The organism is Sphingorhabdus sp. (assembly GCF_040079335.1).
In the GTDB taxonomy this organism is placed as follows: Bacteria; Pseudomonadota; Alphaproteobacteria; order Sphingomonadales; family Sphingomonadaceae; genus Sphingorhabdus_B.
In genome coordinates this window covers 1-42,153 of the sequence record NZ_JBEBKL010000026.1, presented here as the reverse complement: position 1 = coordinate 42,153, position 42,153 = coordinate 1, and the positions used below count along the sequence as shown (strand labels likewise).

General features: G+C 58.8%; 44 protein-coding genes. 23 read left to right on the top strand and 21 right to left on the bottom strand.

The features are described from left to right. The first annotated feature begins 252 nt into the window (after window positions 1-252). Genes ABL922_RS08855 through ABL922_RS08845 form a run of 3 tightly spaced genes read left to right on the top strand, consistent with a single transcriptional unit; the run spans window position 253 to window position 2,137 of the window. The gene (locus tag ABL922_RS08855; RefSeq protein ID WP_349023852.1) at window positions 253-723 is read left to right on the top strand and encodes a thioesterase family protein; all 471 of its coding nucleotides are present in this window, start codon (window positions 253-255) and stop codon (window positions 721-723) included. Further along, window positions 720-1,337, top strand: a complete 618-nt coding sequence (locus ABL922_RS08850) for a 2-hydroxychromene-2-carboxylate isomerase (protein WP_349023851.1) — start codon at window positions 720-722, stop codon at window positions 1,335-1,337. The genes ABL922_RS08855 and ABL922_RS08850 overlap by 4 nt, the downstream gene beginning before the upstream one ends. Next, the gene (locus tag ABL922_RS08845; RefSeq protein ID WP_349023850.1) at window positions 1,334-2,137 is read left to right on the top strand and encodes a crotonase/enoyl-CoA hydratase family protein; all 804 of its coding nucleotides are present in this window, start codon (window positions 1,334-1,336) and stop codon (window positions 2,135-2,137) included. Before ABL922_RS08850 ends, ABL922_RS08845 begins: the two co-directional genes overlap by 4 nt. Here ABL922_RS08845 and ABL922_RS08840 read toward each other — a convergent pair. The 5 genes from ABL922_RS08840 to ABL922_RS08820 form a co-directional block, all read right to left on the bottom strand. Beyond that, complete coding sequence (locus ABL922_RS08840) at window positions 2,134-2,574, bottom strand: acyl-CoA thioesterase (RefSeq protein WP_349023849.1); 441 nt, start codon at window positions 2,572-2,574, stop codon at window positions 2,134-2,136. The genes ABL922_RS08845 and ABL922_RS08840 overlap by 4 nt on opposite strands. Then, on the bottom strand, window positions 2,574-3,728 hold the full coding sequence (locus tag ABL922_RS08835; protein ID WP_349023848.1) for an acyl-CoA dehydrogenase family protein: 1,155 nt from the start codon (window positions 3,726-3,728) through the stop codon (window positions 2,574-2,576). The genes ABL922_RS08840 and ABL922_RS08835 overlap by 1 nt, the downstream gene beginning before the upstream one ends. An 83-nt stretch (window positions 3,729-3,811) precedes the next feature. Then, a complete protein-coding gene (locus ABL922_RS08830) occupies window positions 3,812-5,452 on the bottom strand; it encodes an MFS transporter (RefSeq protein WP_349023847.1) in 1,641 nt (546 codons plus the stop codon). 281 nt (window positions 5,453-5,733) lie between these two features. Continuing rightward, entirely contained in the window at window positions 5,734-6,858 is a 1,125-nt protein-coding gene (locus ABL922_RS08825; RefSeq protein WP_349023846.1) for a membrane dipeptidase, read from the bottom strand. 60 nt (window positions 6,859-6,918) lie between these two features. After that, window positions 6,919-8,049, bottom strand: a complete 1,131-nt coding sequence (locus ABL922_RS08820) for a S41 family peptidase (RefSeq protein ID WP_349023845.1) — start codon at window positions 8,047-8,049, stop codon at window positions 6,919-6,921. Between the two features lie 80 nt (window positions 8,050-8,129). Between ABL922_RS08820 and ABL922_RS08815 the strand changes: the two genes are divergently transcribed. The 4 genes from ABL922_RS08815 (at window position 8,130) to ABL922_RS08800 (ending at window position 11,204) form a co-directional block, all read left to right on the top strand. Further along, window positions 8,130-8,627: a PadR family transcriptional regulator gene (locus ABL922_RS08815; protein ID WP_349023844.1), complete on the top strand. Its 498-nt coding sequence runs from the start codon at window positions 8,130-8,132 to the stop codon at window positions 8,625-8,627. A 254-nt stretch (window positions 8,628-8,881) separates the two neighbouring features. Next, window positions 8,882-9,436 (top strand): hypothetical protein, encoded by a 555-nt coding sequence (locus ABL922_RS08810; RefSeq protein ID WP_349023843.1) that lies wholly within the window; start codon window positions 8,882-8,884, stop codon window positions 9,434-9,436. Between the two features lie 171 nt (window positions 9,437-9,607). Further along, window positions 9,608-10,345: a Bax inhibitor-1/YccA family protein gene (locus ABL922_RS08805; RefSeq protein WP_349023842.1), complete on the top strand. Its 738-nt coding sequence runs from the start codon at window positions 9,608-9,610 to the stop codon at window positions 10,343-10,345. Window positions 10,346-10,493: 148 nt separating this feature from the next. Next, window positions 10,494-11,204 carry a hypothetical protein gene (locus ABL922_RS08800; RefSeq protein ID WP_349023841.1) on the top strand — a complete coding sequence of 237 codons (711 nt, stop codon included), beginning with the start codon at window positions 10,494-10,496 and terminating at the stop codon, window positions 11,202-11,204. Between the two features lie 9 nt (window positions 11,205-11,213). Here the strand turns inward: ABL922_RS08800 and ABL922_RS08795 are convergent, their stop codons facing one another. Beyond that, a complete protein-coding gene (locus ABL922_RS08795; protein ID WP_349023840.1) occupies window positions 11,214-11,642 on the bottom strand; it encodes a CBS domain-containing protein in 429 nt (142 codons plus the stop codon). A 61-nt stretch (window positions 11,643-11,703) separates the two neighbouring features. Between ABL922_RS08795 and ABL922_RS08790 the strand changes: the two genes are divergently transcribed. Beyond that, a complete protein-coding gene (locus tag ABL922_RS08790; RefSeq protein WP_349023839.1) occupies window positions 11,704-12,018 on the top strand; it encodes a hypothetical protein in 315 nt (104 codons plus the stop codon). Beyond that, the gene (locus ABL922_RS08785; RefSeq protein WP_349023838.1) at window positions 11,999-12,397 is read left to right on the top strand and encodes an acyl-CoA thioesterase; all 399 of its coding nucleotides are present in this window, start codon (window positions 11,999-12,001) and stop codon (window positions 12,395-12,397) included. The genes ABL922_RS08790 and ABL922_RS08785 overlap by 20 nt, the downstream gene beginning before the upstream one ends. A gap of 4 nt (window positions 12,398-12,401) precedes the next feature. Here ABL922_RS08785 and ABL922_RS08780 read toward each other — a convergent pair whose 3' ends face one another. The 6 genes from ABL922_RS08780 to ABL922_RS08755 form a co-directional block, all read right to left on the bottom strand. Further along, complete coding sequence (locus ABL922_RS08780) at window positions 12,402-13,238, bottom strand: LytTR family DNA-binding domain-containing protein (protein ID WP_349023837.1); 837 nt, start codon at window positions 13,236-13,238, stop codon at window positions 12,402-12,404. Window positions 13,239-13,502: 264 nt separating this feature from the next. Beyond that, on the bottom strand, window positions 13,503-15,086 hold the full coding sequence (locus tag ABL922_RS08775) for a hypothetical protein (protein ID WP_349023836.1): 1,584 nt from the start codon (window positions 15,084-15,086) through the stop codon (window positions 13,503-13,505). A 7-nt stretch (window positions 15,087-15,093) separates the two neighbouring features. Then, window positions 15,094-16,503 carry a DUF4139 domain-containing protein gene (locus tag ABL922_RS08770; RefSeq protein ID WP_349023835.1) on the bottom strand — a complete coding sequence of 470 codons (1,410 nt, stop codon included), beginning with the start codon at window positions 16,501-16,503 and terminating at the stop codon, window positions 15,094-15,096. Between the two features lie 101 nt (window positions 16,504-16,604). Beyond that, window positions 16,605-17,378 carry a DUF4167 domain-containing protein gene (locus tag ABL922_RS08765; RefSeq protein WP_349023834.1) on the bottom strand — a complete coding sequence of 258 codons (774 nt, stop codon included), beginning with the start codon at window positions 17,376-17,378 and terminating at the stop codon, window positions 16,605-16,607. A gap of 191 nt (window positions 17,379-17,569) precedes the next feature. Beyond that, the gene (gene prmC / locus ABL922_RS08760) at window positions 17,570-18,415 is read right to left on the bottom strand and encodes a peptide chain release factor N(5)-glutamine methyltransferase (RefSeq protein WP_349023853.1); all 846 of its coding nucleotides are present in this window, start codon (window positions 18,413-18,415) and stop codon (window positions 17,570-17,572) included. Between the two features lie 2 nt (window positions 18,416-18,417). Next, window positions 18,418-18,702: a DUF2282 domain-containing protein gene (locus ABL922_RS08755; protein ID WP_349023833.1), complete on the bottom strand. Its 285-nt coding sequence runs from the start codon at window positions 18,700-18,702 to the stop codon at window positions 18,418-18,420. A 91-nt stretch (window positions 18,703-18,793) separates the two neighbouring features. Between ABL922_RS08755 and tgt the strand changes: the two genes are divergently transcribed. The 10 genes from tgt to ABL922_RS08705 all read left to right on the top strand — a co-directional run bounded on the left by tgt (window position 18,794) and on the right by ABL922_RS08705 (window position 28,957). Next, window positions 18,794-19,918 (top strand): tRNA guanosine(34) transglycosylase Tgt, encoded by a 1,125-nt coding sequence (gene tgt, locus ABL922_RS08750; protein ID WP_349023832.1) that lies wholly within the window; start codon window positions 18,794-18,796, stop codon window positions 19,916-19,918. Between the two features lie 157 nt (window positions 19,919-20,075). Further along, entirely contained in the window at window positions 20,076-22,772 is a 2,697-nt protein-coding gene (locus ABL922_RS08745) for a bifunctional [glutamine synthetase] adenylyltransferase/[glutamine synthetase]-adenylyl-L-tyrosine phosphorylase (RefSeq protein WP_349023831.1), read from the top strand. Continuing rightward, on the top strand, window positions 22,769-23,230 hold the full coding sequence (locus tag ABL922_RS08740; RefSeq protein WP_349023830.1) for a peroxiredoxin: 462 nt from the start codon (window positions 22,769-22,771) through the stop codon (window positions 23,228-23,230). Before ABL922_RS08745 ends, ABL922_RS08740 begins: the two co-directional genes overlap by 4 nt. Next, window positions 23,230-23,976: a sulfite exporter TauE/SafE family protein gene (locus tag ABL922_RS08735; protein ID WP_349023829.1), complete on the top strand. Its 747-nt coding sequence runs from the start codon at window positions 23,230-23,232 to the stop codon at window positions 23,974-23,976. The genes ABL922_RS08740 and ABL922_RS08735 overlap by 1 nt, the downstream gene beginning before the upstream one ends. Further along, window positions 23,967-24,764, top strand: coding sequence for a ferritin-like domain-containing protein (locus ABL922_RS08730; RefSeq protein WP_349023828.1), 798 nt, complete (start codon window positions 23,967-23,969; stop codon window positions 24,762-24,764). The genes ABL922_RS08735 and ABL922_RS08730 overlap by 10 nt, the downstream gene beginning before the upstream one ends. Window positions 24,765-24,907: 143 nt before the next feature. Further along, window positions 24,908-25,588: a M23 family metallopeptidase gene (locus ABL922_RS08725; protein WP_349023827.1), complete on the top strand. Its 681-nt coding sequence runs from the start codon at window positions 24,908-24,910 to the stop codon at window positions 25,586-25,588. Window positions 25,589-25,691: 103 nt separating this feature from the next. Further along, the gene (locus tag ABL922_RS08720) at window positions 25,692-26,027 is read left to right on the top strand and encodes an iron-sulfur cluster assembly accessory protein (protein ID WP_115550081.1); all 336 of its coding nucleotides are present in this window, start codon (window positions 25,692-25,694) and stop codon (window positions 26,025-26,027) included. Between the two features lie 31 nt (window positions 26,028-26,058). Further along, window positions 26,059-26,832 (top strand): exodeoxyribonuclease III, encoded by a 774-nt coding sequence (gene xth, locus ABL922_RS08715; protein ID WP_349023826.1) that lies wholly within the window; start codon window positions 26,059-26,061, stop codon window positions 26,830-26,832. 25 nt (window positions 26,833-26,857) lie between these two features. Beyond that, window positions 26,858-27,997, top strand: a complete 1,140-nt coding sequence (locus tag ABL922_RS08710) for a serine hydrolase domain-containing protein (protein ID WP_349023825.1) — start codon at window positions 26,858-26,860, stop codon at window positions 27,995-27,997. A gap of 51 nt (window positions 27,998-28,048) precedes the next feature. After that, window positions 28,049-28,957, top strand: coding sequence for an oxygenase MpaB family protein (locus ABL922_RS08705; RefSeq protein WP_349023824.1), 909 nt, complete (start codon window positions 28,049-28,051; stop codon window positions 28,955-28,957). Between the two features lie 6 nt (window positions 28,958-28,963). Here the strand turns inward: ABL922_RS08705 and ABL922_RS08700 are convergent, their stop codons facing one another. From ABL922_RS08700 to ABL922_RS08685, 4 genes are all read right to left on the bottom strand, one after another. Further along, window positions 28,964-30,088, bottom strand: coding sequence for a DUF1501 domain-containing protein (locus ABL922_RS08700; protein ID WP_349023823.1), 1,125 nt, complete (start codon window positions 30,086-30,088; stop codon window positions 28,964-28,966). A 4-nt stretch (window positions 30,089-30,092) separates the two neighbouring features. After that, window positions 30,093-31,508 (bottom strand): DUF1800 domain-containing protein, encoded by a 1,416-nt coding sequence (locus tag ABL922_RS08695; RefSeq protein WP_349023822.1) that lies wholly within the window; start codon window positions 31,506-31,508, stop codon window positions 30,093-30,095. A gap of 83 nt (window positions 31,509-31,591) precedes the next feature. After that, complete coding sequence (locus ABL922_RS08690; RefSeq protein WP_349023821.1) at window positions 31,592-32,917, bottom strand: sorbosone dehydrogenase family protein; 1,326 nt, start codon at window positions 32,915-32,917, stop codon at window positions 31,592-31,594. Window position 32,918: 1 nt separating this feature from the next. Next, window positions 32,919-33,125 carry a hypothetical protein gene (locus ABL922_RS08685; protein WP_349023820.1) on the bottom strand — a complete coding sequence of 69 codons (207 nt, stop codon included), beginning with the start codon at window positions 33,123-33,125 and terminating at the stop codon, window positions 32,919-32,921. 197 nt (window positions 33,126-33,322) lie between these two features. On the opposite strand from ABL922_RS08685, the gene ABL922_RS08680 reads away from it, so the two are divergent. Then, window positions 33,323-33,532 carry a hypothetical protein gene (locus ABL922_RS08680; protein ID WP_349023819.1) on the top strand — a complete coding sequence of 70 codons (210 nt, stop codon included), beginning with the start codon at window positions 33,323-33,325 and terminating at the stop codon, window positions 33,530-33,532. Between the two features lie 90 nt (window positions 33,533-33,622). Beyond that, the gene (locus ABL922_RS08675; protein WP_349023818.1) at window positions 33,623-34,294 is read left to right on the top strand and encodes a glutathione S-transferase family protein; all 672 of its coding nucleotides are present in this window, start codon (window positions 33,623-33,625) and stop codon (window positions 34,292-34,294) included. Here the strand turns inward: ABL922_RS08675 and ABL922_RS08670 are convergent. Continuing rightward, a complete protein-coding gene (locus tag ABL922_RS08670) occupies window positions 34,291-34,725 on the bottom strand; it encodes a hypothetical protein (RefSeq protein WP_349023817.1) in 435 nt (144 codons plus the stop codon). The genes ABL922_RS08675 and ABL922_RS08670 overlap by 4 nt on opposite strands. Before the next feature lie 92 nt (window positions 34,726-34,817). Between ABL922_RS08670 and ABL922_RS08665 the strand changes: the two genes are divergently transcribed. After that, the gene (locus ABL922_RS08665; RefSeq protein WP_349023816.1) at window positions 34,818-35,351 is read left to right on the top strand and encodes a TetR/AcrR family transcriptional regulator; all 534 of its coding nucleotides are present in this window, start codon (window positions 34,818-34,820) and stop codon (window positions 35,349-35,351) included. Here the strand turns inward: ABL922_RS08665 and ABL922_RS08660 are convergent, their stop codons facing one another. Next, on the bottom strand, window positions 35,352-37,652 hold the full coding sequence (locus ABL922_RS08660) for a CDC48 family AAA ATPase (protein WP_349023815.1): 2,301 nt from the start codon (window positions 37,650-37,652) through the stop codon (window positions 35,352-35,354). Between the two features lie 303 nt (window positions 37,653-37,955). Here ABL922_RS08660 and ABL922_RS08655 point away from each other — a divergent pair, with 303 nt between their 5' ends. Next, on the top strand, window positions 37,956-38,831 hold the full coding sequence (locus tag ABL922_RS08655; RefSeq protein WP_349023814.1) for a LysR substrate-binding domain-containing protein: 876 nt from the start codon (window positions 37,956-37,958) through the stop codon (window positions 38,829-38,831). A gap of 174 nt (window positions 38,832-39,005) precedes the next feature. On the opposite strand, the gene ABL922_RS08650 is transcribed toward ABL922_RS08655, so the two are convergent. The 3 genes from ABL922_RS08650 to ABL922_RS08640 all read right to left on the bottom strand — a co-directional run bounded on the left by ABL922_RS08650 (window position 39,006) and on the right by ABL922_RS08640 (window position 42,100). Then, entirely contained in the window at window positions 39,006-39,338 is a 333-nt protein-coding gene (locus ABL922_RS08650; protein ID WP_349023813.1) for a PilZ domain-containing protein, read from the bottom strand. 849 nt (window positions 39,339-40,187) lie between these two features. After that, window positions 40,188-41,312 (bottom strand): serine hydrolase domain-containing protein, encoded by a 1,125-nt coding sequence (locus ABL922_RS08645; protein ID WP_349023812.1) that lies wholly within the window; start codon window positions 41,310-41,312, stop codon window positions 40,188-40,190. Beyond that, a complete protein-coding gene (locus tag ABL922_RS08640) occupies window positions 41,309-42,100 on the bottom strand; it encodes an SDR family oxidoreductase (protein WP_349023811.1) in 792 nt (263 codons plus the stop codon). Before ABL922_RS08640 ends, ABL922_RS08645 begins: the two co-directional genes overlap by 4 nt. Window positions 42,101-42,153: the final 53 nt, after the last annotated feature.

The window sequence follows — 42,153 nt, the reverse complement described above, 5'->3', positions numbered from 1 at the left end:
GGGGGGGTGCATCATCTACGGACTATACAAACACGTCACCCCGCACTCGATGCGGGGTTCGGCTTTTTGCGGCCTGTCGTGACGAACAGGAGCCAAGCCCCGCATCGAGTGCGGGGCGACGGGAGTGGTTTGGAAGTAATCGGCGTAACAATCTTGCGCGACATAGTGTCAGCTTTGTCAACTTCCGCGCGATCGGCATCGCATAGCTATCCACTGCTTGCGCAACCCGTTTCAATTTGCCATCGAAATAGCATGTCCAAAAATGATTTCGCTTTCCGCTATCCCCTCCGCGTTCGCTGGGCAGAGACTGACGCGCAGGGTGTCGTCTTCAACGCGCGCTATCTCGATTATGCCGATGTTGCGGTGACCGAATATTGGCGCGCCTGCGGTTTGCGGCTGGTCAACCCGGAAGAGCCACTGGAGTTCCACGTCAAGAAAGCGACCGTCCTCTGGAATGCACCGATCTTCCCCGATGAGTTGATCGAGGTGATGTGTCGCACCACCAAAATGGGTCGTTCGAGCATCACCAAGATCGTCGAAATCCATGGCGCGACCGAAGATGGATCGGACGATCTGCGCGCCGAAGTCGAACTGGTCAGCGTCTTTGTCGATCTCGAAACCCACCGGCCAATGCCGTTCCCCGAATGGATCAGGGATGTGTTCCTGAAATTCGATTCCAAGGCTGAAAATGCGCCAGTGCGTGAGGAGGTGCCTGCTCAATGACCGCGCGTGTCGAATTTTTCTACGATCTGTCCAGCCCCTGGACCTATCTGGCCTTCACCAATTTATGGCCGATGCTGGAACGGACCGGCGAGCAAGCGGTGCTCCGCCCGATATTGGTCGGCGGGGTGTTCAACGCGGTTAACCCGTCAGTCTATGCCGCGCGCGAAATGACCGATAACCGCAAGCTCAAGCATAGCTGGAAGGTGCTCCACGATTGGGCCGCACTGGCGGGGGTTGAGATGAACTTTCCCTCGCAATGGCATCCGGCCAAAAGCGTGAATGCCATGCGCTTTGCTTGCGTGCTGGAAGGCGATCAGGATGCGCTGCGCCGTTTTTCGAAGGCGGCGTTCGAAAGCTATTTCGGTGCCCAGGAAAATCTCGACGATGCCGACGTGCTGGCGGTTGTTGCCGACAGTATTGGTCTTGATGGCGCGATGCTCAAAGCGGCCGCGCAAAGTGATGACGTAAAAGCCCGCTTGCGCACCAACACCGAAGAGGTGATCGCGCGTGGCGGTTATGGATCGCCCTCGATCTTTGTCGATGGCACCGACATGTATTTTGGCAACGATCAGCTGCCTTTGGTTGAGGCGGCTCTACGGAGAGGAAAGCCATGAACGACCGCATTTCAATCACTATGCTGGAAGATGGCATCGCCGATGTCCGCATGACCCGGGTCGACAAGATGAACGCACTCGATGGTGCGCAATGGAACGCGCTGGTCGAGGCGATTGACCAGTTGAAAACCACACCCGGACTGCGCGTCGTCGTGCTTTCGGGTGAGGGCAGGGCATTCTGTGCCGGCCTTGATCTGTCGAGCCTCCAAGGCGAACGCGATCCGGGTGCAAGCAGCGCCGGGGGTTCGCTTGCTGATCGTACCAAGGGCATTTCAAACAACGCCCAATATGCCGCTTATGGCTGGCGTGAATTGCCGGTGCCAGTGATCGCCGCTGTGCACGGTGTGGCTTTCGGGGCAGGCAGCCAGATCATGGCGGGTGCCGACATCCGCATCGTCCACCCCGACACGCGCATCGCGATCATGGAAATGAAATGGGGTCTGGTCCCCGATGTCGCCGGTATGCCGTTATGGCGCGCGCAAGTGGCCGACGATGTGCTGCGCGAGATGATCTACACCAACCGCGAGTTTAACGGCGTCGAGGCCAAGGAAATGGGTTTTGCTACCCATGTTTCGGACGATCCGCATGCCAAGGCGATGGAGCTTGCCCGCGTAATCGCAAACAAGAACCCGCATGCCATCCGCGGTGCCAAGCGTATGTGCAACGCGTTGGCGACATCAAGCGATGCCGAGTTGCTGCAGATGGAAAGCGATGAGCAGATCAAGGTCATCCGCACGCCGAACCAGATGGAGGCGGTTATGGCGGAGATGCAGAAGCGGAAGCCGGTTTTTGCGGACTAGGTGACGGCTTTCGCCATCATCTCTTCGAGTTCCGCTACCACCTCGGCACGCAGAGGCTTGGCCTCATTGTCGGTGCGGCAGACGATCACGCTGTCGCAGGTTCCGATGCATTGGCCGTTCTGGAACATGGCCTGCACGACGACCCAGCTCGAATTGCCGATGCGGCCGATGCCCGATCCGATGGTGACGGGCGCCGGAAAATTGCCCTCGCGCAGATAGTTGATCTCGACCGAAGCGACCATGGTACGTTCATTGTCTGGCCGGTCGGACCATGGCCGCGCCTTGCGGTGCAGCTGGACCCGGGCATTCTCGAACAGCGACGCGAATGCGACGTTGTTGAGATGCCCGTTGATGTCCATGTCTTGAAAGCGCGTGTCGCTTTCGAGGATGATGGGATAGGCGGCCAAGTTCAGTCGCCATCCTTCGGGCTTCGCCATTACAGCTTGCGTCCGATCAGTTCCTTCATGATTTCGCTGGTGCCGCCGAAGATGCGAGTGACGCGCGCGCCGCGGAACTGTTTGGCGATCGGATATTCGTTCATGAAGCCAGCACCACCATGCAGCTGGAGGCACTTGTCGACGACTTCACCCTGCAATTCAGTGTGCCACAGCTTGGCAGCCGAAGCCTCTTCGGGGGTCAGTTCTTTCTTCATGTGGCGGGCGAGCGCCCAGTCGATATGCGCCCAGCCGACCTGCAACTTGGTCTTGAGGTCTGCCAGCACGAAGCGTGTATTCTGGAAATCGAGGATCGGCTTGCCGAATGCCTTGCGCTCGCGAACAAATTCGACCGTCTGGTCGAAGCTGCGCTGCGCACCGGTCTGTGCGCCGATAGCGATCGAAAGGCGTTCCTGCGGCAGTTCGCTCATCAGATAGATGAAACCCATGCCTTCCTGACCGAGGCAGTTGGTGATCGGCACGCGGACGTCTTCGAAAAACAGTTCCGACGTATCGGCGGCATCGAGCCCGACCTTGTCGAGGTTGCGACCGCGTTTGAAGCCTTCACGATCGGCTTCGACGAGGACGATCGACACACCCTTATAGGCGGGGTTCGCATCCGGATCGGTCTTGCAGCAGACGAGGATCAAGTCGGCATTCTGGCCGTTGGTGATATAAGTCTTGGCGCCGTTGACGACATAATGGTTGCCGTCCTTTTTCGCTGTGGTGCGCATCCCCTGCAGGTCGGAACCGGTGCCCGGTTCGGTCATGGCGATCGCGGTGATGACCTCACCTGAAACCATCTTGGGCAGCCACTGCTTCTTCTGTTCTTCAGAGCCATATTGGATGATATAATTGGCAACGATGTCGGTCTGCAGCGAAAAGCCCGTTGCGACATCGGTGTTGTAACCGAATTCCTCGTTTATGATGGCATTGTAGCCAAAGTCGAGGCCGAGGCCGCCAAATTCTTCGGGCACGGTCGGGCACAGCAGGCCAAGCTCGCCTGCCTTTGGCCAAACTTCGCGCGGGACGAGGCCTTCGGCGTCCCATTTGTCCGCATTGGGCTCTATTTCTTTCACCACAAACTGGCGGACGGTCGAGCGGAAGGCTTCATGGTCTTCGTTATAGGCGGTGCGGTGCAATGCATCGAGCGACATGGCTGCCCTTTCAAAACTGACAAAGTTGACGCCTACAAAGCCCCAACTTTACGCTTACGTCAAGTAGGAATTTAACCGTATGATTAAACAGGCTCGCCCGCCTCACGCGCCCGGGCGATAATCGTGCGCTCGGCGGTCGGAACAGTGCGATAGGCGGCGATCAGCAAAGCCAGCGCTATCGGCGCAACCCCGATCAGCGACAAAATGCCAAAGCGCAGGTCGCCGACCAGCTTGCCATCAACCATGGTGCCGGCAAGGTCGGAAATCTGCCCGACCATATAGGGGCCAAAGGACAGGCCGACCAAGGTGGTGCCAAGGAAGAAAGCCGCAGTCGCCGTGCCGCGCATGCGCGGCAGCACAAGGTCTTGCGTGGTTGCGGCGGCGGCTCCGAGAGCGGTAGCGGCGAGCATGCTGGCCAGGAAATTCATCGTGTAGAACATGGTCGAATTGTCGGTTGTGTAACCAATCCAGATTGGAATGATCGGGCCGACCACGCCGAAGATGATCATCAAGATGCGGCCGGCAGGATTTTTCATCCGCATCGCATCGGCCAGCCGTCCACCGATGATGACGCCCAGAAATCCGCTCAACGCGCCATTTGCCCCCAGGATGAAGGCCAGTTCTGCCTTGGGTAGTTTCAGCACGATTTCGGCATAGGGGGCGGCCCAGAAGCCGAGCGCATAAGCCGCAAGCGAGACAAGGCCATAGCCCAAGGTGGTGTAGATGAAGGCAGGTGTGCCCCAAATCAGCTTGAAGGTGGCGGGGTCGCGTGCGCGCAAAGTACTCGCCCACGAAAAAACTGCATAATATCCCAAAGCCACTGCTGACCATTGCGGCAATGTATCTTTATGGCGAGTTGCTGGATTATCGGTAAGTTCAATCATCCACCAAGCAAAGAGTGCGAGCGCTGCGCCTGCTGCGATGTTGATCAGAAGGGCTGCCGGCCCACGCTTCCAAGCGCCCCAGAGGGTAAAGGGCGGCACAATCATCGACAGGTCGCTGGCAAAGGCGCGGAACGGGGTGGGCGAGCTTGCAGTCTCAACCCCGTCCATCGCGCCGCGTACAGGTTCGCGCAGCGTCGAAACCCAAAGGGCGACCAGCACACCGGGAATGCCAACGGCAAGGAACGCCGCCTGCCAACCGGCCAGCCCCATCGGTGCACCCACCGGATAGGCATCATTCCATGCCTTGACGATCAGGGCGCCGATGAACAGCGAAACGCCGCCACCGATATACAGGCCTGACGAATAGATGGCGAGCGCGGTGGCGCGTTGACGCTTGGGGAAATAGTCTGAAATCAGCGAATAAGCGGTCGGGCTTGCGGTAGCCTCCCCAACGCCGACGCCCATGCGCGCCAGTGTGAGTTCGACCTGGTTGCGGGCAAAGCCGGACAGCGCGGTCATTAGCGACCATAAAGCGAGGCCAATCGACAGCAGCCGCACCCGGCTCCAATTGTCGGCGAGCCGCCCGAGCGGGATCCCGAACAGCGCATAAAATACCGCAAAGGCGGCTCCACCCAGAAAGCCCATATCGGCATCGGTCAGGCCCAGATCGGCTTTGATATCAACGGCAAGGATGCTGACAATCTGCCGGTCAATGAAGTTCAAAATATAGACGACGACAAGAACAGTCAGCACGTACCAGCTATAACCGGTCGCTGACTTTTCCCCTTCGGCGTTGGCGTTTTCAATCGACTCTGCATCGCTTGTTGCGCTCAACGTCATTCTCCTCAATCCTGTCTCGCGTTCGCGGCTTGGGCTAGCAGAGGTTGTGCAAAGCGCAAGCGGGTAAAGGAGTTTGCATGGCGGTAAAGGTGGTGCCGAATGCGATCAAAGATCACCAGTTGGCATCAAGGCAGCGCCATCGTTGCGATGTGCGGTGGTTGAGAAATTTTAAGCGGATATTCCGGTTGTGCGGTGCCGTTTGCAAGAAGCTAGCTCGACATAGTCAAAGAGCGCTACTTGCGCTTGCTCGCTGGTCCCCGCCTCGGAGATCGGTGCATCGCCTAAGCACCCCAAATTTCGGCATATAACCGCAGCAGATTACCACCCAGAAGCTTTTCGAGCTGCGACCGTTTCCAACCAGCCTTTGCCAAATCTTCTACGAGCGATTGAAAGCGATCCAACCTGTTATAGTCGTGAACGATCGTCAAAATATCTGGCCCCTCGCCCGGCGCAGCAAATCCGTTTGCTGAACGAAATTCATGCATTTCTCGTGCGCTTTGCCAAGTTGCTTCATTGATCGGGATAGGCAGCTGATTGCCATCGGTGCCAAGTGACACATGCTCTTCGCCACAGATGTTGCGGGCGTGGTTGATATGGCGGATCAGGTCATCTTTGGTGGGTTTGCTGCCTGCCGCGAGAAATGGCATGAAATAGATGCCGACGACACCGCCTTTGTCCGCGACCGCGCGCATCGCGCTATCGTATATGTTGCGGGGATGATCGAACAGGTCTCTACAACCTGTATGGTTGATCGAGAGCGGCCTGGTTGCCGCTGCGATCGCCTGTTCGATAGTCTTGGCCCCGCCATGGCTCAGGTCAAGAATGAGCTTTTCTGACTCTATCCGATTTATTGTCGCATGACCGAGTTTGGACAGCCCTGCATTGTCTGGTTCCAACGCGCCATCGCCGCTCAAATTGCGCAGATTGTAGGTCAACTGAACGATACGTATGCCTTTGGCTTTCAACTCGGCCAACCGGTCGAGCGTTGTGCCAATCATGCTGCTATCCTGCGTTCCGTAAATCAGCCCGAACTTGTTGGTTGCTTTGGCAGCTCGGATGTCTGCCGCAGTTGATACTTTGACTAAAAAGTCAGGATTGGCTTCGATGACTTCGTCATAATTTTTGATTGCGGCCAGACCCTGATCCCAGACATTTAGATCATTGCCAACGCCGCCAACTGTCACATTTATGGCCGAAACACCCGTTTGGCGAAGCTCTGCCTTCAAACGGTCAGACAAGCGCATCTGCTCTTCGGGTGCGTAAGGATCAGAGAATGACGACAAGCCGTCGATCACTATAGCTTTAGAATACCAATGTGTCTGCTTTCGGGCATAGGCCGCCAGCGTTGGCACGTTCGATAAAGCCATGACGCTTCCGGCACTGACAATCCAATCGCGGCGGTTCATGCTCATCTGGATGGCATGCCACAAAAATTTCGGAATCGCCTCGTCATATTTCCTCCGATATCATTGTTTGCCAAACATCGGTCCTTTGGGCGCCACTTTCGCCGATAGCTCGGCAGCCTTTGTCTGCGTCACACCCGACAGCACCAACGCCGTAACCAGAGCGCCTTCTGGCGCAACATCAATATCGGGCGCTACGCCAACCCCTTCCCAGTCTTTGCCGGTTTTGGGGTCATAGGTGCGTCCGACCGGGATAAAGGCCGTAAAGCCGCCACCCAGATCCTGATCACCGCCAAAATGGTTGGCGCCAAAGGTAGCACTGCCGATCAATGTACCGCGCCCGCTGTGCTTGAAGGCAAGTGCAAAATGCTCGGCAGCTGATCCGCTCATCCCCGACGTCAGGACAAAGATATTGGCCTTGTTCAGGCGCTTGCTTTTCCCCGGCTTAACCCAATGCTCGCGGGTCACAAAATTCGGATTGGCTGGCACAATACGCATTGATGCTAAATTTGCGATGGGTGAGCCGCCTGCGTCATCGACTGATTTTCGCGTTGCCATGGTCGCAAGTCGCGTTGGCTTTGCAAAAAGCCATGGGAAGATCGCATCCATTTCGTCCAGCCCACCCCCGATATGCGTGCGGATATCGAAAATGATGGTTTTGGCGCTGGCGTGCGCTGCCATAAACTTGCGTACGGCTTCTACAGTGCCCGGCTCTCCCGGAAACAGGTTGAAACGCACAAAGGCTATTCCTGGTGCGATCCAGCCGGCATGTTCGATCGCAGGTGGCGGTGCCATCCTGATCATAACCGGCTTGCCCGTTCCTACAGGTGGGCCGCCTGCCGCATCCGGCGGTCGTTTTATAATGATTTGCGGGCCGCTGCCCATCCCTTCGAACATCACGCGCAAATGGCCGTCGCGCGCTACATTCTGCAGGTCGTCGCTCATCTTTTTGGCAAGTTCTGCACCCTTGAGCACGTCATAAGCACCCGCATCGGCATTCGCGCGGAGCGCCGTTGCATACCGCTTGCCCTGCTCGGGAAAAACAAAATCCGATTCGAGCCGCGCGGCCAATGTCGTCGCGACAGATCGGGCATCAACATTGGCAATCGGGGTCGATTCCGCCGTTGCTGGCTGCGCAGCAATAGCCTGCGCACAGGCCATCGACGAAATCATCGCTGCAAAAATCAAACGCATCCGCAAGGCTCCTATATATTACGATTCGTAGTAAATTGACAGATGTAGTCGTGACCGTCAAGAAGCGTTAGAGGAGTGAAATGGTACGATTGACCGACCTTGAAGGTGCTGCACTCGCTGAAATCGCGAGCAAAGGAACCGCGACAAGTTATGCGATCGCGCAGTCCTTTGCTCGGTCACCTTCGGAATATTGGTCAGGGTCTGCAGGAGCAGTGTACCCTTTGATCAAAAGACTTGCTGGCCGCGGGCTGCTGGAGCCGAGCCCCGCAGCGACCGGAAAACGGCAGCGGCTCGATTATCGGGTTACCGAGGGGGGGCGTGCCGCATTGGAATTATGGCTGCTGGATGCCAACCGCGCAGCCGGAATGGGCTTTGATCCACTCCGCACCCGCCTAGTTTATTTACACTTGGCTACACCGTCGCAACGCAAGGCATTTCTTGCTGAAGTACGGACACTATCCGAGGCATTCGCCGGGCAACCCGCCTTTGCGGACAGCCCAATGTCAGCAAAAATCCATGCGTCATGGTTAAAGGCTAGGGCGACTTGGCTGGCGATGATAGACTTTGTGACCAAGTAAGATTGACCTTGGAGACATCCGTCGGCACCATATCGAATTGTCCCCCTCAACGCTGCGCATAAACCCCAATCAACCGGTGCAGATAAGCTCTGTAATTGCGTTGACCGGTGCGAAAACCGCTAAGCTGGCCGTTCGGCAATCGAGAGACATTTTAATACACACGGCTACGCTATCCCCAATGGCTTCCCCTGTTCGATTGTGGCATCGGGGCGCTGAACATTTGGATCAAATGCGTTCAGTGAAGGGAAATTTGTGTGAATAAGGTGAAGCTTCGGAATTTGCTGGTTAAACTCCATCTCTACGGAGCTGCCCTGCTGGCGCCGCTTTTTCTATTGGTTGCGGTAACGGGCGGTCTGAAAATGGCCGGAATTGAAGGCGGCACCACGGAAACGCCTTTGGCCATTCCTGCCGGAACCAGTTTTGACACCAAAAGTCCAAATTTCGAGAATGATGTTCGCGCCTTCCTGAAATCGCAGAAAATTGACGCAGATTTTGATTATATCCGCGCGCGCGGCAACAGTTTCACAACGCGGCCAACATCGCGTCCACACGTCGCTTTTGAGGAAAAAGACGGCCAACTCACCGCCAAATATGTCGAGCCTGACACGCTCAATGCGCTGATGGAAATCCACAAGGGACATGGCCCGCTGATCTACAAGACGCTTGGGTGGATTGCTGGATTGACGCTGTTTTTCGTCGTGCTCGGCGGTCTGTTTATCGGCTTGCTCAGCCCCGCCTATCGCAAACCGACGATTATCAGTTCGTTGTTGGGCAGTGCGGTATTTGTTTGGGCGGCATTCATCGCCTGACAGCAGCAATGCAGTTGAGAATGGTGGAGGTCACTCCGGAGCAGTGCCAGCATATCTGCGAATGCAACAAACGGGCTGTGCCGAGTCCGGTTTCACTTGAAATTGGAACGATTTCATCCAATATTACGGACTTAGGCGGCTATGGTGCCGCTGCTATAAGGAGACTTTCAAATGGCTGAATGGTCTGATCCGCGGGTAACGCAAACCCAGGCGGGCGCTACCATTGATGGCAAGCCGATTGCCGGGGCGGCAGTCGACGCCGGGCTGCGCGCCCATATGCTCAAGGTTTACAACTATATGGCGTCGGGCGTGATGCTCACCGGCATTGTAGCCTTGCTGTTCGCCAACAGTGGCATGGCTGCACAGGTGATGGCAACGCCGCTGCGCTGGCTGATCATCCTGTCGCCGCTCGCCTTCATCATGGTGATGAGCTTTGGCGTGAACAAGCTTTCGACCGGCGCATTGCAGGCGATGTTCTGGGCTTTTGCCGCAGTCATGGGCCTGTCGATGTCGACGATTTTCCTGGTCTATACAGGGCAGTCGGTCGCGACCACCTTCTTCGTGACAGCGGTCTCGTTCCTTTCGCTTAGCCTTTGGGGTTATACTACCAAAAAGGACCTGACCGGTTGGGGCAGCTTCCTGATCATGGGTGTGGTCGGGCTTTTTCTGGCCTCGATCGTCAACATCTTTCTGGGTTCGAGCACGCTGCAGATGGTCGTCAGCTTCCTTGGCGTACTGATCTTCGCGGGCCTGACGGCTTATGATACGCAGCGTATCAAGAGCGAATATCTCTATTATCGTGGCCATGAAGCTCTCGGCAAGATCGCGATCATGGGGGCTCTGAACCTGTATCTCGATTTCGTGAACATGTTTCAGTTCCTGCTCAGCTTCCTGGGCAATCGGGACTAAGTCAGGCTAAATTGACAAACGAAGAGGCCCGGTGGGAAACCACTGGGCCTTTTTCTTTGCGCAGTTCGCCGATGGGCGCTTTATTTTCGGTTGTTAATCGTGTTGACAGACTGAAAGATATAATCGGGTTCGCGGGAGTGATTTGAATATGCGTAAATTGGGTAGGGGATCTCTGATCGTCGGCTTAACGTTGCTGGCTGCTGCATGTGCGCCGGCGCCAAAGCCCATTGTGGTAGCACCCAAGCCGGTTGCGCCACCGCCTGCTCCCGTCATCCCGCCAATGCCCTTGCCTCCCGGTGGTGCGGCGGTGACGATGAAGGTTCCGGCTTTTGGCGCGGACGGTGTGCGCATCACCCCCAATCGCAACCTCACGCGTGAAGAATATATCTGGCATCTGCGGTCGGGTCTCAACGTGGCCGCGCTCAATTGTCAGGGGCCTGTCTGGGGCGAGATTGCGCAAAATTATAACCGCTATCTGCAGGTGCATAAGGCGCGTCTTTCGCAAACCAACAAGGCAGTCGATGCCGAATATGTGAAGCGTTTTCCGCGGCAGAATGCCCTGCGGGTGCGCGATACGCATTCGACCGACCTGTACAATTACTTTGCCCTGCCGCCGGTGCGCGCCGAATTCTGCGACAAATCGCTGGCGAAATCGCGCGAGATTGTCGCCATCCCGTCATCCGCGCTGCCCGAATACAGCTTTGGCGCGCTCGCCGATCTCGATGCGGTGTTTATCAACTTCTACAATGCGTTCGAGAAGTATAAGGTCGACATTGTCGAGTGGAATGCACGCTATGGCCCGCGGCCGATTGTTCAGGCCTCGGCTCCTGCAACTGCAACCACCGTTTCTACCAAATAGAGGTAGCGCTCAGGCCATCTGGATATAGTCGCGCATCGCCGACGCTTCGGCCTCGATCCTTTCGATGCGGTGTTTGACGAGATCGCCAATCGAGACGAAGCCGACGATGCGGTCATCATCGACCACGGGCAGGTGGCGGATGCGGCGGCGCGTCATCAACGACAGCGCCGAAAGGACGGGCGAATCCGATGTGACCGTGATCGCAGGTGCCGTCATGACATCGCTGACCCGTTTTGTCATCATCGCGGCGGCATGGCTGGCAAGGCCGTAGATCACATCGCGTTCGGAAAATATCCCGACTACCCGATCACCTTCGACCACGGGCAATGCGCCAATCCGCTTCTCCGCGAGTCGCGCCACGACGGCTTCGACCAGTTCATCCGGAGATGCCGTGAAAACCGCGCCTTCGCGCCCCTGCAGGATGATTGCAATCGTCATCGCGTGCTCCCATTCGTCTTGCTCCGACAGCATTCATAGCATAGACGCGGCGCAGGATAAAATGACTCGACCTTCCCGCCTCGACAATCCCGAATATGCTGCCTTTGCCTGGGCGCGCTATCGCCGTCTGATGGGCTGGATGTTCGCGTTCACGCTGGTGATCACGGGCGCTGCGCTCAGCCTCTTCTGGTACCAATATGGCCTGATCTCTATCCACCTGTATATCGCGACTGCAGCGGGAATCATCTTCTCGGTGATGCTGATGTCGGCGCTGATGGGGCTGGTGTTCCTTTCGAGCGGAACCGGGCATGACGAGGCAATCGACGACCCCTTCGCCGATCTCGCGGATGACGAGAATGACCAGCACCGTCCATAATCTGCCGGTACGGGGTGACCCGATCCTGCGCGTGGTGCCGCGCCCTGCAGATATCAACGCCAATGGCCACATTTTTGGTGGCTGGGTGTTGGCGCAGATGGATATCGCGGGCGGTATTGTTGCCGGACGCATAGCTGAAGGGCCGTGCGCAACGGTGGCGATCGAGAAGATGGAGTTTATCGCACCCATATTGTTGCGCGACATCATTTCGGTTTATGCTGCGCTCGAACGGCGCGGGCGCACCTCAATGGCGATCAGCATTGAGGTTCTTGCAACTCGTGACAGGGGGGAACAGGAGGTCAAGGTGACCGAGGGCCTGTTCACTTTTGTCGCGCTCGATGAGCAGCATCGACCAAGGCCATTGCCGCCGCAGGATTGAACGTTCAGTCTTTGCCGGTCTTACCGAGTAGCAATTCCTCGACCATTTTCCGATAGCCCGCCGAAACTGGTATCCGAGTGCCATCGATCATCAGCAATTCGATTTTGCGGCCTTGGCGGCTCAATTTCTCAACCGCGTCGCGTGCCACCCACCACGAACGGTGAACCTGCAGCCCGTCATAATCAGAGAGCTCATGCAAGGCATCGCGGAAGCGGATAAGGATCAGGTCGGCACCCTTTGTGGTGGTTGCGCGCAAATAATGGTCTTCCATCTGCAGATGCAGCAATTGCGTGCCCAGTTGATCGGGTAGTCGCGAGAGAAATCGAATACCTGCAGCCGGTCGGGACCGTGCTTCGGATTGCAATCCATGCAGCGCGAGGATGAACAGCGAATTGACCCCGATTGCGATCAGATTGATTGCCAGCAACTGTGCGAATAACGCGATCAGACCCGCAGTGTCGCGCGAAGGACGCATTGGTGTAACGGCGTCGCCCAGCCGCGCTGCTGCGATCGACCAACCCCAATATTCAATCGCATGGACGATGAAGGTCATCGGGATAGTGGCAAAGAGCACACAGCCGAATATCCCGCTCCACCGGCTGAAATCGTCAAAAGCACCTGTCGATCGGATGATTTTCGAAGCTATCGGCATCATTGCCATGCCGAATATCGACAGAATTGCGAACCAATAGCTCAGCCTTACCAGCGGCTGCTCAGGAAACATCCCGAACGGCGAGACAAAAACCAGCAGCACTGCGATCAGCAAATATTGCGCAAGATGACGCAGCTGATGTCGCCAATCGAGCGAACACCAATAATCCAGAAACCCGTGCAATGTCATAGGATTTGCCCCGCTTCCTGATGCCGTTTACCAGCATCGGCCAGTTTCTACAAGCTTGTGGAAAAATTCGCAGCGCATTCGCGTTTCGTGAAATTGCGCGCGCCATTCGCGAACGTTTCGTTGTGCTTCGCGAATTCGCGATTGCGTTCGCGAGTTGCCAGTGACATTCAAAGCGGGTCGATAAGTCCTAAACCGACTTTTCGCCCCATTTTCGATTTGAGAGTCGAACAACCTTGGAAGCGGACGAAGCCCCCTTCGTCCGCTTCAGTTTTCCAGCTTCAGCTCATAGGTCAGCGTTGCTTCGCCATTGGCGGCGACGGTCGTTTTCCATGTCGGCACGCCGTCGACCTTTGTAATGTTCTTTGGCTTGCCGCGCAGCTCATAGGGTATTACGATTTCGATATTGACCGGCTCGTTTCGGGCATTGGTGATATCGACTTTGAAGCGTTGCTTCTTATCACTTTCGCTCAACCGCGTGACTGCGAAACGCACATCCGAGGATTGCCCGATCGCCATCTCGATCTCATCGCCCACCGCGCGGTCGCTGAGCGTCGATTGTCCGGCAAGCAATGGGCCATAATCGCTGTCTTCAAACAGCATGACCTGGCCGGATGGCATGGGGAGCCCCAACCCCTTCTCTTTACGATTTTCGCTGCGGAACAGAATCGTCATAGGCTGGCTTTGGCCCTCGTCGTCATAGCGATTATCGACATTGGCGGTGTAGATCCGGTCAAAGGCCGCGCCCGGTTTTACGATCATCGCAACCTGCTTTTGGCCCTTCGCATTTACGGTTACCGGCTCGGGCACGCGATAGAGTTTCAGATCGCCCAGATCCTCCTGCTCGGCAATCATTACAGCAACAGGGCTCGCCATCGCTTCGCCGCGCCGCATTTTTGATGCGGTCACGACGATATTTTCTGCATCCGCCATCCCATAGGCCATCGGTGCCGGGGGCGGCGGGGGAGGTGGAATATTTGGCAAATAGCCAAGATTGAACGGCACCTGATGCGTGCGTTGCGCGGGCCAGCATGTGAGGTTAAGGCCGCCGCCGGTCGGCCGCGGTTGCGCGCCGCGTCGTTCGCGATTTGGCTCACCAGCTATAGCCATGGTGTTGGCATTTACAAAACTTTGGTTGCCGCCATTGGCAAGAGTCAGCCACGCGAAGATATCGACCTTGCCCTTGCCGATAGCACCATCGTTCAATTTCGTCGCCTGCGCCACATAGTTGGCCTGCCAGTCGAAACCCGATGCCATATAGGTCAACGTCAGCTGCGTTGTGACCGGCGCATCGCTTTGGGTGATCACCGATAATGTCGGTTTGGCAGACAGGTTCTGCGGCACGCCGCCATATTGCATCCGTTCGGGCAGGCCTGTGCAGTGAAATGCCTCATACCCTTCGCCCGTCTGCAGAATAACGCCGCCACCCGGACCCGCCGTAATTATTGCCTGGCTTTCACGCGCCTTGCCCGTGGCTTTGTCGGTACGGGTGATCGTCACTTCGCGCTTCAGATAGGCGTCCACTAAACCTGATGGAGAGAGCAGCCGCGCATCGCGGTTCTTCTCTTTCACCCCTTTGGGTAGACCGGTAACGATCGCGCTTTCCGGAAACATACCCTCAGCTACACCTTCAAAGCGGATCAGACTTTCGCCCGCCGGAATCGTCACCGTCCGGGTTTCGGTGATCAGGGCATAGCCTTGCGGCCAATTTGTGTTGATCGGCGCCTCGCCTCGCCCGCTGGCCCGATAGACCGTCAGCGAGACATTTTCCGGACCGTCGGATACCGCAACGCTTTGCGCTGCCAGTGGAGCAGCACATCCTGCAAGGGTCAGGGCGAGTACAGCCCGCATGTCAGCGTCAATACCGGCTGTCGAACGTGGCGGTCAGTGTGGCCTTGCCATTGGCTGGAACGGCAACGCTCCATTCAACGCGATCGGCGGACACGCGCTTGCCTTCCTGGCTTTGCTCGGTGATGCGTACGTCTCCCCACAGGCCTGATTGGCCAAGGTCGACTGTCACCGCTTCGTTGCGCGCGTTGGTGAACTCATATTGCATACGGGTTTTCCAGCGGCTCGAATTCACCCTTGTGCGTTCGACCACGACGGTTTTCACTTTCACATCAAAGGCATCGCCGGTGCGGATCGACATTGCGCTGCCCATCGGGGTCGCCTCAATCCGGCTTTCACCGATAAATTGCGGGTCGCCACGCTTATCGCGCATGTAAACGCGCATTGTTCCGGCAGGCAGCTGATCACCCAGCCCGCCCGCTCGCGAAGTCGAGAATTTGAGCACCGATGAAGCGCTGGCCGCCTCATTGGTCGCCAGCCAGCCATTGTTGAACTCATACACTTTGCGTGCGGGTGCCGCTTTCACATCGAGGAAGCTGACCTGCTTTTGCTGTGCATTGGCAATCGTTGTCCGTTCCGCGAGCGGGTAGAGATAGTAATCGCCTAAGCGTTCGCGATCATTGCTCTCAGTCCCCGCTTCGTCGATGGTTCCTGTCGAGGGGTTCCAAGGTGCGGTATAGTTTCGCCGTCCACCCCCCGCATTGGGGTTGCCCGCGACCAGAAGGACATTGGCGCTGCTGTAATCGGTGCCGGTATTGTTGGTCAATGTGACCCAGCCCTGCACGTCGATCGTCTGCTTCGCATCGTCGAACAGCGTGACATAGTCCGACGTCCAGCCAAGGCCGGGGGTCAGATAGGTTAGGGTAGTGGGTGTCATGCCACCTTTCGATTCAAGCGTGACCGAAAGCGTTGGGCGGGCGCGCAGATTGGGCGGAACCTTGTCGAAAATCACTCGGACAGGCAGGCCGTCGTCGCGCAGCACTTCGATGGTATTGCCGATCTGGAGGACCACACCACCATTGGCCGCCAATACCTTCGCCGCGACGCGCACTTCAGCACCGGTGGCGGGATTGGTGCGGATCAAGGTAACGGTCTGGCCGACCGCTTTTTCCATCAGCTTGGCGGGGGTCAGCAGATCGTAGTCGAAATTCTGCTCGACGATACCGATGCCGGGGCCAGTAAGAGTGACGGTTTCGGCGCGGATCTGAGCTGAAACGTCCGGGAATTCTTGTTTGGAGCGCCCCGCCGGCATGTTGAGGCGGCGCGTGTCCTGAACGAGGCTCTGGCCGTTCTGGTAGATGGTGACGGCTACATCGCCTTGCGCGGTGGCTCCTCCCGGAACCGCAACTGTTGTTGCGTCTTGTGCCAAAATTGGCGCAGCCAGCGCGCCTCCCAATGCCAAAAGCCAGGCTGCACGCATGATCATACTCCCCCGATAGTGGTCGCTATCTGGTGGAGTATTTTTTTCAACATGACCAGAGCCTTAATGGCCCGGGTCATGTTCATTCTCACTTGAAGCTATTACTCTGCGGCGACGGTTTCGTCTTCGGCTGCCTTTGGCTTGCGCGCGCGTGGCTTGCGGGCAGGTTTTGCTTCGGCAACTACCATATCCTCGTCATTGGCGGCGCCTATGGCAGGCGGCAGCACGGCGAGGTCGAGACCGGATTCCACAATTTCGGTTTCGCGCGGCGGCTGACGGTCATTCCGTTCATAGCGATCATTGCGGTCGCGCCGATTGTTGTTGTTACGATCGCTGCGGTTGTTGCGGTCGTTTCCTTCGGTCCGATCGGGCCGGCTGTTACGTTCGTTACCGTCGCCACGGTCGTTCCGGTTGTTGCGATCATTGCGCGGGTTCCGGTCGCGATTATCGTTGCGTTGCGGGCGGCGGTCTTCGTCTTCGCCTTGGCGCAATTCAGATTCGATGTCGACGCCATCGGTCGCTTCGTCGACGAATTCGCCTCTTTCGCCGTCGCGATCTTCATCGCGCCAGTCGCCGCCTTCGCGGTCGTCATTGCGCCATTCGCTGCGTTGCGGACGGTTTTCGTCCTGACGGCTTCGGAAATCGGCGAGCACGCGGAAATAGTGGTCGGCAAATTGCAGATAATATTCCGCCTGCACCCGATCCCCGTTCAATTGGGTATCTTGCGCCAGCTTTTTATATTTTTCGAGCATCTGCGCGGCGTTTCCGCGTGCGCGATTGTCGATGCGATTCTGGTGATCGTAGCCATTACGGTTATTATTCTGCGTACGATTATTGCTCCGGCCGCGGCGGCGGCTGGTCTGCCGATTATTCATAAAGACGAACCTGTCCTGTAATAAAGCAACCCAATTTCCGTGTGTTGTGCCCGTATCGCGACCGCCCTGTGCGGTCCCCCTCTATGTCGTCGATGCGTTGGGGCAGCTTCCCAAAAAGGGCCGATTTCCGGCCACATCGCTGTGAAGCTATGGCTGCCCTAGCCCGCCTATCCGGCGATTCCAAGCTAAATTTATCCACTGACGGGTTTAGATAGGCTTAATGCGCGGATGATGCCCGCCAGATCGCGGTGTGCTGAGACGGCAAAGCCTTGCTCTTTTGCCAAATGTGTAACGGCCTCGTCCTGACTCAGCCCTATCTCGAATGTCGCGACGCCGCCGGGGGCCAGCAATGCGGCGGTCTGCGGAATCAGCAACTTGTATTCATCGAGGCCGTCCTGTCCTGCGAACAGGGCGCTGGCGGGCTCATGATCGCGAACTTGCCGAGCCAACTCGGCGTCGGTTTCGACATAAGGCGGGTTGCAAAGGATGAGGTCAAAACGCCCTAAATCATCGGCCCAGCCCGCATCCCGCCAGCTGCGGCGCAGAAAGCGAGCGCGATTGCCAAAGCCCAGTCGTTCGGCATTGGCTTGCGCAACAGCCAGGGCATCGAGGCTGGCGTCAATGGCGGTTCCCTCGGCCTCACTGAAAACCGAAAGCGCGGCGAGCAGCAATGCGCCCGACCCTGTGCCAAGATCAAGGATGCAGGCAGGCGGTTTGCGGTCACGAAAATGGCCAATAGAGGCCTCGATCAAGGTTTCGCTATCTCCGCGTGGGATCAGCGTGGCCGGAGTGACCGCCAAAGTCAGATCCCAGAATTCCTGATAGCCGCGGATATAGGCGACAGGCTCGTGCGCTAGCCTGCGTTGCAGCAGTGCGTCAAATACCGGCGGCGTCGCCAGATCGCGTGCGCGCAGCAGCAATTCGTTGCGGTTGAGGCCCAAGGCATGTGCCATTAGCAGTTCAGCGTCGAGCCTGGGCGTGTCGCTCACCGCTTCCAGCGCTCTTGTAGCCGCGACCAGTTGTTGCGAAACCGTAATGCTCATTCAGGGCTCGACCTTGGTTCCAATGTTCCGCCCAATGGCTCACAGTCGCCCAGTTTCACATATTTCCAGCGCTCAGGCATATAGTCCTTGGTTGCCGTGCCCGCACAATCGGTTCCCGGGCCAGCGGCACAATCATTATATTGGGCGAGCGCGACGCCATAGCATTTCTCTCGGTCGGCCTTTTGCGGCTCGGGCATCACCAGCCCGCGCCCTTTTTCATCATAATGGATGTCGGTGGTGGCAGGGCGCTCGCACGCTGACAGGCTGGCCGCTGCGGCCAACAGTCGGGCAAAATGTACCAAGTCACACTGTCTGTCGGGCCCCATGCGCCCCCAATAGCGCGAAAAGATTATGCCAGCTATGGCGAAGCGCATGCAATCCCGATTCGATTTCAAAATTGCCGCTACCGACGGAAAAGCCCGTACCGGCAGCATCCAGATGCTGCGCGGCGAAATCCGTACGCCGGCCTTCATGCCGGTTGGCACCGCTGCGACGGTCAAGGCGATGCGCCCTGCCGAAGTGCGCGCAACCGGTGCCGACATCATCCTCGGCAACACCTATCACCTGATGCTGCGCCCGACGGCAGAGCGGATGGCGCGGCTGGGCGGCTTGCACACATTCATGGGCTGGGATCGCCCGATCCTCACCGACAGCGGCGGTTATCAGGTCATGAGCCTGTCGAGCTTGCGCAAGATTAACGAGGATGGCGTGACCTTCCAGAGTCATCTGGACGGTTCGCGGCACATGCTGTCCCCCGAACGCTCGATGGAAATTCAGCGGCTGCTCGGTTCGGACATTGTGATGGCGTTCGACGAATGCCCGGCGAATGGCGTGTCGCGCGACGAAGCGGCCAAATCGATGGCGCTGTCGATGCGCTGGGCCAAACGGAGCCGCGATGGTTTTGACAGCGGCGGCGAACATGCCGAGCGCGCGGCGCTGTTTGGTATCCAGCAGGGCTCGCTCGACGAAAAGCTGCGCAAGGAAAGTGCCGATGCGCTGATCGATATCGGCTTCGATGGCTATGCTGTCGGCGGCCTTGCTGTTGGTGAGGGGCAAGAGGCGATGTTTGGTTGCCTTGATTTTGCGCCCGACATGCTGCCTGCCGATAAGCCGCGCTACCTGATGGGCGTGGGCAAACCTGACGATCTGGTCGGCGCTGTTGAGCGCGGGATCGACATGTTCGATTGCGTGTTGCCGACCCGATCGGGGCGCAACGGGCAGGCGTTCACCTGGAATGGCCCGGTCAACATCCGCAACGCAAAGCATGCCGAGGATCAGGGGCCGATAGATGAACACTGCGATTGCCCGGTATGCACGACTTGGAGCCGGGCCTATCTGCACCATCTTGTCCGATCCGGCGAGATCTTGGGGGCGATGCTGATGACGCAGCACAATCTGCATTTCTACCAGAGCCTGATGGCCGGGATGCGCAGCGCAATCGCGGAAGGGCGGTTTGCAGCCTTCGCTACCGATTTCAGGCGGGATTATTCGAGGTGAGGGCGACAGCGATCTTCATCCTCCCCATCGACTTGCGATGGGGAGGTGGCGGTTGCGCAGCAACTGACGGAGGGGAATTGCAACGTCGAAATCCCCTCCACCACTCGCTTTGCGAGCGGTCCCCCTCCCCATCGCAAGTCGATGGGGAGGAACAGAAATGAGCGCTCTCGATCGTGCCCGGGCGAACAGCCCGTTCCTTGATCAGCTGATCGAGCACCAGCCTCAACTGGTGGCTCTCCTTGAGCGGGATGACTTTGAAGGCGCGTTGGCGGCGGCGCTCTCCATCACAGTTGACGGCGATACCGCTGCGACCTTGCGCAAAAGGCGGCAAGGCGTGGCGCTGGTCACCGCGATTGCGGACCTTGCTGGCGCATGGGATCTGACGCGTGTCACGCGCATTCTTTCGGACTTCGCTGACAGCGCGCTGGAAGTGGCGATTGCAGCTGCCTTTGCCGAGCGCGTGCCTGACGCACCGGTGCAAGGCTTCGCCGTGATTGGTCTGGGCAAGCACGGCGGTCAGGAGCTCAATTACTCGTCCGATATCGACCCGATATTCCTCTACGACCCCGAAACGCTGCCCAAACGCGAGCGCGAGGATGTGGCGGACAGCGCGGTGCGCATCGGGCGCAAGCTTATAGAACTGCTCGGTGCACGCGATGAAAATGGCTATGTCTTCCGCGTCGACATGCGGCTGCGGCCGTCGCCCGAAGTCACGCCGATTGCTATCCCGGTTGAGGCGGCGATCAGCTATTATGAATCGAGCGCGCTTGCATGGGAGCAGGCGGCGTTCATTCGCGCACGGGCGGCAGCGGGCGACAAGGCGCTGGGCGACTATTTCCTCAAAAGCATCCAGCCCTTCGTCTGGCGGCGCAGCCTCGATTTCGGGCAGCTTGCCAATATCCGCAAGATGAGCGGACAGATCCGTGACCATTATCACAAGGGGCAAGTGCTGGGCCCCGGCTACGATCTGAAACGCGGCAGGGGCGGCATTCGCGAATGCGAATTTTTCGCGCAGGCGCACCAGTTGATCCACGGCGGGCGCGACCCCGGCCTGCGCATGGCGGACACGCGCACGGCCTTGGCGGCACTGGCGGAGCGCGAACGGATCGGCGCGGATGAAGCGGAAACGCTGTCGTCGGCTTATCAGCTGCTGCGCACGATCGAGCACCGGCTGCAGATGCTCGACGACAGGCAAACGCACAGTCTGCCGGAAAATCCAACTGACCTTGATCGGGCGGCACGGTTGCACGGGCTGGCGGATGGTGATGCGCTGGTCGCGCTGCTCGAACCTGTCGTGACCAGCGTGGGCGCGATCTATGACGGGCTGGCGGGGGAGGAAGACGAGAGCACGCAACGGCTAGCAGACGAAGGCCTGCCGCTTGAAGATCAGCTGTCGGCTTTGGGCTATGCCGACCCACCGGCGGTCGCCCAGCGGCTTGCCAGATGGCGCAGCGGGCAGCTCCGCGCCATCCGCTCCAGTTCGGCGCGCGAGGCGTTCGAGATGGTACTGCCCAAGATCATGGAGGCGCTCGCAAAGGCCCCCGATCCGGCCAACGCGCTCGCGCGGTTCGACAATGTGATTGAGGCGCTGCCGAGTGCGATCAATTTCTTCAACCTGCTCGATGCCCGCCCGGCATTGCTGCAACTGCTTGCGGATATATTGAGCTACGCACCTACGCTCGCGGACGCGCTGGCTCGGCGGGGCGAATTGCTCGAAGGTCTGATCGACACCAGTGCCTTCCGCCTTCCCGAAAACCGTCAGGCTTTGCTTGCCGAGTTGGAGGCACGCATTGTCGATGACGATTATCAGACCCTGCTCGATCTTGTGCGGGCTTTTGTCGGCGAAAAGCGCTTTGCCTTTGGTGTGCAGCTAGTCGAGGGGCAGCAAGACCCGTTAGCCGTATCGCATGCCTATGCGATGCTTGCGGAAATTGCGGTCGAAAAACTGACCGCTGCGACCGTCGCCGAATTCGAACGCGCACATGGCAGGGTTCCGGGGGGTGAGCTGGCCATCCTTGCACTGGGTCGTTTCGGTGGGGAGGCGTTGACCCACGCATCCGATCTTGACCTGATCCTGCTTTTCACGGGCGATCATGGCGAGGAATCGGACGGTCCACGACCCTTGGGGGCGACGCAATATTTCAACCGGCTCGCGCAACGCGTGGTCGGTGCGCTGACTGTCGCGACGGCATCGGGTGCGCTGTACGAGGTCGATACCAGATTAAGGCCATCGGGCGCGCAGGGACTGCTTTGTGTGTCGTTCGAAAGCTTTGCCAAATATCAGCGCGAAGAGGCCTGGACCTGGGAGCATATGGCGCTGACCCGTGCCCGCCCGGTCTATGGCTCGGCGGCGGCGTGCGGGCAGCTGGAAAGCATCATCGCCCAAACGCTCGCGATGCCGCGCGATGCTGCCAAGCTCGCCGAGGACATCATCAAAATGCGCGGCGATATGGCGACGCACAAGCCACCCAAGGGCGCGCTCGACGTCAAATTGCTATCCGGCGGTTTGGTTGACGCCGAATTTGTCATCCACGCGCTGCAACTGTGCTTTGGCAAGGGGCTCTACCCACAGCTTGATCGTGCGGCCGATGCGTTGATCGCTACAAGGCTTTTGCCGGAAGGATTTGCACCTGCGCAGTCGCTATTGACGCGGCTCCTCGTCATGCTCCGGCTGGTCGCGCCTGACTGTGAAGTTCCGCCCGATCCTGCGCAGGAGGTGGTTGCCAAGGCGCTTGGCTTTGCCGATTGGGACGAAGTCAAACAGGCCGTTGACGTTGCGCGCGGGATCATTTCCGCCGAATGGCAGGGCATCGCGCCGCGACTGAAAAATGGAATTCAAGGAGAAGAAAAATGACCGACGTCAACGATACCCTCCCAGCCGTTACCGTGAAAGACCGCGCTGGTAATGATCTGGCACTCGGCGCGCTCAAGGGGCCGTTTGTGCTCTATTTCTACCCCAAGGCGGATACCCCCGGCTGCACCAACGAAGCGAAGGACTTTACCGAGTTGCAAGGCGACTTTGCGAAGGCTGGAGCTACCGTTTACGGTATGTCGAAGGACAAGCCTGCCAAGCTCGCAAAATTTGCCGACAAATATGGGCTGAAGGTGACGCTGCTTTCTGATGAAGAAAGCGACGCCACCGAACAAATGGGCGCGTGGGTTGAAAAATCGATGTACGGCAAAAAATATATGGGCATCGAACGCTGCACCTTCCTGATTGGCAAGGACGGCAAGGTCGCGCGCGTCTGGCACAATGTGAAGGTAAAGGGTCACGCGGCGGAAGTGTTAGAGGCTACCAAAGCGCTCGGTTGATGTCGTCCGTTACCGCCGCTTTCCTCATCATTACCGCTTTTCTGACGGCATTGCTGTCGGGCATATTCGGCATGGCGGGCGGGCTGGTGCTGATGGGGGCGCTGGCGTTCGTCCTGCCGGTGTCCGCTGCCTTTGTAACACACGGACTGCTGCAACTTGTCGCCAATGGTTGGCGTGCAGTGCTGCACCGGCAGCATATCGCCTGGCCGATATTGTGGAATTATGCGCTGGCTTCGGCGGTTGCGGCGGGCGTGGTGTTGGCGATTGCCTTCATGCCTTCAAAACCGGTGCTTTTCCTGCTGTTGGGGTTGGTCCCAATGCTCGTCTGGTTGCCCAAAAGCTGGCTGCAGCTGGATGCCTCCAAGACTTCGCATGCGCTGGTTTCAGGATTTCTGGTCACCGCGCTGAACCTAAGCGCCGGCGTGGCGGGTCCCCTGCTCGACATCTTCTTCGTTCGCACCGCACTCAACCGCCATCAGATCGTCGCAACCAAGGCGGCGACGCAGGTGTTCAGCCATTTCGCCAAGATCATCGTTTATGGCGCACCGTTGCTGGCTGTCGGCGGTAGCGGCGTGCCGCCCTGGTGGGTGTTTGCCTTGGCGATCCCAGCATCGATGATAGGCACCACGGCGGGCGGATGGGTGCTTGACCGGCTGAGCGATGCCAATTTCAAGCGCTGGACGGCATGGATCGTGACCGCCATTGGCCTCTTCTACCTTTGGAAGGCATGGGATTTATGGTTTTGACGCTCGGCGAAGCGTGCAAATCGGTGCTTGAAACCGCCGACCCGGCAGCCAAGTTGATGCGGGCGCGGGCGGTTGCGCGTGACAGGCGTCTGGGGCGGCTGGAGCATCGCTTTGACGCCGAGATCCCCGAATATCCCGCACGACCGACCCAGCCCGAGCTGCTCGCCCCGCGCTTCATGCCCAAGCGGCGCAGAGCAGGGTCCGAGCGCGGGCGGATCGCGATGCTGCATGCGCTAGCGCACATTGAATTTGTCGCCATCGATCTGGCCTTTGACCTTGTCGGGCGGTTCGGTGGGCAGTTTCCACGCGAATTCGCGGATGACTGGCTGCGCGTAGGCGCGGATGAGGCGATGCACTTCGCGCTGCTGGAACGGCGGCTCAAGCAACTGGGCAGCCACTATGGTGCCATGCCGGCGCATGATGGGCTTTGGGAGGCAGCCTATGCGACGCGCGACGATGCCTTGGCGCGGCTTGCTATCGTCCCGATGGTCCTCGAAGCTCGCGGGCTCGACGTCACGCCAGCGACGGTGGAGCGATTCGAGGCGCAGGGCGATTCGGCATCTGCACGCATCCTGCAGCGTATATTTACCGACGAAATCCGCCATGTTTCGGCAGGGACTAAATGGTTTGAATCGGGTTGCCGAAAGGCCAATCTATTACCAAAGTATTACTGGAAAACGCTGGTAAACCGCCACTTTCATGGGGGTGTTAAGCCTCCATTTAACGACTCGGCGCGTTCGAAGGCCGGTCTAACGCGGGATTATTACACGCAGGTTGCATTGTCCTGACTGCCTCGGCAGACCCGAAGCTCATAAGGGGTAGGCAAATAATTGCCGCACATTTGGGGATCAGCCCGTACGAAAATACGGGTTGCAACAAAGGGTCGTAAAAACACATGGTACACAGCGTTTTGGCTTCGAGCCAATCACTGATGGGAAAAGTGTTACTTGCAGCTAGCCTCGTCGCTTCGGCTTCGGTTGCTACACCTGCACTTGCCAATTCCGCCGCAGCTGCTTCGGATGCTTTCCGCGTAAAGCCGGAAGATGTCGCTTCGAATAAGACCGCGCTCGGCGTTTCCGATCCCGAATTCCGCGCTTTGCATGACAGCTGGGGCCAGACCATTGGCACCGCGCGCAAGTCGCAGGTTGCCGTTCCCTCGATCAACCCCGTCGAATCGATGCGCATGACGAGCCAATATGGCTATCGCACCGATCCGTTTCAGGGCCGCCGCAAGAATCACAAGGGCCTCGACATTGCAGGCCCGATCGGCACCCCGATCTATGCAACCGCCGATGGCATTATCGGCCGCGCACAGTGGGTTTCGGGATATGGCAAATATGTAGAGGTCGAACATGGCAACGCCATCCAGACCCGTTATGGCCATCTTTCCGCAATGAACGTCTATTCGGGCCAGCGCGTCCGCAAGGGCGACATCATCGGCTTCATGGGCTCGACCGGCCGTTCGACCGGCAGCCACCTGCACTATGAAGTTCGCATCGCAGGCGAGCCGGTAAATCCGACCAGCTTCCTTGAGCCTGCAACAAAAGTGTCAAATATCTTGATCGCATCGAAGGATGCTGATAGCAAATCTTTAGGCGGTCCTGCTGAGTAAGCACTTCGGCCGTAAACGCATCACCTTTGGGAGAGGGTGTAATCTGGGGCTGGCTTGGTGGAGACACCTTGCCGCCCTTTTTGTTTGTCCCTACATATAGGACATGACCATGGCTCCCGACATCCAGCTTTTGCCAAATGCCGCGAAACGCGTAGCGGAAATCGCGCATAAACTCGGCAAGGCGCCTTTGTTGCGGCTGTCGGTTGAAGGTGGCGGCTGCTCGGGTTTCCAATATCGCTTTGGTTTGGCCGACGCTGTCGAGGCCGATGATGTCATCGCCGAATCGGGTGAAGCCAAACTGGTGGTCGATTCGGTCAGTCTCGATCTGGTGCGGGGTTCGGCAGTCGATTTTATCGAATCGCTCGGCGGAAAAAGTTTTCAGGTGACCAACCCCAATGCGCAGTCGGGATGCGGTTGCGGCTCCAGCTTTTCGGTTTGATGCGCGGCTGACCCCTCGCTAGGGTCGCAATATGCGTATCGCCACATATAACATCAACGGTATCAAGGCGCGCCTGCCGCGCCTGCTCGAATGGCTTGAAGAAACCAAGCCCGACATCGCCTGCCTGCAGGAAATCAAGACGCAGGATGAGGGCTTTCCGGCGGACGAGTTCGAACGCCTTGGCTATGGCGCGATCTGGCACGGGCAGAAAAGCTTCAACGGCGTTGCGATTTTGGCGCGTAATGCGCAGCCGGTGGAAACGCAGCGCGGCTTGGCGGGCGATCCAGAGGATGAGCAGTCACGTTATCTGGAGGCGGACGTAAATGGCGTGCGGGTCGCCAGTATATACTTGCCCAATGGCAATCCGCAGCCGGGGCCTAAATTCGACTATAAGCTGAAATGGATGCAGCGGCTGCGCGCGCGTGCGGCGGAACTGGCGGTCCTCGAACTACCGGTGGTGCTCGCAGGCGATTATAATGTCATACCGCACGATCACGATATCTGGTCAACCAAGGCGTTGCTCGACGATGCCTTGCGTCAGCCGGAGAGCATCGCGGCCTATCGCACGCTGCTTGCCGATGGCTGGACCGATGCGCTGGCGACGCATTTTCCGCAAGGGCGCGTCTGGACCTATTGGGATTATCAGGCGGGTGCATGGCAGCAGGATCACGGCTTTCGCATCGACCATCTGTTGCTCAGTCCGGTCGCAGCCGACAGGCTGGTAGCTTGCGGCGTCGACAAGGACCATCGCGGGCGAGAAAAAGCGAGCGATCACGCACCGACATGGATCGAACTCGGCGACTAAAACAGAATAGGGGAGGGGAGTTTCTATGAGCAGACAGGCACTTGAGAAGGCTTTTGCCGCATCCGGATTGCCCGGCGCAGTCGCGCTGATCGCCGATCGCGAGGGCGTCCGCCTTGTAGAGGCATTCGGCCATGCAGACTCCACAACCGGTGCGGAAATGGAGGTCAACACGGTCTTCCAGATCGCGTCGATGACAAAGGCGATTGTTTCGGCCGGTGCCATGCAGTTGGTGGAAAGCGGCGTACTCGATCTGGATGCACCCATTGGCGACCTGCTCCCCCAACTGGCGGACCCGCAAGTGCTTACCGGTTTTTCCGACAGTGGCGAACCGCAATTGCGCCCTGCATTGCGCCCGATCACCCTCCGCCACCTGCTGACGCACACGGCGGGGCTCGGCTATTTCTTCATTCGCCCAGAAGTGCTGCGCTATTTCGCTGCGACCGGAATGCCGGCACCTGGATCGCTTGCATCGATCCAGATGCCGCTGTTGTTCGATCCCGGTGAAAATTGGGAATATAGCGTCGCGACGGACTGGGTCGGGCTTGCGGTCGAGGCCGCAACGGGCAAACGGCTCGGTCAATATCTGCAAGCAAACCTGCTTGATCCGCTCGGCATGGCATCCACCGCATTTCTCGATGCTCTCCCCGACGATGCCGCCAAGGTTCATGCCCGCACGCCCGAGGGCGACCTCGCCATCCAGCCGATGTTCCTTGGCGGCGGGGAATTCGAAATGGGCGGTGGCGGCCTGTCGTCGACCGCGCATGATTATGGGCGGTTCGTCCGGATGATGCTGCGCGGCGGCGAATTGGATGGAAACCGCGTACTGGCAGAGGCAACGGTCGCCGAAATGGCGCGCAATCAGGTCGCCCCGCTACGGGCAGGCTATATGGGTTCAGCGATGCCTGATCTTGCCCAACCCTATGACACTTTCCCCGACCAGCACACGGGTTGGGGCCTCGGCTTTCTGATCAATCCGGAGCAGGGGCCTAATGGTCGCGCGCCCGGCAGTCTCGCATGGGCTGGGATATTCAACAGCTATTATTGGATCGATCCGGCAAATGGCGTTGGCGGGGTGATGATGAGCCAGCTCGCTCCCTTTGGAGATGCAGGGGCGCTGGGTTTCTTCGGCGCGCTGGAACGGGCAGCTTACGGGATTGAAGCTTGACAGTTGGTGTTTAATCGCGCGATTAAATCAGCTGATCCGGAGGAGGGATCGATGATGAACGCACCGATCCGCAAGCCTTTACCGCCCTTCGATTACAGCCAGCCCGCTGGCGCAGCTGCCTTTCTGGCACCGGATTCGGTGGCGTGGCGGGTGTACAAAAACCAAATCGCCTTGGGCATTGGCGGGGTTGCGGCGGTGCTGCTCGAATTTGCCGATCCGCGTATCCGATCTGGCGTGTGGGACCATTCGATCTACAAGGTCGATCCCATCGGTCGTTCCGAACGCACCGGCTACGCCGCGATGATTGGCGTTTACGGGCCACAGGCCGCCGCCCGCCGCGTGATCGAAGGCGTCAACCGGATGCACGCAAAGGTGCAAGGCGAAACCCCCGGTGGCATTGCCTATTCAGCGAAGGATCCTGAACTGCTCGACTGGGTCAGCGCGACCGCAGGCTATGGCTTCCTGACCGCCTATGACCGCTTTGTTGCGCCTCTGTCGGTCGAGGATCAAGAGCGCTTCTACCGCGAAGGGACGGCGGTTGCCGAACTTTATGGCGTAGAGAACAAGGTCAACAGCCGCGCCGACTTCTTTGCTATGATGGAGAAACTCGCCCCGCGGTTCGAGCCACACCCGATCAACAAAGAGTTTCTCGATATCATCCAGTCGGGCAAGGCTGCACCGCAAATCCCGCGCTTCCTGCACCGCGCGCTGGCACGCGCTGCCGTGTCGATCCTGCCTCCGCTGGTGCGCGTGCGGCTGGAATTGGGTCGCGAATTTGATCTGACGCTGGCAGACCGACTCGCGATCAAGCTTGTTGCGCGTGCAGCCGAGCGCAAGCACGATCCGGATTCACCGCCCGCAAAAGCCTGTGTACGGATGGGATTGCCAAGCAACTTTCTCTATTTGCGACCGAAAGAGCAGCAACGCTTGCTGAAGGCTAGTGCCTTGGTTGCAGCCTAATACGAATTAGGCGAAATCGGGAAACGCAGTCCGATGCAGCTTTTCGGGATCGATCGCATAATGCGCCGAGAGCGCTCCGATGGCGATATCCTCGAACCGCATCGTTGGCTTCAGATCGCGGCCTTCATATAGCTGGCTCGCCGCAAGGCCGGGCCAGTCGGCGATGATCTTTCCGCCATTGGCCAATCCGCCGCCGAACAGCATGGCGGCAGAGGCCGTTCCGTGGTCGGTGCCGCGCGTACCGTTGACATGGACGGTGCGGCCGAATTCGGTGGCGACGAGGATAAGTGTTTTCGCCCATGCGGGGCCCATTTCGGTGCGCAGCGTATCGATCATCTCATCCACGCCTTTCAACACCGCGCCCAGCCGCCCTTCCTGATTGAAATGCGTGTCCCATCCTGTGGTCTCGACCATTGCGACGCGCGCGCCATCGGCCCCGGCCATCAGGCTGGCAACCAACTTGCCAGCGGCGACGCCACCGCGACCGTTACCCGGATCAATGTCGCCCGCCATCGCTTCGGTCTGCGTCGCGCTTTGCCAAAGTGGCGCGAGTTGAGGGTCTTCGGCATAGAGCATCGCCACCCGCTCCATCAGGGCACTGTCAGCGTCGGGCAGGCGCGAGGGGGCGTAGCTGCCGACTGAAATAGGCCCGCGCAAAGCTGGCGGAATAGCATTGGCCATCGCCAGCGCCTTGCTCTCGCCTTTAGGGAGTAGAGTAAGCAAGCGGTTCATCCAGCCATCGTCGCGGCCATAGGGCCGGATGCCTGCGGTCTCGAGCATGTTCTGCCCGTCGAAATGCGAACGCTCGCGATAGCCCGAGGCGATGGCGTGATAGAAGGCCGCCTGTTTTTGCCCGAACAGTCTGGCGCTCGCCGTCAATTGCGGGTGCAGCGTGAACAGGTCGTTTAGCTTGCTACCGCCCGATGCACTCGCCGCGATTTCGCCCCGCGCACTGGCAAAGGCCGGGTCACCCGTTGGCGCGAGAATCGCGAGCCCGTCTGCCGCGCCGCGCTGGATGATGAAGATGAAACGCCTGTCGGTTTCGGCGGCGGCCAAGGCGATGCGCGGGGCAAGCGCGATGCCTGCGCCGGACAGGCCGGAAAGGATGAGGCGGCGGCGATTGATGATCATGGTCTTATCTCCGCAGGAATTCGGGGGAAACGAGTAGCAACGCGAGGCCTTGCTCGGGGCTTTCGGCGCGGGCGATGTGCTCGGCGGTCATCGGCGACAGTGCGCCGGGCAATATGGTCAAAGCGAGCTTGCGCGCATCGACACGGTTGGCGCTAAGCTTGGCGAAGCGGCCTGCAGTTTCGACCCTGCGCATCAGCCCGGCTGGTCCAGCCCAATCGGTTGCTACGTCTCCATATCCCTTTGGTGATCCCGGCTTCCAGATTGGCTGCCCCATCTGGTTGAACAGCGCTACCGCAGCCTGCTCGCGGCCGGGCATGGACTCGACACCCAATGCGCGTAGTGCTGATACGGCCCATTCCCATGGGGTTTTGAACTTGGTTCCTGTATTTGCCCAGCTTTCGGGAGCCTCGATCAATTTGCGGTACAGCGAGGCAAGATCGCCTCCGGTCCTGAGGAAATCGGTTTCGAGTTTCCGGACCAGCGATGACGGCGGATCGTCGGCAACAAAATGCCGCGCCAGCTTGGTTGCAATGTGCCGTGCGGTTGCCGGATGGGTGGCAAGGTCGGACAATATGGCATCCAGCGCCTTGGCACCATTTTGGGCATAGCTCCGGCCAACGAGGGTGCGCTTGCCAGGTTCGTGCAACGCGTCGACAAATATACCTTCGCCCGGCTTGGTGTCGGTGCCGAGGACGCGCTGCAAACGACGCTCGCCCAACCCGCCAACGGTCAGGCCGGTCATCGCGCGGGCAAATTCGGTGACATCGGCCTGCGAATAGGCCGTCCTGTCGCCCAGCGTGTGGAGTTCCAGAATTTCGCGGGCCAGATTTTCGTTGAGGCCGATTTCGCGGTTGCGGCGCGCGCCGATGCGCTGCGCAAGCGTACTGTTCGGGCCAATTGATTGCGCCTGATCGAGATAGAGCAGCATCGCGGGATGCCAGCTTGCCGCCTTCAACAGGTCGGCAAAGCGCCCGAATATATGCGGGCGGATAGCGTCGAATTCAAAATTGCCAGCAAGGCCAACGGTGACGATCTTGTCGATCGAAATCGCAAAATGGTTTGCCCAGAAATGCACCAGCCGTTCGGCAAATTCCTGTCGCGAGCCGAGTGCGACGCTGAGGCGGGCATCAACCGCCGCGACATATTGGTCGCGTACCGCCTTGCGATAGCTGCTGGATTGCTGCTCGGCGTTGTCAGCACCGTCTTCTTTTGCTGCCTTGCGTTCGCGCTTTTCGATGCGAAGATCCTTGATGGCGGCAATTAGTTCGGACCTGGGCGGCAGCGCAGCAATCGGGGCAGGCTGTGGGTCAAATTTCGACATCTGGTCGATGAGCCAGCGTCTGGGGTTGGCAAGCGGCGCCGCATCGGGCTGCGCACCCAATCCGAAGCGGTTCATGGCAATTGCCGTTTCAACGGCCATCAGGCGTCCTCCTCGATCAAGGATACCCCGAAAATCGCGGGGCCTATTCCCTCAACGGACGAACCTGCAAAACCCTTCGCTTATTATTTGGCCTTCGCGCGCACTCGCCAGATGATGTTGCCGACATCGTCGCTGACCAGCAAAGCCCCGCTCTTGTCGATGGCCAACATGGTCGGGCGGCCCTGTGCCTTTTCCTCCTTGTCGAGGAAACCGGTGAGCACATTCAGCGGCTGGCCGGTCGGAATGCCATTTTTGAACGGCACAAAGATCACATCATAGCCCGATTTGGGAACGCGGTTCCACGAACCGTGGCGGGCGATGAAGGCTCCGCTGGCAAAGGCGCCGCCAAGTTTGGCGCGGTCGGCAAAAACAAGGCCCAGTGGCGCCGTGTGCGTACCCAGTGCATAATCGGGTCGACGTTCATATTCGCGTTTCTCGGGCTTTCCGGGCTGGACCCGGTGGTCGGTATATCCGCCCCAATAATGGTGCGGCCAGCCATAATCCGCACCAAATTCGACGAGTGCCAGATAGTCGGGCACTGTATCCGAACCCAGCATGTCGCGCTCATTGACCACCGTCCAAAGCTGCCCCTGACCGTCCCAATCGAGCCCGACCGGATTGCGCAGGCCCGAGCTGTAGGCACCGCTTTTGCCGGTGACGAGATCGAGTTCGATTACCCGGGCACGACCGATTTCCTGATCAAGACCGTTTTCGGCAATATTGCTGTTCGATCCGACCGCGATGTAGAGTTTTTTGCCATCGGCGCTGGCGGCCAGATTGCGCGTCCAGTGGTTGTTAGGTGCCTTGGCGTTGAGTTCGAGGATCTTGTTACCCTTGGCGGTAATCTTGGTGTCGCCGTCTTTATAGGGAAAGGCCAGCACCGCGTCGGTATTGGCGACGTAGAGAATGTTTCCGATCAGCGCCATGCCGAAGGGTGAATTCAGCCCTTCGAGGAACGTGCTCTTCACCTCTGGCTTGCCGTCGCCATCGGCGTCGCGCAACAGGGTGATGCGGTTGGCCGAAGGCACAGCGGCACCCGCCTTTTCAAACAGTTTTGCCGCAATCCAACCTTCGATGCCCTTCATGCGGTTGGCGGGGGCATTGGTTTCGGCGACAAGCACATCGCCATTGGGCAACACAAAGATGTTGCGCGGATGGTCAAGTCCCTCGGCAAAGCGTTCGACGATCAGGCCTTCGGCAGCGATGGGCGCTTCGCCCGCTTTCCAGCGATCCGCCTCTGCCACCGAAACGGTCGGGATCATCTGCTCGCGCGCTTCGGTGATTTCGGGCTTGGACCCGGTGACCTTGTCGAGCGACAGTTGGGCGACGTCGGGCCGAGTGACATACCAGCCACCGATCCCGAGCAGTACAAGCAGAAATGCCAGGAATCCAAAGATGTGCTTGCGCATGTTAACGCCCTTCCTCTGCACGCTTGCGGTCGAAAACCCAGACCAGGATCGCCAACAGGCAGCCGACCCCAAAGCCGCTGATCATCCCGATCGAAGCCTCGTTCAGGGCGATGCCGACGATCGAGCCGATCAGCAGACCAAAGAACAGGAAAATGCCGCCGCCAAAGCGGGGGCGATCAGATGGGGGCTTGTTGTCCGGATTGTTCATATAGCCGCCTTTGCCACCATATGGGGGGCGGGGGCAAGCCTTCAAGCAGGCGCAATCGCATCTGGAAAAACTGGCTAATGATTCGGTAACCAAGTGCCGGAAGGCTTCCTCCACCGATTGTGGGTAGAAACGGTTTTGCAGGCGGGCCACGCCCCGGTCGGCCTGCCACCCAAACAACAAAGAGGTCGCACTCATATATGTATCTGCCGCTTTACGTTAACGCCCGCGATGTCAGCGAGGCGCAGGCACTAATCGCCCGTTTCGGGTTTGAGGCTGGGCTTGAAGCGGCAGAACGTGCGGAGAAAAGCCGCAATGTCGGCAATCACCTGCACTATTGCCGCTGGCGACAGATTGAGCGGTTGGTGATTTTGCTCAACCTTGAAACCACATTGGGCACGATCCACTGATATTTATTCTCCCCTCCCGCTTGCGGGAGGGGAGAATTTCCTCAATCAGCGCCCTTCCATTTCCTGAACAGAATCCCTAACAGGGCCGCCATGTGGCAGCTCCTGCAATTCCCCCTATGTCCCTTCTCGCGCAAGGTGCGCCTGCAGATGGGCGAAAAGGGCATTGCCTATAGTCTGGTGCGCGAAAACCCGTGGGAGCATCGCGACGAATTTCTCTATATGAACCCTGCCGCGCGCACGCCAGTGCTGGTCGATCCGGCGCGCAACTTGACCTTGTGCGATTCCGTGGCAATCGGCGAGTATATCGAGGAAGTCAGCGACACCGCGCCGATGATCAGCGGTTCTGCCGCCTATCGTGCCGAAATCCGCCGCCTGACAGCCTGGTTTGACCAGCAATTTTACGGCGATGTCACCGCGCCTTTGCTCCATGAACGGATGAAGAAGCGTCTGGTGCACCGCCAGCCGCCTGACAGCACCGTGCTCCGCGAAGCGATGCGGCTGGCGAACGGGCATCTCGATTATATCGACTATCTGATCGATCACCGTGCCTGGATTGCTGGGCCGACGATGAGTATGGCTGATCTTGCGGCTGCCGCGCAAATTTCGGTTGCCGATTATCTGGGCGGGATCGACTGGAGCGGGCACGAGCAGACCAAGAGCTGGTATGCGATGTTCAAAAGCCGCCCGAGTTTCCGGCCTTTGCTGTCCGAGCGGATGGAGGCGATCACGCCCCCACCCTATTATGAACAGGTCGATTTCTAGGCCGAGTTGCTGTCACCCAGCGCGCCGCTCTTGAACAGCGGGATCAGCAAAAAGGCCACAAGCAGCGTGTTCGACACAATGTTGAGCGCGAAGCCGGTCGCATAAGAAATATAGCCGTCGATCACATACCATCCCAGCGTCGCCACCAGCACGGCGCGCCAGAAGGGCGCGGCACTATCGCGGGTCAGGCCGAATATCGCTTTGAACACACCCAACAGGGTCAGCCCCCATCCGATGCTGACTGCTCCCATCAGGCCCAGCGAAAAACGGTGATGTGCATCTGGCTCTGTCGGGAAGGGGTTGCCGAGCAGATCGAATATTGGCCGCACCAACGCATCGGTTGCCGCAAAAGCGCCGCTTGCCAGCGCCACGCCGAAGATGATCACTCCCCACGCCCACAGCTTGAGCCAATTTTGCCAGAAGCTTGTCATAGCATTTCCTTTCCTGTTCGCCTAATCATGTAGCATATGCTACATTAACGTAGCAGTCGCTACAAGCATTAATTGCGCATAAGCAGGCCTGGATGAAATTGAGCAAAACAGACGAACGGCGTTCTGCAATTGTCGACCGACTGGCCGACCATGTGCTGGCGCATGGTTTGGTTGCGGCCAGCTTGCGTCCATTGGCCAAGGCTGCGGGTACCAGCGACCGTATGCTGCTCTATTACTTTTCCGACAAATCCGAATTGCTGGCTGCCACGCTGCAGCGCATCGCCGAACGCATGACTGGGGCGATGGTCGAACAGGTCTCACCCGAACCGTTGCCAATTGAAGCCCTTCAGAAAAGACTGGCGGCCATGCTCTTCGATGATCGCTTCTGGCCCTATATGTGCGTCTGGATCGAGCTGGCGAGCCGAGCAGCAAGACGCGATCCGCTCTACACCCCGATCGCCGCCGCTATCGGACAGGGCTTCCTTGCTTGGGGCGAAGCCCAATTGGCGGCCGAAAACGAAGAGGTGCGCACACGCGATGCAGCCAAATTGCTGATCGCGATAGAGGGCATGGTGCTGGTTCGTGCCATCGGGCTTGGCGAAACGGTGGAACGCAGCCTCAGCTGATCAGGGCTCGTGCTTTGACGCTTTGACCGGCTTGATCATCCCCGGTGTTACAAACCCCATGCCTTCGGGCACCAAAGCCGCCTGTTTGAGTTTGGTTTCCATTGAGCGATATTCCTCCTCCATTTCCGGAGAAACCGTCGCGCGGCTGGCGTTAAGCGCCTGGCTGAAATGGGTCATCCGGACTTCATCGGCATCGCCCCCGCCCTCGCGCAGCGCGAACAGGCCCGCGCGGCGGACCAGATCCTCGAGATCGGCACCGGTATAGCGCTCGGTGCGCTCGGCGATTTCGTCGAGGTCGACATCCTTCCCCAGCGGCATCTTCGCCGTGTGGATGCCCAAAATGCGGCGACGCCCGCCCTTGTCGGGTACCGTGACATAGACCAGTTCGTCGAATCGTCCGGGGCGAAGCAGGGCCGGGTCCATCAGCGTTGGCCGGTTGGTTGCGCCGATCACGACCACCGATTGCAACTCCTCCAGCCCGTCCATTTCGGCGAGCAAAGTGTTGACCACCCGCTCGGTTGCTTGCGGCTCGTTCCCACCACGACCGCGTGCCGGGGCGAGGCTGTCAATCTCGTCGATGAAGATGATCGTCGGTGCGACCTGCCGCGCGCGGGCGAAAAGGCGGGCGATTTGCTGCTCGCTCTCGCCATACCATTTGCTCAGCAGGTCGGACGATTTGGTCGAGATGAAATTGGCCTCGCTCTCGCGCGCCACGGCTTTGGCGAGCAGGGTCTTGCCGGTACCCGGTGGGCCATAGAGCAGGAAGCCCTTGGCCGGGCGAATGCCGAGACGGCGGAAGGCGTCGGGGTTTTTGAGCGGGAGCTCGATCCCCTCCTTCAGCTTCGCCTGCGCCTCGTCGATCCCGCCGACATCTTCCCAGCGGACATTGGGTGACTGCACCATCACCTCGCGCATCGCCGAAGGCTGGACGCGTTTGAGCGCCTCAAGGAAATCGTCGCGCGTGACCTTCAGGTTTTCGAGAACTTCGGCTGGGATCGTGCCGCTCGAAAGGTCAAGCTTGGGCATGATCCGTCGCACGGCCTCGATCGCTGCCTCGCGGCTGAGCGCATTGAGATCAGCTCCGACAAAGCCGTAGGTCGTGCGCGCCAGTTCGCGCAACGAGACCTTGGCATCGAGCGGCATGCCGCGTGTGTGGATGGCAAGGATTTCGCGCCGACCGCTTTCGTCAGGAACGCCGACGATGATTTCGCGGTCGAAACGGCCCGGACGGCGCAGCGCTTCGTCAATCGCTTCGGGCCTGTTGGTGGCCGCAATTACGACCAGATTGGTTCGCGGTTCCAACCCGTCCATCAGCGTCAGCAACTGCGCGACCAGCCGCTTCTCCGCCTCACCATGCACCTTGTCGCGCGACGGGGCGATCGAATCGATCTCGTCGATAAACAGGATCGAGGGCGCGGCCTTGGTCGCTGCTGCAAAAATCTCCCGCAGTTTCTTCTCGGATTCGCCATAAGCCGACCCCATGATTTCTGGGCCGTTGATGACGAAGAACTCCGCCTCGCTCTCATTGGCGACAGCGCGGGCGAGGCGCGTCTTGCCTGTTCCCGGCGGGCCATGCAGCAACACGCCGCGCGGTGGATCGACCCCCAGCCGGGTGAACAGTTCGGGATAGCGCAAAGGCAGCTCGACCATTTCGCGGAGCTGGCGGATGGTGTCGCCCATGCCGCCAATATCGTCATAGGTCACATCGGCGCGACGCACATCGCCATCGTGGCTGTATTCGGCGCGCAGTTCGACTTCGGTATCCTGATCGATGTGGACGATGCCTTTGGGCATGGTCGACAAGACCGTAAGGCGGATTTCGGCGAGGGCAAAGGCAGGTGCGGCCAGCATTTGTGCCAGTTGCGGCGGCATATTTTCGGGCGCAACGCGCTGCTGGCCATGCGTTGCGACGACATCGCCGGCAACCAGTGCGCGACCGATGAAATTGCGTTTCAGCGCATCACCCGGGCCTTCGAGCCGGATTTCGGGTTGGGCGGGCGCAAAAACCACGCGCTTGGCCGCAATCGATTTGGTTTTCTTAACTTCGACATGATCGCCCGCCCCGGAACCTGCGTTGGCGCGCTGCAGGCCATCCAGTCGTATCACTTCCAGCCCTTCGTCCTCGGGATAAGGATCAAATGCCCTTGCGACGGTCGTGCGTTTGCCTGCAATCTCGATCACATCGCCTTGCTGCAGGCCATGTTCGGCCATGAACTCGCGCGACAGGCGGGCGAGGCCGCGCCCCGAATCCTCGGGCCGGGCGTTGGCAACCTGAAGTTTGCTGTTTTTCTGCTTTGCCATATTCGACACCTTTGACCCAAGCGCTTGATTTTCAAGATAGGGTGGAGGGCCGGACGGGGCAACGGGCAAAAAAAAGGCCGGGGATGAACCCGGCCTTGGAAAGTCTTACTTTAGGAGAGGATGCCTGTAAGGCCTCACCTTTATGTGACTCGCTCATTTTTTGTGCAAGTGCGAAGAAAACAATCGGGGTTGCAATTTTTGCAATCCGAATTAGCTTTCAACTCAACGAAAACAGGCAAAATTCTGAAGAGGATGAAAACGCCCTTCATTTTTGCGCCGCACAATTAAGTGAGACCTCCCCAAATGCGCCGATTGCCGCCGCTGCGTTCGCTCGAAGCTTTTGTCCGGATAGCCAAATTGGGCTCCGCCAAGGCTGCCGCATCCGAAATGGCGCTGTCGCCGCCCGCCTTGAGTCGGCGAATCAAAGCGCTCGAAGATTTCATGGGCAAACCGCTTTTTGAACGAAAGGCGCAGGCGATGATCCTGAATGCCGATGGCAATGCCCTGCTGAAAGCGATCGAGCCCGCGCTGGAGGCGATGGCCGATGCTGTCGAGGAATTGTCTGGCCAGGGCGGCGAATATCGGCTTCGGCTGGGCGTACTGCCACTGTTCGGTTCGCAACGCCTCATCCCAAAGCTGCCCGAGTTGCGGAAACTGTTTCCCAAGTTGCACATCGACGTCGACACCTCGGCGCACGCAGAAAATTTGCTTGGCGACGTTGTCGATGCAGCGATCATCATCGCTGACCAGGTCGATCCGCGCCTCTACGCTGTCCGGCTTGATCGCAACAATGTCTATGCCATCGCCTCGGAGGATATGGCCAAGGACCATAATCTGAAAAAACCTGCCGATCTGAAGGATCAGACCGTGCTGGTGCACAGCGACATGCCACTGATCTTCAACGCCTGGCGCGATGCCGTGGGGGAACCGCGGCTGAAGCCTGCAGCGATCGATCATATCGACAGCGGCCCGTTGATGCTCGAAGCTGCTGCCAACGGGCTGGGCGTGGCGATCATGCACGGCAGCCATTTTTCAGATGCCAAGGATCCGCGGCTTGTTCGCCTTTTTGATACCGAAGTCGAAAGCCCGTACAGCTATTGGTTTGTCTGCCGCCCGCGCGCGCTGAAGCAGCGCGCTGTCCGAATCTTTCACGACTGGCTTCTGAAGTCCGGCGTGTAAAACAAAAGGCCGAGGGTTGGGGTGGTGTGAACCCCGCCCTCGGCAGGATGTTGGCATAGGGAGATCCATGCCAACCGGGTCGCAACGCCCGATTGGCAGGTGAATGGGAATGCGTAGCGTGATGGGCGTCACGCTTTCCAATTAGTCCGATTCAATTTTCAGTCAGTTACGCGGCTATCGCCAAACCGCCGTCGCATGGGCCAGGCTGTTTTGCTCATGCGCGTTTGCATGTTCTACGATCCAGCGTATCCGCTCCAGTTCGCGTATAGCCAAGGGTTCTGGAAACTTCACGCCACAGCGATTGCCACGGACCCAGGCGACGATACCCATTGCCTCGATCCGCTCGACACGGATCAGCACTGTCGCACCAACGCGAGGCGGCCCGCCGAGCTGCAACCGACAGCCGGTGCGGGAGATATTTTCCAGCCTGCAGCGCTCGGATCGTTCGGGCAGCACCATACCGGCGTCGATTTCCGTCGCCAGCCGCGCCATTTTGCGATTGCCCAATTTGCCGAAGGATCGGGGATTCATCATCGCATGCCCGATAGCATCGTGGCGGTGAAGAATTAGTTAGGCTGTCGGTTTTTGTCGGCGAACAAATCAGGGCAGAGGCAGTCCCTGTTCGGTGGCGGCTTTTAGCCTTACCCCAAAATAAATGGGCGCTGGTATTGCTACCAGCGCCCACTGCGCCTGATCTTGGAAGTCCTTGGCCACTAGGGCCATTCTTTCCGCTTTCCGGCGTCCGGCTCGCTGGCGGCCCCGAAGGGTCGCCAGTTTGCCTGACTGCTTTCGGTATCCTGCCCGGCGTTGGCTTTTGGCGGTGAGGCCTTGGCCCGCACATGGCGTTCGTTGTCCGGCAGCAACCTCTGCTTTCCTGCTTCTTCCACTTTCGCTTCTGAAACGCTCTGGCGAGGTGTCTGACAGTTCCTTCGTTCCGCTCTGCTTCCCGTTTCCGTTCCGCTTCGCTTTCCGGCTTCCCTGCCTGACAAGTTCAAACTCTCATCGAAGACCGAGTCGGGCAACGGGAATCTTGCGACTTATCCACAGGGCGAGGGGTTTGCGGTGGACAAAATGGAGAACAAGAAGAAGCGTGTCGTGGCCGCGACATAATCCATCGCCTGTGCGACATTAAGCCACAAACGAATACGGCCTCCACGCTGTGCATGAAGGCCGTTCGTATCGACGGGCGGGCGGGGGAGAGGAGGAGGAGAGTGCCCGGCCCATCAATGTCTCGAAAGTTTCGCTTTCGTTGAGAGCTATTTGGCGATTGGCGGTTCATTGTGCAATTGCGAAAAGAAAAAGGTCAGTTGCAAAGAATGCAACTGACCTCAAATTGTGCCCTTTGCACTTTGCCTATCAGGCGGCCATGGCCTGCCACATCGTCATCACAAGCGCGAAACCGCGCGCATCGCCGGTGGTGGTGCCTTCCATCCGGTTCATAACATAGGAAAAGGTCGTTTGTGCATCCATGTCGATGATGGCAATCGAGCCGCCATAGCCGCCCCAATAACAGCTATTGGGATTGGGCAGCGGCACCATCCCGCCGGGCAGGCCAAAGCCCATGCCGAAGCGGACAGGAATGCCCAGAATCAGGTCTGTGCCTTCGACTTGACATTCGAGCGCTCGGCGGCAACCGGCTTCGGAAAGGAAACGTTTGCCTTTCGCGACACCGCCATTGGCCAATATGGCATGGATTTCTGCGACTGAACGCGCATTACCCGTTCCACCAGCCGCCGGGATCTCGGCGCCGCGCCATGCACGCTTGGCAGTTTCGCCAACATCAATGCCCGGATTGGTCGCCATATTGCTTTGCAGTTCTGAACTGGCCTGCGCAGCGACAGCAACCGGAGGCGGAACCAGTTCGGCGACACGGGCGTCCTCGCTCGCGGGCAGGCCAATATGGAAGTCAGCACCCAGCGGCTCAGCGATTTCTTCGCGGAACACGGTGCCGACAGTCTTGCCTGTCGCCCGCCGGATCACTTCGCCCACCAGATAGCCTTGGGTCAGCGCGTGATAGCCTGGAGCTGTCCCCGGTTCCCAGAAAGGCGCCTGACGCGCAAGCAGGTCGGTGCATTTGAACCAGTCGTACAGGTCTTCACGCTGCAGCGGCTCCTTCCAGCCTGAAAGTCCTGCCGAATGGCTCAGCAACTGGGCGATCGTGACATCGGCTTTGCCTTCGCTGGCAAATTCGGGCCAATATTTCGTAACCTTGTCATGCAGGTCGAAAACGCCGCGGTCGGCCAGCAGCAATGCGGTGAGCGCAGTCATCGTTTTGGTCGTGGAATAGACATTGACGATGGTGTCGCGTTCCCAGTCGCGTGATTTGGCAGGATCGGCATGACCACCCCAGATATCGACGACGGTTTCACCGCCCTGCGTAGCGCAGAAGGATGCGCCGAGATCGGCTCCGCTGGCCAGACTTGCCGCCATGACGGACTTTACGCCCGCAAAACGGTCGTGCGTCGTACCGTGGACGGTCACGCGTCGATGCTCGGCGATCCGATATTGGCATGCGCGACGCCGCCGTCGACGGTGATCGTATCGCCGACGACATAGTTGCCAGCATCCGAGGCGAGATAGATCGCGGCAGCGGCCATATCCTCGGCGATGCCAATGCGTTTGTTCGGGATACCATTTGCTACGGCATCGCCATGGTCGCGGGCTGCTTTGTTCATGTCCGACGCAAAGGCACCCGGTGCAATTGCGGAAACGTTGATCTGGTCCTGCACCAGCCGCGCTGCCATGCGCTTAGTGAGATAAAGGATCGCCGATTTGGAGGCGTGATAGCTATAGGTTTCCCACGGGTTGAGGCGAATACCATCGATCGAACCAATATTGATGACCTTCGCTGGATGTGCCTTTGTCGCTGCCGCCTTGAGCAGCGGATAAAATGCCTGCGTCAGGAAGAAGGGGCCCTTGACGTTCAGGTCCATGACCTTGTCCCAACCGGCTTCCGGAAAGTCTTCAAACGGCGCACCCCATGCGGCACCCGCATTGTTGACCAGAATGTCGAGCTTTGATTCGCGTTCGGCGAATGCAGCCGCCAGCGCCTTGCAGCCCTCGACGGTCGAAACGTCCATGGGAAGCGGGATGCAGTTGGGGCCCAGTTCGGCAGCCGTCGCTTCACAGGCATCGGCCTTGCGTGAACTGATATAGACCTTGGCACCCGCCGCGATGAAGCCTTCGGCCATGTGGCGACCCAGATTTTTGGAACCGCCGGTGACGAGCGCGACGCGACCTTCAAGGCTGAAAAGTTTCTGCAAGTCCATGTTGTTCTCCTTTGAATCCCCCTCCCGCTTGCGGGAGGGGTTAGGGGAGGGGG

Coding starts and splice junctions, on each gene's coding strand:
- ABL922_RS08855 (WP_349023852.1), top strand. CDS start 253: ATGTCCAAAAATGATTTCGCTTTCCGCTATCCCCTCCGCGTTCGCTGG.
- ABL922_RS08850 (WP_349023851.1), top strand. CDS start 720: ATGACCGCGCGTGTCGAATTTTTCTACGATCTGTCCAGCCCCTGGACC.
- ABL922_RS08845 (WP_349023850.1), top strand. CDS start 1,334: ATGAACGACCGCATTTCAATCACTATGCTGGAAGATGGCATCGCCGAT.
- ABL922_RS08840 (WP_349023849.1), bottom strand. CDS start 2,574: ATGGCGAAGCCCGAAGGATGGCGACTGAACTTGGCCGCCTATCCCATC.
- ABL922_RS08835 (WP_349023848.1), bottom strand. CDS start 3,728: ATGTCGCTCGATGCATTGCACCGCACCGCCTATAACGAAGACCATGAA.
- ABL922_RS08830 (WP_349023847.1), bottom strand. CDS start 5,452: ATGACGTTGAGCGCAACAAGCGATGCAGAGTCGATTGAAAACGCCAAC.
- ABL922_RS08825 (WP_349023846.1), bottom strand. CDS start 6,858: ATGAACCGCCGCGATTGGATTGTCAGTGCCGGAAGCGTCATGGCTTTA.
- ABL922_RS08820 (WP_349023845.1), bottom strand. CDS start 8,049: ATGCGTTTGATTTTTGCAGCGATGATTTCGTCGATGGCCTGTGCGCAG.
- ABL922_RS08815 (WP_349023844.1), top strand. CDS start 8,130: ATGGTACGATTGACCGACCTTGAAGGTGCTGCACTCGCTGAAATCGCG.
- ABL922_RS08805 (WP_349023842.1), top strand. CDS start 9,608: ATGGCTGAATGGTCTGATCCGCGGGTAACGCAAACCCAGGCGGGCGCT.
- ABL922_RS08800 (WP_349023841.1), top strand. CDS start 10,494: ATGCGTAAATTGGGTAGGGGATCTCTGATCGTCGGCTTAACGTTGCTG.
- ABL922_RS08795 (WP_349023840.1), bottom strand. CDS start 11,642: ATGACGATTGCAATCATCCTGCAGGGGCGCGAAGGCGCGGTTTTCACG.
- ABL922_RS08790 (WP_349023839.1), top strand. CDS start 11,704: ATGACTCGACCTTCCCGCCTCGACAATCCCGAATATGCTGCCTTTGCC.
- ABL922_RS08785 (WP_349023838.1), top strand. CDS start 11,999: ATGACCAGCACCGTCCATAATCTGCCGGTACGGGGTGACCCGATCCTG.
- ABL922_RS08780 (WP_349023837.1), bottom strand. CDS start 13,238: ATGACATTGCACGGGTTTCTGGATTATTGGTGTTCGCTCGATTGGCGA.
- ABL922_RS08775 (WP_349023836.1), bottom strand. CDS start 15,086: ATGCGGGCTGTACTCGCCCTGACCCTTGCAGGATGTGCTGCTCCACTG.
- ABL922_RS08770 (WP_349023835.1), bottom strand. CDS start 16,503: ATGCGTGCAGCCTGGCTTTTGGCATTGGGAGGCGCGCTGGCTGCGCCA.
- ABL922_RS08765 (WP_349023834.1), bottom strand. CDS start 17,378: ATGAATAATCGGCAGACCAGCCGCCGCCGCGGCCGGAGCAATAATCGT.
- tgt (WP_349023832.1), top strand. CDS start 18,794: ATGCAATCCCGATTCGATTTCAAAATTGCCGCTACCGACGGAAAAGCC.
- ABL922_RS08745 (WP_349023831.1), top strand. CDS start 20,076: ATGAGCGCTCTCGATCGTGCCCGGGCGAACAGCCCGTTCCTTGATCAG.
- ABL922_RS08740 (WP_349023830.1), top strand. CDS start 22,769: ATGACCGACGTCAACGATACCCTCCCAGCCGTTACCGTGAAAGACCGC.
- ABL922_RS08735 (WP_349023829.1), top strand. CDS start 23,230: ATGTCGTCCGTTACCGCCGCTTTCCTCATCATTACCGCTTTTCTGACG.
- ABL922_RS08730 (WP_349023828.1), top strand. CDS start 23,967: ATGGTTTTGACGCTCGGCGAAGCGTGCAAATCGGTGCTTGAAACCGCC.
- ABL922_RS08725 (WP_349023827.1), top strand. CDS start 24,908: ATGGGAAAAGTGTTACTTGCAGCTAGCCTCGTCGCTTCGGCTTCGGTT.
- ABL922_RS08720 (WP_115550081.1), top strand. CDS start 25,692: ATGACCATGGCTCCCGACATCCAGCTTTTGCCAAATGCCGCGAAACGC.
- xth (WP_349023826.1), top strand. CDS start 26,059: ATGCGTATCGCCACATATAACATCAACGGTATCAAGGCGCGCCTGCCG.
- ABL922_RS08710 (WP_349023825.1), top strand. CDS start 26,858: ATGAGCAGACAGGCACTTGAGAAGGCTTTTGCCGCATCCGGATTGCCC.
- ABL922_RS08705 (WP_349023824.1), top strand. CDS start 28,049: ATGATGAACGCACCGATCCGCAAGCCTTTACCGCCCTTCGATTACAGC.
- ABL922_RS08700 (WP_349023823.1), bottom strand. CDS start 30,088: ATGATCATCAATCGCCGCCGCCTCATCCTTTCCGGCCTGTCCGGCGCA.
- ABL922_RS08695 (WP_349023822.1), bottom strand. CDS start 31,508: ATGGCCGTTGAAACGGCAATTGCCATGAACCGCTTCGGATTGGGTGCG.
- ABL922_RS08690 (WP_349023821.1), bottom strand. CDS start 32,917: ATGCGCAAGCACATCTTTGGATTCCTGGCATTTCTGCTTGTACTGCTC.
- ABL922_RS08685 (WP_349023820.1), bottom strand. CDS start 33,125: ATGAACAATCCGGACAACAAGCCCCCATCTGATCGCCCCCGCTTTGGC.
- ABL922_RS08680 (WP_349023819.1), top strand. CDS start 33,323: ATGTATCTGCCGCTTTACGTTAACGCCCGCGATGTCAGCGAGGCGCAG.
- ABL922_RS08675 (WP_349023818.1), top strand. CDS start 33,623: ATGTGGCAGCTCCTGCAATTCCCCCTATGTCCCTTCTCGCGCAAGGTG.
- ABL922_RS08670 (WP_349023817.1), bottom strand. CDS start 34,725: ATGACAAGCTTCTGGCAAAATTGGCTCAAGCTGTGGGCGTGGGGAGTG.
- ABL922_RS08665 (WP_349023816.1), top strand. CDS start 34,818: ATGAAATTGAGCAAAACAGACGAACGGCGTTCTGCAATTGTCGACCGA.
- ABL922_RS08660 (WP_349023815.1), bottom strand. CDS start 37,652: ATGGCAAAGCAGAAAAACAGCAAACTTCAGGTTGCCAACGCCCGGCCC.
- ABL922_RS08655 (WP_349023814.1), top strand. CDS start 37,956: ATGCGCCGATTGCCGCCGCTGCGTTCGCTCGAAGCTTTTGTCCGGATA.
- ABL922_RS08640 (WP_349023811.1), bottom strand. CDS start 42,100: ATGGACTTGCAGAAACTTTTCAGCCTTGAAGGTCGCGTCGCGCTCGTC.